Source organism: Modestobacter marinus, assembly GCF_011758655.1.
In the GTDB taxonomy this organism is placed as follows: Bacteria; Actinomycetota; Actinomycetes; order Mycobacteriales; family Geodermatophilaceae; genus Modestobacter; species Modestobacter marinus.
Map to the genome: position 1 here is coordinate 226,455 of NZ_JAAMPA010000002.1, position 56,772 is coordinate 283,226.

Consider the following 56,772-nt stretch of genomic DNA (forward strand, 5'->3'; position numbering starts at 1 on the left):
CGGGCCGGGCCTCCACGGTCGATCGACCATGCTCTCGCAGACAGGGCTTCCGGAACAGGGTCTTCCGACTGCTGCGGGGCGGTCGGCACCGGGTCCATGGTGGCCGGACTGACCAGGGGGACCGGGGGCGACCCACGGCTGGGGAGCCCCGGACAGGGGGAACACGATGGCCCGATCCGTGCACCTGCCGGCGGTCCGACTCCGGGGGCGGCATCGTCCGAACCTCTCGGGGGACCTGCGCGACCTGGTCTCCGAGGCGCCACCGGCCTTCCGCCGTCGGCTGACCGGCTACGACCGGCTGCAGGTGGAGAACTACGTGGTCTGGGCGGAGTCGGAGCTGGAGCTGGCCGGCCGGGAGCTCGACGAGTTCACCCGGCGGCTGGGCCGGTGCACCGCGCAGCTCGACCAGGCCGAGCGGCGGCTGGCGACGTCGCCGGCGGGGTGGGAGCTCGGCCGGGTCTCCGAGCGGGTGGGCGAGATCCTCCGCCTGGCCGCCGACGAGGCCGCAGACCTGGTGGAGGCGGGGGTCGCGGAGGGAGAGCGGTTCCGCGAGCAGGGCAGGGAGGCGGCCGCGGCGGCGTTGCGGCAGGTCCAGGACGTGCGTGCCCGGGCCGTCGCCGACTGCGACCGCCTGCACGAACTGGCGCGGAACGCCCGGCGGACCGCCGAGGAGGAGCTGCAGCTGGCCCTGGCGCAGGCAGCTGCGTTGCTGCACCTGGCGGCGGCTGAGCACGCGGCGGCGGCGGCCGAGCACGCGGCGGCGGTGGCCGAGGCGGCCGAGGCGCACCGGGTCGCCGAGCAGGAGCAGGCGGCCGCGCACACCGAGCTGGCCCGGGCCGGGGCCTGCCGGGCGCAGGCCGAGCAGGTGGTCTCCCGGTTGTCGGGCGAGCTGGACAAGGCGCTGGGGGAGCTGGTCCCCGCTCCCCGGGCGCTCAGCGTGGTCGCGGCGGTGGCGCCCGACGTGCCGCCGGTCGGCAGCGTCGACCAGCGGCCGGCGCAGGAGCAGGCGGCCGCGTCCTGACGTCCGGGCGCACGGAGCGCGCGGCCACGGCCCCGCGCCGACCGGCCCGGGGTCACGGCCCCGCGCCGGTCGGCGTGCGGCCACGGTCCGGCGCCGACCGGCGTCAGGCCCGGCTCGGCGTGCGGCCTCGGTCCGGCGCCGACCGGCGTCAGGCCCGGCTCGGCGTGCGGCCTCGGACCGGCGTCAGGCCCGGCTCGGCGTCCCGGGGACGGCCGGCACGGCGGTGGTGCCGGCGGCCGGCACGTCCGGCTCGTCGGGCCGCTGGGCCAGCGCGCCGGGCCACCACATGTGCCGGCCGACGTCGAGGGTGAGCGCGGTGACCAGGACCGAGCGCACGACGATCGTGTCGAGCAGGACGCCGAGCGCCACGGCGATCCCCAGCTGCGTCAGGAAGGTCAGCGGCAGCGTGCCGAGCACCGAGAACGTCGCCGCGAGGACCAGCCCGGCCGAGGTGATGACGCCGCCGGTCGCGGCCAGCCCGATCAGCGCGGCCCGCCGGGTGCCGTGGTCGACGGCCTCCTCCCGGACCCGGGTCATCAGGAAGATGTTGTAGTCGATCCCCAGCGCGACGAGGAAGACGAAGACGAACAGCGGGAAGGAGCTGTCGGTCGCCGTCACACCGATCGTCCAGTCGAAGAGCACGGCACTCAGGCCGAGCGCGGCGCCGTAGGACAGCACCACCGTGGCGATCAGCAGCACCGGCGCGACCAGGGCCCGCAGCAGCACGCCGAGCACCAGCAGGACGACGAGCATGATCAACGGGATGATCACCAGGTTGTCCCGCTGGGCGGCGTCCTGGACGTCGAGGTTCAGCGCGGTGTTGCCACCGACCAGCGCGTCGCCGTCGCCCGCATCGTCGAGCGCCGTCCGCAGCCGTTCGATGGTGTCGTAGGCGGCCTGGCTGTCGAAGGGGTCGGCCAGCGCGGCCTCCACGAGTGCCCGGTCGCCGACCACCTGCGGTTCGGCGACCTGGGCGATGCCCTCGGTGGCGGCCGTCGCGTCGGCGACCTCGGCGGCGGAGCCGGCCGCGGTGATCACGTGCACGTCGTTGCCCGCGACCGCCGGGAAGTGCCGGGACGCGACCTCACCGCCCTGGATCGACTCGGGGGTGCCCCGGAAGCTCTCCGCCTGGGTCAGGCCGTCGGGGGAGAGCAGCAGGGTGCCGGCGCAGGCCACCAGCAGCAGCCCGCTGGTGACCAGCCAGGTGGCGCGGGGGCGCGGCCGGATCCGCGCCCCCACCCGCGACCAGAGCCCGGTGGCGGTCGGCTCGGCGCTGCCGAAGGTCGGGCGCACCGGCCAGAACACCCAGCGACCGCAGATGACCAGCAGCGCGGGCAGCAGCGTCATCAGCACGGCCAGCGTCACGGCGACGCCGATGGCGGCGACCGGGCCGAGCCCGGCGGTGGAGTTCATCTCCGCCACGACCAGGCAGAGCATGCCGAGGACCACCGTGCCGCCGCTGGCCAGCACCGCCGGGCCGGCCCGGTGCACGGCCTCGGTCATCGCCTCGTGCCGATCGGTGTGCAGGCGCAGCTCCTCGCGGTAGCGGGCGATCAGCAGGAGGGCGTAGTCGGTGCCGGCGCCCACGACCAGGACGGTCAGGATGCTCGCGCTCTGGGCGTTGACGGTCAGGTCGGCATGGCGGGCCAGCAGGTAGATCAGCGCCTGGGAGCAGCTCAGCGCGATGACGGCCGAGAAGATCGGCAGGATCCACAGCACCGGGCTGCGGTAGGTGAACAGCAGGATCAGGACGACGACGCCCAGGGCCGCGAACAGCAGGGTGCCGTCGATCCCCTCGAACGCCGCCGCGGAGTCCGCGGCACTGCCGGCGGGGCCGGTCACGTAGGCGTCCAGGCCCTCGGGCCCGTCGGAGACCACGGCGCGGACGTCCTCGACCAGTGGTGCGATCGCCTCCCAGCCGCCGGACCCCACGTCGAGCGGCACGACGAGCTGGGCGGCCTGCCCGTCCTGGGCCGGGACCGGTCCCACGAGCGGCCCGGCGAGGGCGTCCAGCTCTCCGAGCACCCCGACGTCCGCCTGGATCGCCGCGGTGTCGGCAGGGGTGAGCCCCGCGGTGCGCTCGTAGACGACGACGGCGGGCAGCACGTCGGGGTCGGAGCCGAGTTCGGTCTGCAGCTGCAGGGCCCGGGTCGACTCCGCGTCGGCGGGCAGCCATGCCGCGACGTCGTTCTCCTGCTCGCCGGTGAGCGCGCCGGCCAGCGGCGCCGAGACGGCGGCCAGCACCACCCAGCAGAGGAGGACCACCCACTTCAGCCGTGGATGACTGACGCGGGACGCGAACGACCTGCCCATGACGGGCCTCTCAGGGGGCGCCGGGCCAGCGGACCCGGACGGTCGGCGGGTGCGCGGGCGAGGCTAGTGACGAGTCGCCCGCCCGTCACCGGCCGTCTGCCCGCGGGGCCCGGTGGCGTCGTGCCACACCGCGCGGGGCCTCCGCCCGTGACCGGCCGCTGGCCGGGTGTGAAGACCGCAGGCTCCGCCTCCACATCGAGGACCGGTACGGCAGCCCCCGTGCCGCCGGGGACTCTCACCAGGCCGCCAACTGGTACTGGTCCGCGGACGCCGACGTCTCGCCGGCAGCGCATGACCCAGGACGGCGCCCTGTCCTACTGCTGACCGGCCGTCTCGCGGCCGGGGTCGGCGACCACCGGGACCCCGGGTGAGGTGGGCCGTGCTCCGTTCACGTGCGGCATGTCGTGGAGGTGGGCGACGACGGCTCGCCGGACCTGCGGGTCGAGCGTCGAGGTGTAGGGCTCCTGGCGGAGCTCGCGGACCAGGTTGACGCAGATGGCGATGAGCACGACCACGAAGGGCGTGGCCACCAGGATGGTGGCCGACTGGATGACCTCGAGCCCCCCGGCGAGGGTGAGTGCTGAGGCCACCGCCGCGATGCACACGCCCCAGAGGATGACCACCGCGCGGCCGGGCGACGTCGTGCCCCGCTGGGAGAGCATGCCGAGGACCATGGAGGCGGAGTCGGCGCTGCTGACGAAGAACAGCGTGATCAGCACCATCACGAGCAGCACGGTGAGCGTGACCACCGGGAACTCGCCGAGCAGGGCGAACAGTGCCCCCTCGGTGCCGTCGTCGACCAGCGCCTGGCTGAGCTCGGCCTGGCCGGTGAGCTCGAGGTGGGTGGCGGTGCCGCCCAGCACGCCGAACCACACGATGCTGACCATGGTCGGGATGATCATCACGAACGTGACGAACTGCCGGATCGTGCGGCCGCGGGAGATGCGCGCGATGAACGTCCCCACGAACGGCGTCCAGGACATCCACCACGCCCAGTAGAACAACGTCCACCCCGCGAGCCACTCCTGGCCGCCCCAGGCCCCCGACGCCAGGCTCATGCCGGGGAGGGCGGTCAGGTAGTCGCCGGTGGCGTCGGTGATGGTGTTGAAGACGTGCGTGGTCGGGCCCAGCACGAAGACGAAGGCCACGAGCAGCGCGGCCAGCACCACGTTGGTGTTGCTGATCAGCTTGATGCCCTTGTGCACGCCGCTGACCGCGGACAGGACGTAGAGCAGCGCCAGGCCGGCGATGATGGCCACGGCCACGCCGTTGTTGCGCGGGACGCCGTAGTTGGTGGCCAGCCCGCTGTTGACCTGCAGCGCGCCGAGCCCGAGCGAGGTGGCCGCGCCGAACACCGTGGTGAAGATGGCCAGGATGTCGACGGCGCGCCGGACGCCCGTGCGGTGCTCGCTCACCAGTGGGACGACCGCGGAGCTGACCAGGCTCGGCCGGCCCTTGCGGAAGACGCCGTAGGCGAGGGCCATCGCCATGACGGCGTACATCGCCCACGGGTGCAGGCCCCAGTGGAAGACCGTGTACTGCAGTCCCAGGCGGGCGGCCTCCGGGGTCCCGCCCTCCTCGAGGCCGAGCGGGGCGGCGGCGAGGTGGGAGAGCGGCTCGGCGACGCCCCAGAAGAGCAGGCCGATGCCCATGCCGGCCGCGAAGAGCATGGAGATCCACGAGCCGGTGCTGAACTCCGGACGCTCGTCGTCCTTCCCCAGCCGGATGCGTCCGTAGCGGGACAGCGCCAGGAACCCCGCGAGAGCGACGAACCCCGAGCTGGTCACGACGAAGACCCAGCCGGCGTTGGTGATGACCGTGCCGAACGCGGTGCCCACCGCGTTCGAGAGGCTGTCGCTGGCGAGCACCCCCCACAGTGCGAACGCCACCACCAGCGCCAGCGAGACGCCGAAGACGACCCGGTCGGTCTGCGGTGGGGGCGTGGGCTCCCGGGCAGCGGTCGACGCGGCGCCGGCCGGAGGGCCAGCCGTCGACCCGGCACTCGGGGAGCTGGACGGTGAGACCCGCTCGGGACCCGGGTGTTCCATGGCACTCTCCTAGCTGTTGCGTAATACGCGACCAGGTGCGGATGAGGGAATCAGACGGTCCACTGCGGGACAAGAGGCAACAGTGATCTGGAGCACAACGGTCACGGGCCGGGCAGCGCTGTCGAGGACCGGCCGGGTCAGGAGTGCGTCAGGACGGCGGTGCGCAGCTGTCGGCGCCAGCGGGTGAACAGGCGGGGCTGGTCCACCCCGAGGACGGCGACGGGGTCCCCGTGACGCTCGTAGACCGCCAGGAAGCTGCGGTCGGCACGACTGCCCTCCAGCACGCGGACCTCGTCGTCCTCGCGGCGCGACCCCGCGAACTGGATGCGCGCGCCGTACTGGTCGGACCAGAAGTAGGGCACGGGCGTCGGCGCCGGCCGGTCGGTGCCCAGCAGGGTGGCGACCGCGGTGGCCGGCTGTTCGAGGGCGTGGGTCCAGTGCTCGACGCGGACGTGCCGCTCCCGGGAGGTCGACCACGCCGCCGCGCAGTCGCCGACGGCGACCACACCCGGGATGCTGGTGGCGCAGCGCGCGTCGGTGAGGACGCCGTTGCCGAGGGCCACGCCGGAGTCGGCGAGCCACTCGACGTTCGGGGTGGCCCCGATCCCCACGACCACCACGTCGGCGGGCAGGCGGGTGCCGTCGGTCAGTTCGACGGCCTCGACCCTGCCGGTGCCGACCAGCCCGGCGACGCCGCTCCCGACCAGCAGGCGGGTGCCGTGGTCGGCGTGCAGCTGGGCGCACACCGCACCCATGTCGGCACCCAGCGGGCCGGCGAGCGGCACGGGCTGGGTCTCGACGACGGTGACCTCCAGCCCCAGCGTGCGGGCCGTGGAGGCGACCTCGGCGCCGATGAACCCCGCCCCGATCACCACGAGGTGCGCGGCCGTGGCCAGGTCCTCGCGCAGGGCGACCGCGTCGTCCAGCGAGCGCAGCACGTGCACACCGCGCAGCCCCTCGCTGCCGGACAGGCGTCGGGCGCGGGCTCCGGTGGCGAGGACGACGCCGTCGGCCCGCACCTCGCTGCCGTCGGCCAGTCGCACGGAGCGGTCCAGGTGGTCGAGCCCGACCGCCGTCGTGCCCAGCCGCCACTCGACGTCGAGGTCCGTGTCGTCCGGCGTGCCCAGTGCGATGTCGGCCAGGGACGCCCTCCCCGCCAGGAACTCCTTGGACAAGGGTGGGCGGTCGTAGGGGGCGTGCGCCTCGTCGCCGATGACCACGATGCGGCCGTCGTAGCACTGCGCGCGGAGCGCCCGGGCCGCCGAGAGGCCGGCCAGGGAGGCTCCGACGACGGCGACCGTGCGCCTCATGCGGCACCGTCCGCGGCGGTCCCCGGCTGCACGTAGACGGTGCCGTCCTGCACGACGACCCGGTGGGTGCGGACCGGGGTCTTCGCCGGCGGGCCGGACACCTTCCCGGTGCGCAGGTCGAAGCACGAGGCGTGCAGGGGGCACTCGACCGCGCAGCCGTCCAGCCAGCCGTCGGCCAGGGAGGCGTCCTGGTGGGTGCAGGTGTCGTCGATCGCGTAGAAGTCGCCGTCGACGTTGAAGACCGCGATGGGCTCAGTGGCCTCCACGCGGATCGCCTCGCCGGGTGGCAACGCTGTCGTGGGGCAGACCGGGATCATGGGCGCTCCAGGCGGGTATGTTGCGGAGACCGCAACGCTGCGCTGATAGCGCAACAGCATGGCCCGGACGTCACCCCATCGTCAAGCGGAGGGGAAGGGTGGTCCGACGTGATCCACCTACGCTGGCTCCATGACTGAGCCGCAGAACGAGAGCGAAGACCGCGGCCCGGTCGCCGGCGTCCAGTCCGTCGACCGGGCGCTGAGCGTCCTCGAGATCCTCGCGGCCGAGGGCGAGGCCGGCGTCACGGAGGTGGCCGCCGAACTCGGGGTGCACAAGTCCACGGCCTTCCGGCTGGTGGCCACGCTGGAGAGCCGTGGCTTCGTCGAGCAACTGGCCGATCGGGGCAAGTACCGGCTGGGCTTCGGGGTCGTGCGGCTTGCCGGCGCGGCAGTCGCGCAGCTGGACATCGCCCGGGAGGGGCGGCCGATCTGCGAGGCGCTGGCCGCCGACCTCGGGGAGACGGTCAACATCGCCATCCTGGACGGCGATCGTGCGGTCAACGTGACCCAGGCCCGCGGGCCGGCGGCCCTAAGCACGCACAACTGGGTGGGGCAGGGCACCCCGCTGCACGCCACGTCGAGCGGCAAGGTGCTCCTGGCCCACGCCCCCGACGCCGTCCGCAAGGACCTGCTCTCCCGGGGCCTGCAGAGCTTCACCCCGGCCACGCTCACCGATCCCGAGGCCCTCCGCCAGAACCTGGACCAGATCGTCGACCAGGGATGGGGTTGCACCGTCGAGGAGTTCGAGGTGGGGCTCAACGCCGTCGCCGCGCCCGTCCGGGGCGCCGACGGGGACATCGTCGCGGCCCTCAGCGTCTCGGGACCGGCCTTCCGCATGGACCAGGAGGGCCACCCCCGGCTCGCCCGGCGGGTGATGGCGGGCGCGGACGAGCTGAGCCGGAGGCTGGGCTTCTTCGGTCAGCCGCGCTGACCCGGCCGGTCCTCCCGGCGGTGGGAGTCCACACGCCGTCCTGACCTCGCTGCCGCATCCTCCGCTCCGGACGCGTGCACCTGGCGCGCGCACGGGGCGGCGGTCGCGGCTCGCCGAGTGCTGTCCACGCGTGGCGACTTGTTGCGGCTGGCGCGACCGAATGTGTAATGTGAGACACACCGGTCGTCGTGTGCTCGTGCACGGGTGACGTCCGTGCTCAGTCGCAGGGCCCTGTGTTGTCCGACTCCCGGCGTGCCTGCGGGTCGCCGACGCCATCCGAGGTGCCGCATGACCATCACCGAACAGCCCGCGAGCCTCATCCCCACGCTGCCGGGCCGCTACTACACCGACCCCGCCGTCTTCGCGCAGGAGCAGTCGCGCGTCTTCGAGGACATGTGGTTCTGCGTCGTGCGATCGAGTGACCTGCCGACGCCCGGTTCCTTCGAGAAGGTCCAGGTGGGGAGGGAGAGCGTCCTCGTGGTCCGCAGCCGGGACGGGCAGTTGCGCGCCTTCCTCAACGTCTGCCGGCACCGCGGTGCGCAGATCTGCACGGAGGACTCGGGCACGGTCAAGCGGGCCTTCCAGTGCCCGTACCACGCGTGGACCTACGACCTCGAGGGCAAGCTGATCGCAGCCCCCAACCTGACCAAGATGCCCGACATCGACCGGGTCGAGCACGGCCTGGTCCCGGTGGCGCTGCGCGAGTGGCTGGGCTACGCGTGGGTGTGCCTGGCGAAGGAGCCGCCGTCGTTCGAGGACGACGTCGTGGGCGCCGTCGTCGAGCGCCTCGGGAGCGTGCAGGTGATCGACAGCTACGACGTCGACTCGCTGTCCGTGGGGCGCCGCATCAGCTACGACGTGCAGGCGAACTGGAAGCTCATCATCGAGAACTTCATGGAGTGCTACCACTGCGCGACGATCCACCCGGAGCTGACCGAGGTGCTGCCGGAGTTCGCCGACGGGTACGCGGCGCAGTTCTTCGTCGGGCACGGCGCCGAGTTCGGGGACGACGTCAAGGGCTTCACCGTCGACGGCAGCGAGGGGTTCGACCGGCTCCCGGGTGTCGACCGAGACCAGGACCGTCGCTACTACGCCATCACGGTCCGGCCGACGGTCTTCGTCAACCTGGCGCCGGACCACGTCATCTTCCACCGCATGTTCCCGGTCTCGGCCGACCGGACGATCGTGCAGTGCGACTGGCTGTACACCCGCGACGTGGTCGAGTCGGGCAGGGACGTCTCGCGCTCGGTCGAGCTGTTCCACCGGGTCAACCAGCAGGACTTCGCCGCCTGCGAGCGGACCCAGCCGGCCATGTCCTCCCGGGCCTACGCCGACGGCGGCGTCCTGGTGCCCTCCGAGCACCACATCGGCGCCTTCCACGAGTGGCTGACGCAGCGCCTGTCGGGCTGAGCGGGCACCGACCGCCGCGGGGCCGGGAGGGACGACGTCCGGCCGGCATCCCGTGGCACGTCACCTGTCCAGGACGACGACCGAGCGCAGGACCTCTCCCCGGCGGAGGTCGTCCAGGGCCTCCTCGACGTCGTCCAACCCGATGGTCTCGCTGACGAACTCGTCCAGCGGGAAGCGGCTCTGGAGGTACCGGTCGATCAGCAGCGGGACGTCGCGGCTGGGCCGGCAGTCGCCGTACCAGGAGGACGTGATCGCCCCACCGCGGCCGAAGACCCCGATCGCCGGCAGCCCGACCGTCATGTCGGGGGACGGGACGCCGACCAGCACCACCCGCCCGGCCAGGTCGCGCGCGCAGCGGGCCTGCTCGAACACCTCCGGGCGGACGACCGCCGTCGGAGGAGCCGCCTGCGGGACGCCGCTGCCACGGGTCCCTTGACCCCGCTCGAACCCGACCCTACTGTGGTGCACGACTGATATACCAGTCCTCGTTCTCCCCTCTCAGACAGGAGCAGCCGGATGGTGGCGCAGGTCGAAGGAGCTCTGCGGGCCGTGGCCGTCCCGGACCCCGTGCTCGACCGTCCACTGGCGGACACCGACCCGGAGGTCCACCGCGCGATCGCAGCCGAGCTGGCCCGGCAGCAGGAGACGCTGGAGATGATCGCCAGCGAGAACTTCGCGCCGGTGGCGGTCCTGCAGGCCCAGGGCTCGGTGCTGACCAACAAGTACGCCGAGGGGTACCCGGGGCGGCGCTACTACGGCGGCTGCGAGCACGTCGACGTGATCGAGCAGCTGGCCATCGACCGGCTGAAGGCGCTGTTCGGCGCGGAGTACGCCAACGTGCAGCCGCACTCGGGGGCGCAGGCCAACGCCGCGGCGATGTCGGCGCTGCTGGACCCGGGCGACACCATCCTGGGTCTGGACCTGGCCCACGGAGGCCACCTGACCCACGGCATGCGGCTCAACTTCTCCGGCAAGCTCTACGACGTCGCGGCCTACCACGTGCGAGCCGACGACCACCTCGTGGACATGGCCGAGGTCGAGCGGCTGGCGCACGAGCGGCGGCCCCGGCTCATCGTGGCGGGCTGGTCGGCCTACCCCAGGCAGCTCGACTTCGCCGAGTTCCGGCGGATCGCCGACGACGTCGGGGCGTACCTGATGGTCGACATGGCGCACTTCGCCGGGCTGGTCGCCGCCGGGCTGCACCCGTCGCCGGTCCCGCACGCGCACGTGGTCACCTCGACCACCCACAAGACGCTCGGCGGGCCGCGCGGCGGCGTCATCCTCGCCACGGGGGAGCTGGCCAAGAAGCTCAACTCCGCGGTCTTCCCCGGTCAGCAGGGCGGCCCGCTCGAGCACGTGATCGCCGCCAAGGCCGTCGCCTTCAAGCTCGCCGGCGAGCCGGCCTTCCGGGAGCGCCAGGAGCGCACGCTGGCCGGCGCCCGGCTGCTGGCCGAGCGGCTGCTCGCCCCCGACTCCCGCGAGGCCGGCATCGACGTGGTCAGCGGCGGCACCGACGTCCACCTCGTGCTGGTGGACCTGCGGCACTCGTCGCTGGACGGCCGGCAGGCCGAGGACCGGCTGCACGCGATCGGCATCACCGTCAACCGCAACGCGGTGCCCTTCGACCCCCGCCCGCCGATGGTCAGCTCCGGCGTCCGCATCGGCACCCCTGCCCTGGCGGCGCGCGGCTTCGACCTCGACGACTTCGCCGAGGTCGCCGACGTGATCGCCGCCGCGCTGCGGCCCTCGGTGGGCGAGGAACAGCTCGCGGGGCTCCGCGCGCGGGTCACCCGGCTGGCCGGCCGGCACCCGCTCTACCCCGACCTGACGGAGGTCCACCGATGAGCCCCGGTCCCACCCGCACCCCCGGCGCGGACCTGCCCGAGCACCCCGACTTCCTCTGGCGTGACCCGGAGCCGAAGCGGTCCTACGACGTGGTGATCGTGGGCGGGGGCGGGCACGGCCTGGCCACCGCGCACTACCTGGCGAAGAACCACGGGATCACCGACGTCGCCGTCCTGGAGAAGGGCTGGCTGGGCGGCGGCAACATGGCCCGCAACACCACGATCATCCGCTCCAACTACCTGTGGGACGAGAGCTCGGCCATCTACGAGCAGTCGCTCAAGCTGTGGGAGGGGCTCGAGGAGGACCTCGGCTACCCGATCCTGTTCAGCCAGCGCGGCGTGCTGAACCTCGCCCACACCCTGCAGGACGTCCGCGACAGCGTGCGGCGGGTGGAGGCCAACAAGCTCAACGGTGTCGACGCGGAGTGGCTGGAGACCGACGAGGTCCGCAAGGTCTGCCCGATCGTGAACACCTCCACCGACATCCGCTACCCCGTCCTGGGGGCCACGTACCAGCCCCGGGCCGGCATCGCCAAGCACGACTACGTCGCCTGGGGCTTCGCCCGCCGCGCCCACGAGGCCGGCATCGACCTCATCCAGGACTGCGAGGTCACCGGGTTCGCCACCGACGGCGACCGGGTCACCGGCGTCCAGACCACGCGCGGCACCATCGCCGCCGGCACGGTCGCCCTCTGCGCGGCCGGCCACACCTCGGTGCTCACCGACATGCTCGGCATCAGGGTGCCGGTGCAGAGCCACCCGCTGCAGGCGCTGGTCTCCGAGCTGCTCGAGCCCGTGCACCCCACGGTGGTCATGTCCAACGCCGTGCACGTGTACGTCTCCCAGGCGCACAAGGGCGAGCTGGTCATGGGCGCCGGCGTCGACTCCTACAACGGCTACGGGCAGCGCGGCGCCTTCCACGTCATCGAGCGTCAGATGGCCGCCGCGGTCGAGCTCTTCCCGGTGTTCGCCCGCGCCCACCTGCTGCGCACCTGGGCCGGGATCGTCGACACCAGCCCGGACGCCTCGCCGATCGTGGGCCGGACCCCCTACGACAACGTCTACCTGAACTGCGGCTGGGGCACCGGCGGGTTCAAGGCCACCCCCGGCGTCGGCTGGGCGCTGGCGCACACCATCGCCTCCGGCGAGCCCCACCCGAACGTGGCGCCGTTCACCCTCGACCGCTTCGTCACCGGCGCACTGGTCGACGAGCACGGCGCAGCCGCCGTGGCCCACTGACCCAGGGAGTCCCCGTGCAGCTCATCGAATGCCCGTGGTGCGGCCCCCGCGAGGAGGTCGAGTTCCACTACGGCGGCCAGGCCCACGTCCCGTACCCGGACGCCCCCGCCGAGGTCTCCGACGAGGAGTGGGCCCACTACGTCTTCTTCCGCGACAACACCAAGGGCCGCTTCGCCGAGCGCTGGTGCCACAGCGCCGGCTGCCGTCGCTGGTTCACCGCGGTGCGCGACACCACCACCTACCGCTTCGAGCGCGTCCGGCGCCTCGACGACCCCGGGCCGCACGCGACCGAGCTCGCGAGGGCACGCAGGAGCACAGCGCCATGACCAGCCCCTTCCGCACCGCCGAGGGTGGCCGCATCGACCGCGGCACGAGCCTCGAGTTCACCTTCGACGGGCAGCCCCACACCGGCCACCCCGGCGACACGCTCGCCTCGGCCCTGCTCGCCTCCGGCCGGCACCAGATCGCCACGAGCGTCCGGCTGGGCCGGCCCCGCGGCATCGCCGCGGCCTGGGCCGAGGACCCGGGTGGCCTCGTGCAGATCGAGGAGCCCTTCCCCGAGCCCATGCTGCTGGCCACCACGGTGGAGCTCCACGACGGGCTGGTGGCCCACGGCCTGCCGGGGCGGGGCCGCCTCGCCGAGGTCCCCGACTCCGCCCGGTACGACGCCGTCCACCACCACGTCGACGTGCTCGTGGTGGGTGCCGGGCCGGCGGGGCTGACCGCCGCGCTCACCGCCGCCCGCGCCGGTGCCCGCGTCGCGCTGGTCGACGAGCAGTCCGAGGCCGGCGGCTCGCCGCTGGGCGGCACCGACCTCCTGGACGACGCCCCGGCGCTGGAGTGGGTCGCCGCGGCGGTCGCCGAGCTCGCCGGCCACCCGGAGGTCCTGCACCTGCAGCGCACCACCGCCTTCGGCAGCTACGACGACGGCTTCGTCCTGGCCCTGGAGCGGCGGACCGACCACCTCGGGACGGCGGCGCCCCGGCACGTCTCCCGTCAGCGGGTGTGGCGCCTGCGTGCCCGCTCCGTCGTCGTCGCGACCGGAGCCCACGAGCGACCGGTGGTCTTCAGCGACAACGACCGCCCGGGGACCATGCTCGCCGGCGCCGCGCGCACGTTCCTGCACCGCTACGGCGTGCTGCCCGGCCGCGACGCCGTCGTGTTCACCACGAACGACAGCGCCTACGACGCCGCCCTGGACCTGCACCGCGCGGGCGTGCGCGTCGAGGCGGTGGTGGACGCCCGGCCGGCGGGCTCGCCGCGCCGGGAGGAGTGCGAGCGGGCCGGGATCCGGGTGCTCGCCGGGGCCGTGGTGACCGGAACGCAGGGCGTCGAGCGGGTCACGCACGCCCTCGTCGCCCCGTTCGCGGACGGAGAGGTCGGCGCCGCCGGCGCGATCGCCTGCGACCTGCTGCTGGTCAGCGGTGGCTGGAACCCGGCGGTGCACCTGTTCAGCCAGGCCCGCGGCCGGCTCCGCTACGACGAGGCCCTCGGGGCGTTCCTCCCCGCGGAGCAGCTCGACCGCCTGTCGGTCACCGGCGCGGCGGCCGGGGTGTTCGACCTGGCCGGGTGCCTGGCCGACGGGCAGCGCGTGGCCCGCGCCGCCCTGAGCGCGCTGGCGGTCGCGCCGCCGGGGGAGGACCGGCTGCCCGCGGCGCCGGAGCCGGTCGTCCCGGCGGCGCCCCTGGTGCTGTGGCGGGTGCCGGACACCTCCGGCGCCGGCGGGACCACCTCCTTCGTCGACCTGCAGCGCGACGCGACGGTGGCCGACATCGAACGGGCGGTCGGTGCCGGACTGCGCTCCATCGAGCACATTAAGCGCTACACGACGATCGGGACCGCGCACGACCAGGGCAAGACCTCCGGCGTCCTCACCTCGGGGATCACCGCCGAGCTGCTCGGGACCCCGGTGCAGGCCACCGGGACCACCACGTTCCGGCCGCCCTACACCCCGGTGGCCTTCGCCGCCCTCGCCGGCCGCGACCGCGGTCGGCTCTTCGACCCCGAGCGGGTCACCGCACTGCACGACTGGCACGGAGCGGCCGGCGCGGTCTTCGAGGACGTCGGTCAGTGGAAGCGTCCGCGCTTCTACCCGCGGCCCGGCGAGGACATGGAGGCCGCGGTCCTCCGCGAGTGCGCCGCCGCCCGCACCGGCGTCGGCATCCTCGACGGCTCGACGCTGGGCAAGATCGACGTCCAGGGTCCCGACGCCGCCGTCCTGCTCGACCGGCTGTACACGAACCTGATGAGCAGCCTGAAGGTCGGCTCCGTCCGCTACGGCGTCATGTGCGGCGTGGACGGCATGGTGATCGACGACGGCACCGTGCTGCGCCTGGCCGAAGACCGCTTCCTGCTGCTCACCACCACCGGCGGCGCGGCGAAGGTCCTCGACTGGATGGAGGAGTGGGCCCAGACGGAGTGGCCGGACCTGCGGGTGCACTGCACCTCGGTCACCGAGCAGTGGAACACGTTCCCCGTCGTCGGCCCCCGCTCCCGCGACGTCATCGGCGCCGTCTTCCCGCAGGTGGACGTCGCCAACGAGGCGTTCCCGTTCATGACCTGGCGGGACACCACCCTCGACGGGGTGCCGGTCCGGCTGGCCCGGATCAGCTTCTCCGGCGAGCTCGCCTTCGAGGTCTACGTCAACCCCTGGTACGGGGTCGCGGTGTGGGAGCGGCTGCTCGAGGCCGGCCGCCCGTACGGCATCACGCCGTACGGCACCGAGACCATGCACGTCCTGCGCGCGGAGAAGGGCTACCCGATCATCGGGCAGGACACCGACGGCACCGTCACCCCGCACGACCTGGGCATGGCGTGGGCGGTGTCGAAGAAGAAGCCCGACTTCGTCGGCAAGCGCTCCTTCGCCCGCCAGGCAAACCAGGACCCGCTCCGCAAGCAGCTGGTCGGACTGCTCCCGGTGGACCGGCGCACGGTGCTGCCGGAGGGCTCGCAGATCGTGGAGCTCCACGCCGACGGCCAGCTGCCACCGCCGCCGGTGCCCATGCTCGGCCACGTCACCTCCAGCTACCGCAGCGCCGAGCTGGCGCGTCCCTTCGCGCTCGCCCTGGTCAAGGGAGGCCGGTCGCGCATCGGCGACACCGTCCACGTCCCCGTCAACGGCACCCTCGTCCCGGTCGAGGTGACCGGCTCGGTGCTGGTCGATCCCGAAGGAGCCCGTCGCGATGGCTGAGCTGCTGCGCACCCACCCGCTCGAGGCGTGGAGCACCGCGTTCGGGCGGCTGCCCGACACCGTGGGCATCACCGTCGAACCGTTCGTGGCGATGACCGTCGTCCGGCTCGACGCCGTGGGTCAGGGAGCCGGCGCCCTGCTCGGCGTCGAGCTGCCGACGGCGCCCAACACCTGGGTCCCGGCCGGTACCGGCCGGGCCGTCTGGCTCGGTCCGGACGAGTGGCTGCTGAGCAGCACCACGGAGACCCCGGAGGAGCTCGAGGCCCGGGTCCGTGCCGCCGTCCTCCCGCTGGGCGGGTCGGCGACCGACGTCTCCGCCCAGCGGATCGGCCTGCGGCTGACCGGCGCGCGGGTGCGCGACGTGCTCGCCAAGGGGTGCTCGATCGACCTGCACCCGCAGGTGTTCGGCCGGGGCAGCAGCGCCCAGACGTTGCTGGGTCAGGCCGGCGTCGTGCTGCTGGCCCTCTCCGACGCCGGGGACGACCACCTCGTCCTCGTCCGCTCGTCCTTCGCCGGCTACCTCGCCGACTGGCTGCTGGACGCAGCCCTCGAGTTCACCCCCACCCACGACAGCTGATGAAGGACCCCTCTGCCCCCCACCCCTCGCAGGCTCGGGGCGGGACCCTGCAGAGGGGCCGACCGTGATCCTCTTGCAGTCAGGAGCGCACGCCATGTCCACCACCCCTCGTGTGGTCATCATCGGAGCGGGGATCGTCGGCGCCAACCTGGCCGACGAGCTGACCGCCCGTGGCTGGGACCGCGTCACCGTGGTCGATCAGGGACCCCTGCCGCTGACCGGGGGCTCCACCTCGCACGCGCCCGGGCTGGTCTTCCAGACCAATGCGTCCAAGACGATGACGGCGCTGGCCAGCTACACCGTGGAGAAGTTCTCCGGCCTCGACGTCGACGGCGCCTGGTGCTTCAACCAGGTCGGCGGGCTCGAGGTCGCGACCACGCCGGAGCGGCTGGCGGACCTGCACCGCAAGCAGGGCTGGGCCACCTCCTGGGGCGTCGAGGCGCAGGTGGTCGACGGGGACGAGTGCGTGCGGCTGCACCCGCTGGTCGACCGCGACCGGGTCCTCGGCGGCCTGCACATCCCCAGCGACGGCCTGGCGAAGGCGTCCCGGGCGGTCGTCGCGCTGGCCCGCCGCGCCGAGGCCCGGGGAGCCCGCTTCCAGGGCTCGACCCGCGTGACCGGTGTCGAGCAGACCGGCGGCCGGGTGACCGGCGTCCGGACCCCGGACGGCGTCATCCCGGCCGACGTCGTGGTGTCCTGCGCCGGCTTCTGGGGGCTGGAGCTCGGCGCCATGGTCGGGATGGACGTGCCGCTGCTGCCGCTCGCCCACCAGTTCGCCTGGACGGGGCAGGTGCCGGACCTGGTCGGCCGCAACGACGAGCTCAGCGAGGCGAGCCTGCCGATCCTGCGCCACCAGGACCGGGACCTCTACTTCCGCGAGCGCGTCGACTGCCTCGGCATCGGCTCCTACGCCCACCGGCCGATGCCGGTCGACCTGGACGAGCTGCCGCAGGGCGACGGCGTGCGCGAGTCGTCGATGCCCTCGATGCTGCCCTTCACCGAGGAGGACTTCGCCCCGGTCTGGGAGGAGAGCCAGCTCCTGCTGCCCTCCCTCCGCTCGTCGAAGATCGACACCGGCTTCAACGGCGTCTTCTCCTTCACCCCGGACGGCAGCCCGCTGGTCGGCGAGTCCCGCGACGTCCGGGGCTTCTGGATCGCGGAGGCGGTCTGGGTCACCCACTCGGCGGGGGTGGCCAGGGCGGTGGCCCAGCTGCTCGTCGACGGGCGGTCGGAGGTCGACCTGCACGGGTGCGACGTCCACCGCTTCGAGGAGGTCCAGCTCGCGCCGGAGTACGTGAGCGAGACCTCGCAGCAGAACTTCGTGGAGGTCTACGACGTGCTGCACCCGCTGCAGCCACGGCTGTCCCCGCGCGACCTGCGGGTCAGCCCCTTCCACGCCCGGCAGCGCGAGCTCGGCGCCGTCTTCCTCGAGGGGGCCGGCTGGGAACGGCCGCACTGGTACGAGGCCAACGCGGAGCTGGTGGCGGAGCTGCCGCCGGAGTGGACGCCGCCGCCGCGTGACCCGTGGAGCGCGCAGTTCCACTCGCCCATCGCGGCGGCCGAGGCGTGGCGAACCCGCACGGCCGTGGCGATGTACGACATGACGCCGCTCAAGCGGCTGGAGGTCAGCGGTCCCGGCGCCCTCGGCCTGCTGCAGCGGCTGACGACGGGCGAGATGGACAAGTCGGTCGGCGCGGTCACCTACACCCTCGCCCTGGACGAAGCCGGCGGCGTCCGGAGCGACCTCACCGTCGCCCGGCTGGGTGAGCAGCGGTTCCAGGTCGGGGCCAACGGACCCCTCGACCACGACCACCTGCAACGGGAGGCGCCCGACGACGGCACCGTCCAGATCCGGGACGTCACCGGGGGCACGTGCTGCATCGGCCTGTGGGGGCCGCGGGCCCGGGACCTGGTCCAGCGGGTCAGCTCCGACGACTTCACCAACGACGGGCTGAAGTACTTCCGCGCCAAGCCGGCCCGGATCGGGGGAGTGCCGGTCACGGCGATGCGGCTGTCCTACGTCGGTGAGCTCGGCTGGGAGATCTACGCCAGCGCCGAGCACGGTCAGCGGTTGTGGGACGTGCTGTGGCGTGCCGGCCAGGACCTCGGCGTGGTCGCCGCCGGCCGGGCCGCGTTCAACAGCCTCCGGCTGGAGAAGGGCTACCGCGCCTGGGGCCACGACATGACCACGGAGCACGACCCGTACGAGGCCGGTGTCGGCTTCGCCGTCCGCACGCAGAAGAAGGCCGACTTCGTGGGCCGCCGGGCCGTCGACGGGCTCAGCGAGGACACGGTGAGCCGCCGGCTGTCCTGCCTGACGATCGACGACGGACGCAGCGTCGTCCTCGGCCACGAGCCCGTGTTCGTCGACGGCCGGCCGGCCGGCTACGTGACCAGCGCGGCCTTCGGGCACACCGTCGGCCGGCCGATCGCCTACGCCTGGCTCCCGGCCTCGGCGACCGTCGGCACGGCCGTCGAGATCGAGTACTTCGGCAGCCGCATCCGGGCGACGGTCGCCGCCGAACCGCTGGTGGACCCGGAGATGACCCGGATCCGCGGCTGAGACCGGACCACGCCATGGCCTCGGCGCACGCCGTGCACCGCTCGCCCGCGGGCGGTGCGGGCTCCCCGGACCCCGTCGGTCGGGCTCTCGCGGCGGGGCGGCCGTTGGTCTGCGGCGTCCTCGACGTCACCCCCGACTCCTCCTCCGACGTGGGGCGGTGTCCCACCGTCGCCGCAGCCGTGGAGCACGGGTGCACGCTCGTCGACGACGGGGCGGACCTCATCGACGTCGGCGGGGAGTCCGCGAGGCCCGGTTCCCGCCCGCTGACCCTCGCCGAGGAACTGGACCGCGTCGTCCCGGTGGTCGAGGCACTGGTGCGGCGGGTCCCGGTGCCGCTGTCGGTGGACACCTCGCGGCCCGAGGTGATGCCGGCGACCGTCCTCGCCGCCCAGCGGGGTGCTGCGGTGCTGCGCGTCCACGACGTGGCCGCCACGCGGGACGTCCTCGCCGTCCTGGCGGCCGTCGGGACGGGGTGACGGACGGCGGCGGCCGCCGCTGGAGGTCCTCGGTCAGATCACCGCGCGGATGGCCCGCTCGAAGCCGAGCACGTGCTCCCGGGCGAGGTCATCGGCCCGGTCGGGCTCACCGGCCGCGATCGCCCGGAGCAGGTCCACGTGCTCCCCGACGTGCTCGTCGACCCTCGGCAGCCGGTCCAGGAACAGGCAGAAGATGCGCGTCGCGAGGTTGTCGTAGCGGATGAGCACGTCCTCGAGGTGCGGGTTGCCGGCGGCCCGGTAGATGGTCCGGTGCACGGCCAGGTCCCAGCGCATCAGCTCCGTCCGGTCGAGCCGGCTCACGTCGAGCTGCTCGATGCGCAGGGCCAGCTCCTCGAGCTCGGCCGCCCCGGTGCGGGCGGCCCGGTCCGCGGCGCGGCGGGCGGCCAGCGGCTCCAGCTGGGCCCGGATGTCGGAGATGTGCGCGAGATCGGAGATGTCCATGCCGGTCGCGAACGTGCCGCGGCGTGGGTACGACACGACCAGACGGTCGACCTCCAGCCGCTTCAGCGCCTCACGGACCGGGGTCCGGCCCACGCCGAGTTCCTGGGCGAGTGCGTCGTCGTCGATGGGGTCGCCCGGGCTGATGGCCAGCATGATCAGCCGGTCCCGGATCGCCACGTAGGCCTTGTCGGCCAGGGACGTGACGACGGACGGGTCGAGGTCCAGCGGTACGGCGGTCACGCCCCGATCGTAGGGGGTGACGATCGTCGGGTCTTGCCTCCACGTGGTGAAAGACATACGGTGATCCTACAACTGGTATATCAACCGGTTGACAGCGACGTGCCGCTCCGGCCGCCGGTGCTGCGAGGAGCCCGCATGACCATCAGCGCCTTCGACCTGTTCAAGGTGGGGATCGGCCCGTCCAGCTCGCACACCGTCGGGCCCATGCGTGCCGCGTGGTCCTTCGCGTCCCGGCTGCAGGACGAGGCGCTGCTCCCACGAGTGGCCGGTGTGCGGTGCGAGCTCTTCGGGTCCCTCGGTGCCACCGGACACGGACACGGCAGCGTCACGGCGGTCGTCCTGGGTCTGGAGGGCGAGCAGCCCGACCTCGTCGACCCGGTGGCGGCCCAGCCCCGGGTCGATGCGGTCCGTACCGAGGGCAGGCTCCGGCTGGCGGGCGAGCACCTCATCTCCTTCTGCGTCGACGACGACGTCGTGCTGCACCGGCGCAAGCGCCTGGACTTCCACAGCAACGGCATGCTCTTCCGGGCGCTGGACGCGCACGGCGAGGAGATCAGCCGACGGGAGTACTTCTCGGTGGGCGGCGGGTTCGTCCTCGACGAGGACGACGCGGGCAACCCGGCCGTCGTCGAGGACCCGACACCGGTGCGGTACCCGTTCCGCACCGGTGACGAGCTGCTGGCCCGGACGCGGGAGACGGGTCTGCGGATCAGTGACGTGATGCTGGCCAACGAGCTGGCCTGGCGCACCGAGGCGGAGGTCCGCGCCGGACTGCTGCACATCTGGTCGGTGATGCAGGAGTGCGTGGACCGCGGCACCCGGGCCGCCGGCGTCCTGCCGGGGGGACTGGAGGTGCGCCGGCGCGCCGCCGCACTCCGCACCCAGCTGGAAGACCGTCCGGACCCGTCCGACCCGCTCCGGGCGATGGAGTGGGTGACGCTCTACGCCCTCTCGGTGAACGAGGAGAACGCAGCCGGCGGCCAGGTGGTCACCGCTCCCACGAACGGCGCCGCCGGCATCGTGCCGGCCGTCCTGCACTACTACCGCGACTTCATCGACTCGTACTCCGAGGACGGGGTGGTGCGCTTCCTGCTCACCGCCGCGGCGATCGGGCTGCTGTTCAAGGAGAACGCGTCCATCTCCGGTGCGGAGGTGGGCTGCCAGGGAGAGGTCGGCTCCGCCTGCTCCATGGCCGCCGCCGGCCTCGCCGAGGTCATCGGGGGGACCCCGGAACAGGTGGAGAACGCCGCCGAGATCGGCATCGAGCACAACCTCGGCCTCACCTGCGACCCCGTCGGTGGGCTCGTGCAGATCCCGTGCATCGAACGCAACGCCGTCGGCTCGATCAAGGCCGTCACCGCGGCCCGCATGGCCGTCCGGGGCGACGGCCGGCACCACGTCTCGCTGGACAAGGCGATCAAGACCATGCGCGAGACCGGCGCGGACATGAAGGACAAGTACAAGGAGACCGCCCGTGGCGGGCTGGCGCTCAACATCGTCGAGTGCTGAGGAGGCACCCGTGTCCCACCCCTTCACCCTCACGCTCAGCTGCGCCGAGCGCCCGGGCATCGTGCACGCCGTCAGCTCGTTCCTGTTCGAGCACGGCTGCGACATCGTCGAGCACCAGCAGTTCGACGATCCGCTCCGCGGGCAGTTGTTCCTGCGCACGGCGTTCGTCGGCGCGGAGGACAGCGACGTCGGCCGCCTGTCCCGGGCGTTCGGAGCGGTGGCCGACGAGTTCGGGATGTCCTACCGGGTGGCCGGTGATCAGCCGGAGCGGGTGCTCGTGATGGTCTCCAAGCTCGGGCACTGCCTGAACGACCTGGTCTTCCGGTGGCGGGCGGGCAACCTGGGCGGAGAGCTGGTCGCGGTGGTCTCCAACCACGAGGACCTGCGGCCGATGGCGGAGGCCGCCGGCCTGCCCTTCGTGCACGTGCCCGTGACCCCGACGACGAAGGGGGACGCCGAGGCCCGGCTGCTCGAACTGGTCGACCAGTACGACGTCGACCTGGTGGTGCTGGCCCGGTACATGCAGGTCCTCTCCGACGAGACGTGCGCGGCGCTGTACGGACGGGCGATCAACATCCACCACTCGTTCCTGCCGGGCTTCAAGGGTGCCAAGCCCTACCACCAGGCGTTCGACCGCGGCGTCAAGCTGGTGGGGGCGACCGCCCACTACGTGACACCCGACCTGGACGAGGGCCCGATCATCGAGCAGGAGGTCATCCGGATCGACCACACCCACGACCCCCGCGCACTGGCCACCGTCGGCCAGGACGCCGAGGCGCTCGCGCTCTCCCGGGCCGTGCGCTGGCACAGCGAGCGACGGGTGCTGCTCAACGGTCACAGCACGGTCGTCTTCCGCTGAGCCCGGCCGCGGCGGCTCCGCGCACCCGGACCGGTCACCGCCGTCCGGTGGCGCGGTGCATCAGCACGCACTCGAGGGTGGGGCCCTCGGGGAGGGCGACGCCCACCCGCTCGATCTCGGTGAACCCGTAGGCGGTGTAGAGCGGCACGCCCGGCAGGGTGGCCATGAGCGCGAGTGCGCGGAAGCCCGCACCCGCAGCATCGTGCAGGCAGTGGTCCAGCATGGCTCGCCCCAGGCCGCGGCGGGTCCAGTCGCTCCGGACGAACATCGCCCGCACCCGTGCACGCTCGGCGCGGGGGTCGAGCACGCGGTCGCCGTCCTCGGGTGAGCCCGGGTAGAGCAGGGCACGCCGACTCCACCCACCGCAGGCCACGATCTCCTCACCGGCCTCCTGGACGACGTAGGTGCCGTCGGCGATGAGCAGGTGGTCCGGGCTCGTGAGGTGCACGACGGCGGCGGCGGTCTGCTCCGCGTCGTAGCAGCGCGGGAAGATGGCGCGCACCGACGCCCGCTTCAGCGCTGCGATGGCCGGGGCGTCCTCGGGCACCGCTCGCCGCATCGTCGGCATCAGCGCGGCCGGCACCGGGTGCCGGCGCTCGTCGGGGGTGGTGGTGGTCATGGGGTCCTCCAGGGGTGGGTGGTCTCCCTGGACGGCGGGAGGCGGTGGCTCCCGTCCGGGAGGTCCGGCCTCCCGGCACCACCGGCCTCACCTCCCGAGGACCTCCCAGTGCACCTCGTCAGCCGGCTCGTAGGCGCACCAGCGCCCGGTCCGCACCGTCGTCCGCAGGTGGTCCCCGAGCGACGGGTGGACCTGGGCCAGCCGCTTGATCGCATCGCGGATGCGCCACGTCACCGCCGAACGTGCGCGCTCGTCGACGGCGCCCGCGCGGCGGGTCCGCCCGCCGAGACCGGTGCTGCTGGCCAGCTCCGCCAGCAGCTGGTCCAGCTCGAGCCGAGCCTGCTCGGCGCGACCGAGGTCGCCGAGGTCCTCGGCCTCGAGGACGTCGTCCTGCAGGTCCGCCACCCGCCGGCGGTACTGCGCCTTGGCGGTCTCGTCGATCATCGGGCCGAGGTCGGGGCTCTCGACGGCGGCTCCCATCAGCTCGGCCGCGGAGACCTCGACGTTCGGCCTCCCCACCAGGACGGCCAGGTCGGCCAGGCCCTTGGCATCCGGTGTCCGGACCGTGCGGCCGGCGAAGGTGATCACCCAGAGCGGGCCCTCGCGCGACCAGGTGCCCGGTCCGGGCCGCGGAGTCCGCGATCCAGTCCGTGGCCGCTCGTCCGGTGGTCCGGCCGCCGGCGCCGGCCCGGAGCCACCGGTGGCGCCGGCGAGGTCGGCGAGGCCGGGTCGCGCGACGGCGAGGGCTGCCCGCAGGCCCGCGGCGGACAGCGGGCGCACGGCGGCCGGGAGCGGTTCCAGCAGCAGCTCCTCCAGCGCCGGCAGCTCGGACATGCCCGGGGGGACGGCGGCCTGCGCCACCTCCGCGGCCGACGCTCGCCCGGCCGTCGACAGCGTCGCCGCCGCCCACCGCAACGTGGTGGCGACCTCCGCGTCGTGCCCCAGCGCGACGAAGACGTCCAGGGACCGGGTCAGGTGGGCGGCCGCCCCGGCCAGGTCGCCCTGCCCCAGCGCGACCGCCGCCAGCCCGCGGTGTGCGGTGCCCACACCCCACGGGTAGCCCGCTGACGACGCCTGGTCCAGTGCGGCGGAGAAGAGGGTGACCGTGCCGGCCGGGTCGCTGGTGTCCATCAGCCCCGCGCAGGTGACGACGGCGAAGACCCCGAGGATCGGACCGTCGGCGTCGGTCAACCCGCGCTGCACCTCACGGGCGACCTCCAGGCCGGCCGCGCGGCCACGGACCCGGCTGGTGGCCAGCGCCCGGATGATCTCCAGCTCGTGCGCGCAGGCCACCCAGCCCCCTCCGTACGCGGCATCGATGCCGCGCTCGACGATCGACAGCGCCGCGGCCCACTCGCCGTCCGCCCGACGGACCATGTGGAGGGCCCGGGTGGCCATCGCCTCGCCGAGGCGACGCGGGGAGTCCCCGGGCCCGGCGGAGTCCAGGACCCGCTCGGCGAGGCCCCGCCCGCGGGCCAGGTCGCCGGTGACGATCGCGGCGGTGGCGGTCGTCGCGACGACCTCGCACCAGAGCGGCAGGGCCGGGTCGTCCCAGCGGTCGAGCAGCTGGTCCCCCAGGGCGAGGACGGTCTCCGCGCGGGCGTTGTGCACCACCCCCCAGAGCGGGATGAAGAGCGAGAAGGCGCGATCTGCGTCCGCGTCGTGGCCCAGGCACCACCGGATGCCCTCCTGCAGGTTCAGCTGGGTGGACAGCAGCGCCGCGAAGAGCTCCCCGGGCCAGGAGCGCTGGGAGAGCCGGACGATCTGCTCGGCGTCGGCGGTGTGCCGGCGCACCGCCCGCTCCTCGCAGAGCTCCAGCTCACCGGCCTCGGACAGCCGGTCGCGGGCGAACAACCGGAGGCTCTCCGGGAGGGAGTACCAGGTGCGGCCCAGCCGGGACGCCGTCGTGAGCAGCGAGGGGGTGACCAGCGCGTCGAGCCGGGTCAGGGAGGTCGCCAGCGTGTCGCCGTCGTCGGCCGCGACGGCGTGCGCCGCCTCGTCGGAGAACGGCCCGCGGAAGGTGCCCAGCCGGGCGAAGAAGCGCTGGACCGCCGGGTCCAGCCGGGCGTGCGACCAGCCGATCGCCGACTCCAGGCTCTGCTGCCGGTCCGGCCGGTGCCCCCGCGCGCTGGTCAGCAGCTGGAAGCGGGCGTCCAGGTGGCGGAGCATGTCCGCGGGGCCCAGGGTCCGGGAGCGCGCCGCCGCGAGCTCGATCGCCAGGGGCAGGCCGTCGAGTCGGCGGCAGAGCGCGGCCACGCACACGGCGGTCGGGTCGTCCAGGACGAGGTCGGCCCCGGCCTCACGCGCACGCGCGGCGAACAGCTGCACGGCGGGTGAGGCCAGGGCGGCGACCGGGTCGTCGCCGTCCGGGACCGGGAGGGGCGCCAGCACGGTCACCCGCTCGCCGGGCAGCCCGAGCGGGACCTGGCTGGTGACCAGCAACCGCAGGCCCGGGACCTCCGTGAGCAGTGCCTGGGCGACGTCGGCCACCGCGTCCAGGTGGTGCTCGGCGTTGTCCAGCAGCACCAGTCGCTCGGCGTCGGCCAGGCCGAGGGCCGCTCCGGACAGCGACCCGAACCCGAGCGCCTCGGTGACGGCTGCCGGGACCCCCGCGGGGTCGGCGACGGCCGCGAGCTCGCACAGGCTCACCGGCAGGCCGCCTCCCTCCTCCGCGACCGCCGACGCGACGCGCGTCTTCCCGACGCCACCGGGGCCCACCACCGTGACGAGCCGGTGCCCGGTCAGGAGCGCGCGGACCCGTCGCACGTCGTCGTCGCGTCCGACGAGGGAGGAATGGACCACCTGCCGTGGGGCCATGCCTGCAGGGTGACAGGTCGGTGAGGTCCGGGTGGGGCTCGTCCGCACGGCGTGAGGTCCGACCTCCCGCCGTACCGGGTGTCCGAACGACACCCAGAAGGGGAGACCATGACGACCACCCTCACCACCCTCGACGAGGCGGAGGTGCTGTCCGAACGCCTGTTCGGCGCCGCCGTCCAGTCGCTGGAGCTGTTCGCGGTGCACCTGGGCCGGCGACTCGGCCTCTACCGCGTGCTGGCCGACGGCCGGGCCAGGACCGCTGCCGAGCTCGCGGCCGACGCCGGGATCGCCGAGCGCTACGCCCGCGAGTGGCTCGACCAGCAGGCCGTCGCCGGCCTGCTGGACACCGACGACGGCGAGCCGTCCACCGGGCGGCGGTACCGCCTCGGCGCCGCCCACGCCAGGGTGCTGACCGTGGCGGACGACCCGCTGCACGCCGCCCCGCTGGCCTCGATGCTCGCCGGCATCGGTCAGGCCCTGCCCGACGTGGTCGAGGCCTACCGGTCCGGCGGCGGGGTGCCCTACGCCCGCTACGGCGAGGACTTCCGGGACGGTCAGGGCGGGGTCAACCGGCCGGCCTTCACCCACGACCTCGTCCAGGACTGGCTCCCGGCCGTGCCCGACGTCCACTCCCGGCTCGCGTCCGGGGCCCGGGTGGCCGACGTCGGTTGCGGGCAGGGCTGGTCGACGCAGGCCATCGCCCGGGCCTACCCGGCCAGCACGGTCGTCGGGGTGGACGTGGACGCGGGCTCGGTCGCCGATGCCGCCGCCACGCTGGACGACGACCTCGCGGACCGGGTCAGCTACGTCGTCGCCGACGCGGCCCGGCTCGATGCGCTCGGCGTCTTCGACGTCGTCGTGATGCTGGAGACGCTGCACGACATCGGCCGCCCGGTGGAGGCCCTGGCCGCCGTCCGTGCGGCCCTGGCGGACGGGGGGACGCTCGTCGTCGCCGACGAGCGGGTCGCCCCGTCGTTCTCCGCCCCCGGCGACGAGGTCGAACGCATGATGCTCGGCTGGAGCGTCGTCCACTGCCTGCCCGCGGCGATCGCCACGGGTGACCACGACGCCATCGGCACGGCCATCCGGCCCTCCGTGGTCGTCGACCTGGCCCGGCAGGCCGGGTTCGGCACCGTCGAGGTGCTGCCCATCGACAACCCGCTGTTCCGGTTCTATCGGATCCAGGACTGAGAGGAACCGTCATGTCCGACATCTCCAGGCGCTCGGTCCTGGCCGCGGCCGCCGCCGTGCTCACCGTCCCCCTGCTGGGTGGTCTGGCCGTCCGTCAGGTCGACACCGGTCCGCCCGGCAACGACCGGCCCCCGGCTCCGGCGCAGCCGTTCGAGTTCGACGTCTCCGAGGACGGCACGCGGTTCGTGTTCGAGGACGACCCGGTGTTCTCCGACGGGCTCCCGGCCGCGGGCAACAGCTTCGTCACCCAGGGCTGGATCTACCTGGACGGGACCCTCGGCGACCACGACGGGGTCGTCGTGGACGCGGCAGGTCAGGCCCAGCCGGAGTTCCCCGAGGAGGTCATCGGGGAGTGGACCTGCTGGGGGTTCTTCATCGGCGCGGGAGCGCATTCGACCCACGACGCCTGGGTCGCCACGACCCAGGTCTTCGAGTTCTCCGACGGGTCCACCCTGACCTCGATCGGGACCGAGCTGCCCCAGCAGGCGGGGACCGTCGACCGGGCGGTCACGGGTGGGACGGGGAGCTACGCCGGAGCCCGCGGGGAGATGGCCCAGACCACCAACGGGCACAACGGCACCGACGGGGTGAACGCCGACTTCGTCGTCCACCTCGCTGACGGGTCCCACCCGTCGGCCGGGGACTGATCCGGCGATCCGGTGGTCCGGACCCGGCAGGGACCCCGGACCACCGGACCGAGGGACCTCCCTCGTCCACGGCGGTTCCTGACCCGATGACGCCGCCGTGACGGCGGTGGGGAGCCCGGGGAGAGGTCTCAGCAGCACTGCTGTCCGCACGGGCGGGGGCCGCCCCATGGGGCGGGAGCGGGAGAGCTCCGGACGACCAGCCGAGGCTCGCACCTCCTACGACCACCAGGTGCTCGACCGCCTCGGTGCGCACGTGCAGGCGTTCATCCGGCGCCTGGTCGTGGTGTTCCTCGCGACTGCTGATGCACGTGGCGAGGCGGACTGCTCCTCCCGCGCCGGCCCGCCGGGGTTCGTCGCCGTGCTCGACCTACCGAGTCGGCGGGCCGCTCGGCATGCTGGGGGAGTGCCTCCGGCTCCTGCTGCTGTCCACCATCCCGTCTTCGCCCGGGTCTTCGGCCGACTTGCCGCGGCGGGGGAGCGGTCCGGGCTGGCCGAGCTGCGGGGCAGGGTGCTCGCCGACACGGCCGGCCGGGTGCTGGAGGTCGGGGCGGGGTCCGGCAGCAACTTCGCGCACTACCCGCCCGCGGTGACCCAGGTGGTCGCCGTCGAGCCGGAGCCGTACCTGCGTGGACTGGCCGAGCAGGCTGCCCGACGAGCACCCGTGCCGGTGGACGTGGTGGACGGCGTCGCGGAGGCCCTGCCCGCCGGCGAGGGTGAGTTCGACACCGTCGTCAGCACGCTGGTCCTGTGCAGCGTGGCCGACCAGCCGCGTGCGCTGCGCGAGCTGCACCGGGTGCTGCGCCCCGGCGGGCGGCTGGTCTTCTGGGAGCACGTGCGGGCCGAGCGGCCGCCGCTGACGATCGTGCAGGACGCCCTCGACCGGACAGTCTGGCCCGTGCTGTGCGGCGGGTGCCACGTCGGGCGCGACACCGCCACGGCGATCACCGCGGCCGGCTTCACGATGGAGCGCCTGGAGCGCCACCGCCTGCCGGACACGCGCATCCCGCTCCCCATGGCGCCGCACGTCCTGGGCACCGCGCGGCGGGCCGAGCCGGCACGGTGAGGCGGCGGCCGACCCGGTCGGCGAGGAGCTGCTGAGCTCGGCAGCGGCTCCGCCACGCGCATCCGGCTACCGGGTCGAGCTGCTCACGGTCCGGCGGCGGGAGAGGAGGTGGCCACTCAGGAGCACCACGGCGAGGACGCCGATCACCACGACCGTGGTCGTCCCCGACCACGGCAGCGCCTCCTCGCTCGCCCGCGGTCCGGTCGCGGTGTCGGCGGCTGTCGCCGTGCCGTAGCCGTCGGTGGTCCCGGAGCCGGCTGTGGTCCCGGAGCCGGCCGGCGTCTCGGAGGCGGCGGTGGTCGCAGGACCGGCTGTGGTCTCGGGGCTGGGCGCCGTCTCGGCGAGGGACTGGAGCCGGCCGGCCAGCGTGAGCACCGCGTCGGTCCAGCGTCGGGCCGCCAGGTCCGGGGCCACCTCGTCGGTCAGCACGCCCTGGACGTCGGCCACGGGCAGCGTGGACCCCTCGCCCACCCACGACCCGTACTCGTACGTCCCCCCGCCGACGGCCACGGCCAGGAGGACGTCGGAGTCGCCGAGTCCGGACAGCTCGGCGGTCCGTCCCGCCCAGGTGGAGGCCGGGACGGCGTCGAAGTCGGAGACGAAGACGGCGTGCAGACCGATGCCCCGCTCCGCCGCCAACCGGTCCATGGCCTGCTGGACCACCTGCCGGTCCGCAGCGCCGATCACGATCGTGTCGTCCGTGAGCTGTCCGGGCAGCTCCCGCGGCGGGCCGGCCGACGCCGGCCCGGCGGTGAGGAGAACGACCACGAGGGCCCCGAGGACCGTCCACGTCCTGCGCATTCCACCATCTCCAAGATCCGTCCGGGATCGCTCCCGCTGGGTGGCACGGCGCGCCAGGCACGGAGTGCGCACCGCTGTGGTGCACGGCGGCCCGGCGCTCGAGGAACGTGCAGCCGAGCCGGGTCGGTCGACCCTCACGCGTTCGGCCGGGCTGCCGTCACCGGATGGGTCGTCGGGGCCGTCCCGCCGCAGGAGAGCGCCCATGAGCGCGCCGGTGACGTCACGCTGACCACTCGTCACGCGTCGTCGTCGGCGAGCGCTGAGGTCGTCGTCCCGACGCCGTCCTGATCGGCGGCTGCCCCGGCGGATCGGCCCGATGAGCCATCCGTCGTGCCCCCTCCTTGCGAACGCAGGGCGTGCGCGGGGCGAGGACTCAGTCGACTCCGCGGGTCCCGGATGCCCAGCTACCTGCGGAGAGTGAGCGGATGTCGTCCTCACCTGACATCGAGGGGACGGTCAGCGGCGCCCCGCCGGCGCCCGGATCGATGCCCGTCCCGGCCGGTTCGTCGACCGCGGCGCCGGCTGTCCGTCCGCCGGTCCCCGGCGGCGTCCCGCAGCTGCCGCATGCCTGCGACGTGGTCCCGTCGGGCGACGTGGCCGGGACGCCGTCGAGCACGGCAGGACCCGCACGGTCGACGCCCCGGCTGGTCGGCATCGACGCCGCGCGGGGCTTCGCCCTGGTCGGGATGATCGCGGTGCACAACCTGGACGCCACCGACGCGGACGGCACGGCGTCGCTGGCGTGGACCCTCTCGGCGGGCAAGTCGGCGGCGCTGTTCGCCCTGCTGGCCGGGGTGGGCATCGCCTTCGCCAGCGGGGGCCGGCGGCGGCCGACGGGACGGACGTGGACCGCCCAGGCGGCGTCGCTGCTGGTCCGCGCGCTCCTCATCGGCGCGGTCGGGCTGGCCCTCGGGTACCTGGTCCCGACGGACTCCGCCGGGGTGATCCTCCCGTACTACGCCGTCCTGTTCGTGCTGGCCGTCCCGCTGCTGTCCCTGTCCAGCCGCGCCCTGGTGGTCCTGGCGACGGTGGTCGTGGTCGCCGTCCCCGGCCTCAGCCACCTGCTCCGGGCCGGCACGGAACCGGTGGTCGTCCCCAACCTGACGTTCACCGCGCTGCTGGACCACCCGCTGCAGGCGCTGACCGAGCTGACCCTCACCGGCCAGTACCCGGCGCTCGCGTGGACGGCCTACCTGTGCGTCGGCCTCGCCCTCGGCCGCGCCGCGCTCTCCAGCCGGCTCGTCCTCGCGGGCGTGGTCCTCGTCGGTGCCGCGCTGGCCGTCGTCCCGGTGGCGGTGTCCTGGCTGCTGCTCGACGTGTCCGGTGGCCGGGCCCGGCTGGAGGAGGTGGCCCTGCAGTCGATGACGTCGGCGGAGTACGCCGACGTGGTGGCCTCCGGGTGGAGCGGGACGACGCCGACGGACACCGGCTGGTGGCTGGCCACGATGGCGCCGCACTCCGGCACGTCGCTGGACCTCGCCCACACGATCGGCGTCGCCCTCGTGGTGCTCGGGGTGTGCATCCTGCTCGGTCGCCTCACCACCTCGCTGCTGCGGCCCCTGGCCGCCGCGGGGAGCATGACGCTGACCCTCTACTGCCTGCACCTGGTCCTGCTCAGCGCCCCCGCGCTGCCCGGTGGGCCGGCGGGCTTCCTGCTGCAGGTCGCCGTCGTGGTGGCGTTCGCGCTGCTGTGGAGTCGCTCCCACGCCCGGGGCCCGTTCGAGGAGATCGTCGCGGAGGCCGCCGGTGCCGTGCGCCGCAGTGTCGCGGCCGCGGGGGCGACGGAGCACCGCGGCGCCCACCGCAGGGGCTGAGACAGCCGGCGGCACCCACCACCCGGCGCAGGTCCGTCCGGAGGCAGTGGGCCACAGGACGACGACCACGATCCCGAGCACCCTGGCCCGGCGGCCGGGTCAGGTGCGGCGGGCGATCGCCGCGGACAGCGCCGTGGCGAAGGCCGTCCACCCCGCGTACGGGACGAGCACGGCCGCTGCCGGGCTGCTGACGGCGGCTGCCCGGCGCACCAGGTCGACCGTCGAGACCGTCAGCGCCGCGCACTCCACGGTGGCCGCCCAGGGCCGGTGGGCGCGGAAGAACAGCGGGGTCCACGCGGTGTTCAGCACCAGGTTCACCGCGTAGGCGCGGGCGAACGACCGGCGGGAGGCCGGCTCGGCGTGACTGAGCACCTCGCCGGCGGCCCAGGCGGTGCCGGCGTAGAGGGCGGTCCAGACGATGCCGAAGGTCTGCGGCGGGGGATACCAGGACGGCTTGTCCAGCGACCGGAACCACCGGCTGTCGGGGTCGGTGGACAGGCCGCCGATCAGGGCGGCGGCCGCCGGACCGGCGGCCGCCAGCAGGCGCGGGCGAGCGGGCATGGGTCCATCGTGGCCCGCCGGGAGCAGGGCTGCAGGGCGCCTGACCGCCACGCCGCCTCAGCGGTCAGGTGCAGGGACGTGCTCGTCGAGCCAGTCGAAGACCCGCTCGTTGCGCAGCCCGACCGCCGCCGGTTCGCAGTGCCCGTCGGCCCCCTCGTCGGCCGTGAAGGGCAGCAGCGTGACCGGGCAGGTGAGCGCGGCGGCCATCCGGGCGGACTGCCCGGGCCAGAACTGCTCGTGCTCGGGATCGGTGACCAGCATCGGGCAGGTGATCGCGGCCAGCTGCTCGTCGGTCAGCGCGTACTCGCGGGCGGCGGTGAAGAAGTCGAACGGCGAGGTGACCCCGTAGGGCCGCATCCGCCACCGCATCGTGGCCCGGGTCGCGGGGGAGAGCTTCAGGGCCCACGCCATGTCCCTGTCGAACTGCTCCCGCTTCCCGTCGTCCAGCAGCCGCACGAGGAAGTGCGGGAGCTGCTGCAGCATGGTCGTGGAGACGTCGACCACCCCGGGATCGGCGACCGCGGCCGCGATGCGGTGCTCGTGGGCCGCCGCCCGGGGCACCCAGTAGCCGCCCTGGCTGATGCCCATGACCGCGATCCGGCCGGGGTCGACGTCCGACCGCTCGGTCAGGGCGTCGATGACCGGCGTCAGGACGTTCTCCCAGTCCGGGCGGAAGGTCAGGCCCTGGCGCATCAGCGCGGCGTTCTGCCCCGGGCCGTCGTAGGTCATCGCGTTCCAGCCGCGGGCGAGGGCCTCGGCGATGCCCCGGGACCAGGCTCCGACGACGGAGCCGTCACTGCCGTTGGTGTAGACCAGCGTCCGCCGGGGGGCGGTGTCGGCCGCGCGGCGGAAGGAGTACCCGGGCAGGGTCGTCCCCGCCCAGGGGATCTCGAGGCGCTCCACGGCCACGTCGCCGACGGCCACGGTGCAGTCGACGAACCGGTCCCACGCGTGGCGGTGGGACTCCCACAGCTGCGTGGCGCCGTCGGTGGAGTCGGCCTTGTCCGACGCCTCGGACCAGTAGCCGGCGGCGCGCAGCCAGCGGGCCGCGGCGCTGCGGAGGTGCCCGGCCGCCTCGGCGGCGCGCGCCTCGCCGGCGACCCGCTCGGCGGTCGCGGACCACTGCTCGACCCAGGCGCGCGCGTCGCGGTTCGGGATCCGGTCGACGGTGGCCAGCACCTCACCGACGTCGGCCGCGCGGGACCAGGTGCTGCCGAGGACGTTCTCGACGGCGAACTGGAAGTCGTCGTCGGTGAAGAAGGCGTGCACGTGGGGCTCCGTTCGGATCTGTCGGCGACGGGTCGTCGGGCCGGTGCCGGGACGGTCCCGCCGGCGGGCCGGACTGTCCCGGCACCGGCTCCAAGACCTCTCCAACCGGGTCGGGGCCCGGCCCGGGAGCTCAGGCCCGGACGGTCTCCGGGCCGGTGACCAGGTCGGCGAGGGTCAGGCGGGCGCCCGCCGCGCGGGCGCGCTCGGCCGCGGCGGGCTCCAGGGCCCGGGTGACGCCCGGCAGCACGTGGGACGTCTCGGCCAGGGCGGGCCACCGCAGCGCGTTGCGCTGGGCCTGGGTGCGTGCGGCGGAGAACAGCCGCACCGACTCGTCGGGGCGGCCGCCCATCGCCGCGACCAGGGCCCGCAGCTCGAAGGCGACGGGGCCGTCGGACGTGCCGAGGGTCAGCCGGTGGGCGATCATCCGGTCGGATCAGGTCAGTGCCCGCGCGGGGTCGGCCGCCCGGAGCGCGGCGACCACCGACATCCCGGCGACGAGCAGCGCCACGTGCGCGTTGCCCAGCTGCAGGGCGCGGCGGTGCAGGCCGCTGAGCGCCTCGTCGGTGCCGAGCCCGTCGACGCTGCCGGCCAGGGTCGCGCACGCGTCGGCGAAGAGGTCGAGCTCCGGGTCCGTGCCGGTGGCGACGGCCGCGGCCCGCACCCGTCCGGCGACCTCGCGGGCGGCGTCGGGACCACCGGCCGCGACGAGCGAGTGCGTCAGCAGGGTGAGCACCTCGGCGACGACCCGCGACGCGGCGTGCCCGCTGCCGTCCAGCAGGGCGAAGGCCGCGGCGACGTGCGGCCCGGCGAGGTCGTCGTCCCCACCGGAGCAGAGGTGGTGGGCCAGGGTCAGCCGGACCAGCGCGGCCGACAGCGGGTCGGCGAGGTGCTCGTGGTCGATCGCCCGCTCCGCCCAGGCCCGCCCCTCGACCGTCTTGCTCCGGAAGTACCAGAACGCGCCCAGCCGGCCGGCCAGCCACACCCCGTCGGCGGAGGGGCGCTCCACCAGGAGGTGCTGCAGGGTGGCGCGGACGGCGGGCAGGTCGTCGTCGAGCGCGTCGAACCAGGCCCGCTCGGTCACGTGCCCCAGCGGGGGCCGGTCCCGGACCAGGCCGGCCACCCACGCGTCCCGGCTCCGGACCAGCCGGGGCCCGTCCGCGGCCGCGGCGTGGCAGGCGTGCCCCCGGATGGTGGCGAGCTGGGTGAACCGGCTCCGCCCGCCCGGCCGGGCCGGACCCAGGGGCACCAGCAGGGAGTGGTGGACCAGCCGGGCGACCAGGTCGGCGGTCCTCCCGGCGTCCCCGTCGGTGCCGCGGTACACGCCGTCGGCCGCAGCCACGGTGAAGGGGCCGGGGAGGGCGGAGAGGCTGCGGTGCAGGGCGGCCTCGTCGGCGGGCAGCGCGGCACAGCTCTGCTCGATCGCGACGCGGACCGTCCGGTGGTGGTCGCTCCCGCGTCCCATCCGGGCCAGGGAGCTGGGGTCGGCGGTGACCTGGTGGGCGATCTCCTCCAGGGTGAACGCCCGGGCCCGGTCGGCGGCCAGCTCCAGCGCCAGGGGCACCCCGTCCACGGCGGTGGCGATCCGCACCACCGCGCTGAGCAGGCCGAGGTCCCGGCGGTCGGCACCGGTGGCCGCGAGCCGGTCCAGCAGCAGGGCGACGGCGGGGGAGGCCGTGGCGTCGCCGTCGTCGGTGGGCGGGGGCAGCGGACCGACCGGGTGGACGTGCTCGCCGTCGACCTCCAGCGGCTCCCGGCTGGTCGCCAGGACGGCGAGCCCGCCCGGCACCCGGGACCAGTCGTCGACGAGGTCGGCGACCGGGTCGAGGACCTGCTCGCAGTTGTCCAGCACCAGCAGGGCCCGCCGGTCCCGCAGGAACGCCCGCACGGCCGCTCCGGGCCGGGCGGTGTCGGCCGGCGCGAGGGCGAGGGCGGACACGACCGTGGAGAGCACCGAGCCGGCGTCCCGCGCGGCGGTGAGGTCGACGAACCAGACGCCGCCGGGGAACCGGCCGGCCAGCGTGCGGGCCACCTCGACGGCCAGCCGCGTCTTGCCGCACCCGGCCGCGCCCACCAGCGTGGTCAGCCCCCGCCGGGGCACGGTCTCGGCCAGCCCGGCCAGCTCCTGCTCCCGGCCCACCAGCGCAGACACCCGGTGGGGGAGGTGCACCTCGACCGGCCCGCCGCCGCCAGCCGCCCCGGACCCGGGTGCCGCCGGGGAACGGACCGTCGGAGCTGCCGGGACCCAGGGTCCCGGGCCCGCGAGCGTGGGGTCCTCGGCCAGGATGCGGGCCTGCAGCTCGCGCAGCTCGGTGCCCGGCTCGAGCCCCAGCTCGTCGAGCAGCACCCGGCGGACCTCGGCGTAGCTGCGCAGCGCCTCCTCCGCCCGGCCGAGGCGGTGCTGGGCGAGCATCCGCAGCGACCAGAGCCGCTCCCGCAGCGGCGTCTCCGCCAGACCGGGGCCGAGGGCCAGCAGTGCCCGCTCCGGCGCGCCGCAGGAGAGCAGCGCCTCGGCGAGCAGCTCCCGCAGCTGGTCGCGGACCTCGGTCAGCCGGGCCACCGCCGCCACCGCCCACGGCTCGTCCGCGAATCCGGCGTAGGGCTGCCCCCGCCACAGGGCCAGGGCCCGTTCGGCGGTGCGGCGGGCGTCCTCGGGCCGGCCCGCGGCGAGCAGCTCCCGGGCCTCGTCGGCCAGCGCGGCGAAGCGCACCGAGTCGATGGTCGCGGCGTCGGTCACCAGCCGGTAGCCGCCGAGGTCGCGGCGCAGCGTGGCCGACGGGCGGCCACGCTCGCGCTGCGGTTCGAGCGCCTTGCGCAACCGCCAGACGTGCGAGTCCAGGGTGGACGGCGACCGGGACGGCGACTCAGCGCCCCACATGGCCTCGGACAGCGCGCCGACGCCGACGTGCTGCCCGGCGTGCACCAGCAGCAGGGCGAGCGCGGCGGCGAGCCGGGTGCCGCCCAGGCCGACCGGGACCCCGGCACGCTCGACCTCCAGGGGACCGAGGTCCCGGATGCGCAGGGCGCCGTCGGGTGTGTCGGACTGCACCGGGACACCTCCTGCGAGCTGTCCCGGTGACGCGGAGCGGGGCGCCCGACCTCGGTGACGCGGGCGCCGTGGCGGCGCCCGGGGCACCGGGTGCCGGTGCTCGTCGGACGACTGCGTACCGCATCTCCCGCGGTCGCGGTAGGCCCTTGCGCGCGGGGCAGTGCGGCGCGCACGGGCGGCCGGGCACCTCAGCCGGCGACCGGGTTCGGTACCGCTGGAGTCGTGCGGGGCGGCACCGCGGCGAACAGGTCGACCAGGCGGTCCCAGCGGTTGCGCCGTCCGGGCGGGAACCGTCTCCTGCTCCGGGCCGCGCGGCGGCTGCCGGGCCGGTACCAGCGGCGCGCCCACGGGGAGGCCGGGCGGGCCAGCCGGACGGCGGCGACGGCGGCGATCAGGGGGACGAACACCCCCGCCACGCCCAGCACCACCCGCCCCTTGAGGATGGCGACGACCGCGAAGCAGAGGTTGAGCAGGACGGTGAGGGCCAGCACGCCCTCGCCCCGTGACCGGTCGGCGTCGAACGGGTTGGCGCCGATGAGCAGCATCCCGCCGACGACCGCCGCGAGCAGGACCGCGTCCACCGAGCTGCGGCCCTCCCGTGACCAGTACACGTCCTCCAGGTGCAGCCAGAGCGCGAACTCGTCGAGCGTGAGCGCCGCGCCGGCGCCGAAGAGCGCGGCGAGCAGGCCGGCCCACGTGCCGTCCGGGCGGTAGGCGAACTCGGCGGTGCCCGTGCCCAGCAGGAGGAAGATGCCGTACACCTCGTGGTGCACGTGCACCCCGCCGACGCGGGCGTCCCGGAACGGGCCCCGGCCCGTGCGGATCGCGTGCGTGACGAACCGGGTGACCAGGAAGGTCACCAGGAAGCCCAGCACCAGCCACGCGACGAGCTCCCGCCGGCCGGTCAGCGACGGCAGCAGTTCCGGTGCCCAGCCCACGTCCACCTCCCTGCCTCGCCGCTGCAGCCTGCGGGGTGCCGCTGCACGCCGACGCCGGCGACCGGCGCCGTGGCGGGCCGGCCGACCCCCTCGGGAACCGCAGCTCCGGTCACCGCGGGGTCATCGTGCCGGGCCCACCGGGTCCGCGGGGGACGGCGAGGCCGCCGGCCGGGCCGGTCCGCGGCCCAGCGCGACGACCACGGCGGGGAACACCAGGACGGTGACCATGCCCGCGCCGACGAGGGCCGCGGCGTCGTCGGAGGTCATCGTGCCGCTGCGCACCGCGATCTCGGTGAGCGCGACCAGCACCGGCAGCGCCGTGGCGCTGACCAGGGCGGTCTGGCAGCGCTCGCGCCGGTCCAGGACCCGGCGGTAGACCAGCAGCACCGGGCCGCCCCGCACCGCGAGCATCAGGACCAGGAAGAGCACGAGCAAGAGCGGTGCGGCCGCGATCGCGGGCAGGTCCAGGTTCATCCCCGAGTAGACGAAGAAGAGCGGGACGAAGAACCCGTAGCCCACGGCGTCGAGCTTGGACTCCAGCTCCGGCGCGGCCTCGCCCACCCACCGGCGCAGCACGATCCCGGCGAGGAAGGCCCCGAGCACGGCGTCCAGGTGGAACCGGTCGGTCAGCGCGACCAGCGTCAGCAGCAGCAGGATCGTGCCCCGCAGGGTGATCTGCGCGGTCTCGTGCTGCCCGGCCCGGACGACGTCGGCCAGCCGGCTGCCGTCCCGGACCCCGTGCCGCAGCAGGCCGAGCAGCACCGCCAGGGCGGCGACGCCGCCCAGGGACACCAGCGCGGTGACCCGGCCCTGGCTGCCCAGGAAGACGGCGATCACCAGCACCGGCAGCAGCTCACCGACCCCGCCCGCCGCGAGCAGGTACCGCCCCAGCCGGCCATGGAGCAGGCCCTCCTCGCGCAGCACCGGGAGCAGCGTGCCCAGGGCCGTGGTGGTCAGCCCCAGCGCGACCGGGAGGAACGCCTCGACCAGCCCGGCGGCGGTGAGCAGGCCGACCACGACGGCGGCGAGCCCGAAGGAGACCGCCCAGGAGAGCAGTGCCCGCCGTCCGGCGTCCTGCCGGAACAGCCGCAGGTCCAGCTCGTAGCCGGCCAGCAGGAAGACGAACCCGAGCCCCACGTCGGCGAGCACCTGCACGCCCGCCGGCGAACCGATGCCCAGGACGTGCGGGCCGATGACGACACCGCCGACCAGCAGCAGCACCACCTGCGGTACCGGCAACCGGGGGAGTAGCCCGACGAGCAGGGCCGCGAGCAGCGCGACCGCGGCCACGGCGGCGAGGGTGTCGATCGAGACGACGTCGTCCACCCGCGCTCCCCTCGGCACCCGCGACCGGCGGCGCGGCGTGCCGCGGATCCTGGTGAGGATCCCTCCAACCGCGCTCCAACGGAACAGCCTCCCGACGGCAGGTGACGGATCCGGGACACCCTGCGGCGGGCGGAGGGGGGTGACGCGTCCGACGGGTGCGGGACGCCGGGGTCGTCCAGCGGGCCTTGGAGCCCGGTTGGAGCGCCCGGCGGGATCGTGACCGGCCATGAAGCCGTTCTCCTTCGTCCTGGGTCTCCTGCCCTGGATCGTCTTCACCGTCGTGGCCGACCGGATGGCGGCCGACGCGGTCGCCTGGAGCGCCCTGCTCGCCGTCGCGATGACCGTCGTCGGCCTGGCCGTCGCCGCCCGGCGGCACGGGCCGACGGCGCTGAACGCGGTCTCGCTCGTCCTGTTCACCGGCATCGCCGTCGCCGGCTTCGCCGGTGGCGCGGGCGTCGACGACTGGCTGTTCCGGTGGGGGCAGCCGCTGGTGGGGGTGGCCCTCGGCCTGTACGTGCTGGCGACGGCCGCCACGCGCCCCTTCACCGAGGAGTACGCCCGCCGGTCGGCCCCGCGCGAGGTCTGGGGGTCGCCCACCTTCCGGTCGGTCAACCGGGTCCTCAGCGCGGCCTGGGGCGCCGGTCTGGTCGTCATCGGGGCGGCCGGGGTGCTGGTCACGCTGCTGGACGAGCACGCCACCAGTCGCGACTCGGCGCACCTGCCCGAACTGGTGCTGAACTGGGTCGTGCCCCTGGTGGTCGTCTGGGCGCTGATCCGGTTCACCGGCGCCTACCCCGACCGGGTCACCTCGCACGCCGGGCAGGGCCCCGCCGTGGCACCCGGGGCCCGCTGACCCCGGCCGGTGCGGTGTCCGGGACGCGGCGTGCGCCGAGCGTCAGGGGCCCGCGCCCGGTGCGCCGAGGGCGCGGGTGAGGGTGGCGAGCAGCGCCGGGACGTCGTCGCGGGGGACGACGGCCTGCACGAGGGCGAACCCACCGGGGTCGTCGGCGGCCTCGCGGTAGGCCTGCCGCAGCGCGCCGACGGTGCTGGCCCGGTCGGTGCGGACGCGCTCGCCGCTGCAAAACAGGCGGGCCAGCGCGGTCCAGTCCCAGCGGGCGATGTCGTTGTACGGCTGGTCGGCGCCGTGGATGGCCCGCTCGACCGTGTAGCCGGCGTTGTCCACCACGACGACGAGCGCGGGCAGCCGCTCCCGGAGCACGGTGGCGAGCTCCTGGACGGTCATCTGGGCGGCGCCGTCGCCGATGAGCAGGACACCGCGACGGCCGGGCGCGGCCGTGCCGGCACCCAGGAGCGCGGGCAGGGCGTACCCGATGGAGGCCCACAGCGGCTGCCCGACGAAGGTCACGCCGGGCGGCAGCCGGTGCGGCGCCATGCCGTAGAACGAGGTGCCCTGGTCGGCGAGGACGACGTCGCCCGGGCGCAGCGCGGCCGTGGTCTCCCGCCAGAGCGCGGCCTGGGTCAGCGGGGCCGCGTCGTCGTCCGGTCGTCCGTCGGCCGGCTCCTCCGGCGGCGGCAGGGGAGCGGGGGTCAGGGCCGCGACCACCGGGCGCAGCGCGGCGAGCGCGGCCGGCAGCTCCAGCGGCGCGAACACGGCTGCCCCGACGCGCGCCGACCGCGGGGACAGGTCGATCGTCCGGGCGCGGGAGATCCGCTGGGTGAACAGGCCGCTGGTGAGATCGGTGAACTGGACGCCGGCCAGCACCAGCGCCGCGGCGTCCTCCACGACCGCCCGGGTCGACTCCGAGCTGCCGGCCGCGCCGGCGTAGGTCCCGGCGAACCCGGGGGCCGTCTCGTCGAGCAGGCTCTTGGCCCACGGGGTCGTGGCGTGCGGCAGGGGCCCGGCGGCGAGCAGGCCGGCCAGCTCGTCCACCGCGCCGAACCGGTGCACGAGGAGGCCGGCGAGCACCGCGACCCGGTCGGTGGACCCGGCCCGGGCGAGGAGCTGCGCGGCAGCCGCGGTGAAGGCCTCGAGCACCTCGGGGTCGGTGCCGTCGGCGCGGAGGGGGAGCGACGCCGGTGCGCGTTCGGCGGGCAGCTCGGCGACGTCCGCCGGCACGAGGAGGTAACCGGGCAGCCGGCTGTCCCGGACCTCGGTGAGCACGCGGTCGACCTCGTCGACGGCGGTGCCCGGTGCGAGCACGGCGCGGGCGCAGGTGATGTCGGTGTGCATGGCCGCGAAGTGGCCGAACACCCCGTCGCCCAGGGTGTGGTGCAGCGCGCGGTGCTCGGCCTGTCTCGCCAGTGCAGGGGCGCCCACCACGTGGACGACCGGCACGTGCTCGGCGTAGCTGCCCGCGATGGCGTTGACCGCGCTGAGCTCACCGACGCCGAAGGTGGTGCACAGCGCCGCCAGGCCGCGCAGCCGCGCGTAGCCGTCGGCGGCGTACCCGGCACCGAGCTCGGTGACGCACCCGGTCCAGCGCACGGTCGGGTGCGCGGTGACGTGGTCGAGCAGCCGGAGGCTGTAGTCGCCGGGCACCCCGAACACCCGGTCGACCCCCAGCTCGGCCAGCCGGTCGACCAGGTGGTCGGCGACGGTGTACGGCGCCATGTCCACGGCAGCCATGTCCACGGCGGCCATGTCCACGGCGGCCATGTCCACGGCGGTCATGTCCACGGTGACCGCGCCGGCGGGTGGGGAACCGTCGTCCTCGGGTGTGGTGTGCACGGTCCGGCCCCTCTCCCGTCCACCGGCCCGGGCGCAGGCCGGCAGCCCGGCGGCTGGTCCGCCGGACGTCCGCACTGTGCCGGGCAGGCCTCCAAGGCCGCTCCAACGAGCGTCGACCGGCCGGGCCCCGGTCGTCAGCCGCAGGAGACGTGACCGGCGGGCCCCGCCGGTTGAGCCGGGCGCGACGGTCTGGCCGACACGCCCCCGGCTTCGTACAGTGCGCCGGATGGACGGTCCGGGTCCCGTGCGGCCCCAGGGAGTCGAGGCGGCCAGGGATGGACGGTCGGACGAGGGGGCCGGTCCGGTGACCGGCGAGGGACCGTCGCACGAGGAGCTCGTCCGTTACCGCCGGGCGGTCGCCGAGCTCGTGGACGACCTGCCCGGTGCGGCGGCGAGCTCCGTCGTCCTGGCCGCGGCCCGGCGGCCCGAGGTGTGCGCGGTGCTCGACCACCTCCCGGGCGGTGCACCGGCCGCGCTGGAACGGCTGGCGGAGGAGGTCCGCTGCTTCCGGCCCAGCCCCCGGTCCAACGCGGCGACCGCCGCCCGGATGGCCAGGATCGTGCTGCTCCAGCAGGTCGACGTGGTCTGGTACGGCACGGTGCCGCCGTTCGCCGACACGGAGGCCGTCCTGGGGGCAGCGGAGCTGACGTCGCTGGCGGCCCTGCGCCGGCGCGGGCAGCTCCGCTTCCACTACCGGGTCGGCACGAGCGCGCTGCCGCGCCGGGCGCGCGACCACGTCGTCCGCCGGTGGCTCCCCGGGCTGGAGCCACGGACGTCCGGGCTCAGCCACCCGCTGGCCCGGCCGGAGATGGTGGCCGTGCTCAACGAGATCGCCGACCGGTTCGCCGAGGCGGTCCCGGCGTGGCGCCGCGGCCTGTGGGTGAACTGCCTGGTGCGCAGCACGCTGGACCAGTACCGGCTGCGCGAGCTCGGGTACTCGGCGCTGCTGCCGAGCGCGCACTGCACCGGCCACGCCGCGGACATCGAGATGGCCTGGCTGCACCGGCACGGCGTGGCCGGGGCGCTGCACGACGTCCTGACCGACTACGCCGACGACGGGACGCTCAACGTGATCGACGAGGGCCAGGCCTGGCACGTGTGCCTGCACCCCGACCGGATCGGCCACTACGGGACGACGGTCGCGCGCAGCGCCGGGGGAGCCCGCTGATGTGCGGGATCGCCGCCGTCGTCGGGCCAGGGTCCGGGGCCGAGCGCGCGCGGTTCGACGCGATGCTCGCTGCCCTCTCCCCGCGGGGCGAGGTGGAGGAGGTCCTGCACGACGACGCCGCCCTCCTCGGCACCGCCCGGCTGCGCATCGTCGACCGGGAACACGCCGTGCAGCCCTGGGTGTCCGAGGACGGGCGGTGGGCGCTCTGCTTCAACGGCGAGGTGTTCAACCACGCCGCGCTCCGCGACCGGTTGCACGCGGAGGGACGCCGGACGCGGTCGGTGAGCGACACCGAGGTCGTGCTGGAGACGGTGCTGGCGTGGGGTGAGCAGGCGCTGCAGCGGATGCGCGGGGAGTTCGCCTTCGCCCTCGTCGCGCGGGACACCCACCGGGTGTTCCTCGCCCGCGACCCGGTCGGCGTCAAGCCGCTGTACTGGGCACGGGTGGCCGACCGCCTGCACGTCGCCTCCGAGGTCAAGGCCCTGGTCCCACTCGGCGTCCCGGTCTCCGAGGTGCCCCCGGGGCACTGCGGCTGGGCCGAGCCCGGCGCCGACCCGGACCTGCACCCCTGGCTGGACCTGTACCGGCTGGGCGAGGGCCGACCGGTCCTGTCCGACGTGGACGAGGCCGCGGCGGCGCTGCGGGAGACCCTCACCGACGCCGTCCGGATCCGGGTGGACACCGACCTGCGGGTCGGCGTCGTCCTCTCCGGGGGGCTGGACAGCTCCCTGACCCTGCTGCTGGTCCGGCAGCTGCACCCCGACTGCGTGGCCTTCACCGTGGGCGCCGAGGGCAGCGCCGACCTCGCGCACGCCCGCCGGCTGACCGCCGCGCTGGCGGTGGAGCACGTCGTCGTCCCCGTCCGGCCGCGGGACATCGGCGCCGGTGACGTCCGGGAGGCGATCCGGGTCTCCGAGCTGACCGAGTACGGCGACATCATCAACGCCGTCGTCTCGCAGCGGCTGTTCGCGGCCGTGCACGAGGCGGGGGTGAAGGTCGTGCTCACCGGTGACGGGTCCGACGAGCTCTTCGGCGGCTACGCGATGTACCGGCGGGTCGCCGCCGAGGACCAGCGCCGGCTGTTCCTGCACAAGATCCGGCACCTGAGCCGCACCGAGCTGCAGCGGGTCGACCGGACGTCGATGGGACACGGCGTGGAGGCCCGGGTGCCCTTCCTCGACCCGACGATGCTCGACCTGGCGATGCGGGTCCCGCAGGAGCTCAAGCAGCGCGACGGCTACGAGAAGTGGATCGTCCGGCACGCCTTCGCCGACCTGCTCCCGGACCACGTCGCCCGCCGGCACAAGGACCCGATGTCGCACTCCAGCGGCCTGCACGAGCGGATCCGGCTGTTCCGGCCGCTGTTCCCGCGGATGTACCGCAGCTGCGGCTACGCGTGCCTGGCCCCGCTGCAGCGCGACTTCTCCGAGGTGCTGCGGGACCACGACCACGACCTGGACGCGGCCGTGGCGGCGGCGCGGACCCCGCGGGACCTGACCCTGGCCGAGCACGCCCGCGACCTCGCCGGGGCGGTGCGCTGGAACGTCGCCGCCGCGGTGCGCCGCCCGCCGCGCTGACCCCCGGCCGCCCCCGGTGGAGGCACGGGAACGCAGCGCCGGCACCGCGACCGCAGGCGGGCGCGGCCAGCCCGAGGACCGGCCGCGCCCAGCGGGTCACCTGCGGCGGCGGGCCAGGACGGTCAGCAGCACCGCCGTGGCGGCGCCCGCGCCGATCACCCAGCGGCCGCGGTCGGCGGCGACCAGCACGACCGCGGCGCGTGGCTGCACCCGCCGGGTGCCCAGCAGCAGCGCGCCGGCCGGTGAGTCGACGCCGGCGCCGGCCACGGCCACCGGACGCGAGGGCGACTCCAGGTGGGCGGTGATCCCGGCCGCGGCCAGGGTGTCGGCCAGCCCGCCGACGTCCCGCCGGCCCGGGGCCACACCCGTCCGTGCGGTCGCCGCCTCCCGGACCCGGGCCACGAAGGCCCCGACGTCCTCGGCGACGACCCGCACGTCCGCCCCGTCGGCGTGCACCTGCACGCCCGACCCGTCCACCTCCAGCGACAGCTCCCCGATCAGGTGGAGCGGGCCGTGCGACCCCGTCATCCCCGGCTGGCGTTCTCGGCGGTCGTGATCCGCAGCGTGCCGTTGAGCCGCCAGACGGCGCGCGGCGCCTCGGCACCGGTCTCCCGCGGCACCTCCACGACCATGTCGACGAACTCGTAGTTGATCGCTGCGCCCTTGCCGGTGAGGTAGGACCACATCTCCTTGCCGAGGTCGGCGAAGCTGGTGGTCTCGTGCGCCTTGATGTCGCGGGAGCCGGTTGCTGCGTCGGAGCTGGACATGCTCATCGGTGCGATCTCCTCGAGCGTCGGGTCGTCCGCCGGCGGTCCTGCCGACGTCGGTTGTGCACTACCCGATGCCCTACGAGCCGAACCGGTGACGCTCCGTCGCCGACATCGCCCGCGCGCACCGGGCCGGCGTGCCACCGCCCGCACCGGTCGGCAGGACGTCGCCGGCAGGCGAGGGCCTTAACCGACGCGAAACGCCTGGGGACGAACCGCGAAACGACCCGCTCCTAGCTTTCGGCCGAACCCCACGCCGGGACGGCACCCCACACCCCACTGCGGGTGTGGCTGAGAGACGGAGCACCTCATGACCATCCGCCACCGCGCCGTGCGCGCCGGAGCCCTGCTGTCCGCTGCTGCCCTCGTGCTCACCGCCTGCGGGTCCGACGACGGCGAGGCCGCGGCCGCCAGCGGCGGGGAGGGCGACCTCGGCGACCTCACGCTCCAGCTGTCGTGGATCAAGAACGCCGAGTTCGCCGGTGAGTTCTTCGCCGACAGCCAGGGCTACTACCAGGACGCCGGCTTCGGCTCGGTGACCATGGACCCCGGCCCGGGCGCCATCGAGACGCTCGTCGCCACCGAGGACGCCGACTTCGGTCTCAGCAACGCCGTCTCCACCGCCCAGGTCATCGCCGAGGAGGACGCGCCGCTCAAGATCGTCGGCACCAAGTTCCAGAAGAACCCGTTCACGATCCTCTCGCGGGCCGACGGCGGCAACATCGCGACGCCGCAGGACCTGGTCGGCAAGACGATCGGGGTGCAGGCCGGCGGCAACGAGACCCTCTTCGACGCGCTGCTCGAGGTGAACGGCATCGACCCGGCCGACGTGACGAAGGTCCCCGTCGAGTACGACCCCGCACCGCTCGTCGACGGCGAGGTCGACGGCTTCCTGGCCTACCTGACCAACGAGTCGATCACCGTCCAGTCGCTGGGCATCGAGGTGACCAACCTGCCCTTCGCCGACAACGGGCTGCCCTTCGTCGCCGAGTCGGTCATCACCACCGACCGCATGATCGCCGAGGAGCCGGAGAAGGTGAAGGCGTTCCTCGAGGCCGAGATCCGCGGCTGGCAGGACGCGCTGGCCGACCCCGCCGAGGGCGCCCGGATGGCGGTGGAGGAGTACGGCAGCGACCTGCAGCTGGACATGACCAAGGAGCTCGAGCAGTCGGAGGTGCAGGCCGGCCTGATCGTCACCCCCGACGTCGAGACGAACGGCCTGTTCACCATCTCCGAGGACCTGATCGAGCAGAACATGACCACCCTGGAGGCGGCCGGCATCGAGCTCGACGCCGCGGACCTCTTCGACCTGTCGCTGCTCGAGGAGCTGCTCGAGGAGAAGCCCGAGCTCACCGAGCTGCCGTCCTGACCGGGACGGAGGCGACGGAGAGGTCGGACATGGCGCAGGTCGCAGAGGCGTCGGCGAGCGCCGGTGCCGGGGGAGCGGCTCCCTCGATCGGCACCGGCGTGCGGATCGACCACCTGAGCAAGACCTTCCGGGTCGGCCGCCGCACGGTCGCCGCCCTGGAGGACGCCACCCTGTGGACGGACGAGGGCAGCTTCCTGTCGCTGCTCGGTCCCTCGGGCTGCGGCAAGTCCACGATCCTGCGGATCCTCGCGGGGCTGGAGGAGCCGACGTCCGGCTCGGCGCTCGTGGCGGGCCGGACGCCGCTGCAGCTCCGCCGCGGCAACGAGCTGGGGATCGCCTTCCAGGACTCCGCCCTGCTGCCGTGGCGGTCGGTGCTGTCCAACATCCGGCTGCCCTTCGAGGTCTCGGGACAGGAGCCGGACGACGCCCTCGTGGCCGAGCTGATCGAGCTGGTCGGCCTGCAGGGCTTCGAGAAGGCGAAGCCCGCCCAGCTGTCGGGCGGCATGCGCCAGCGCGTGTCGATCGCCCGGGCGCTGGTCGTCACCCCGTCGGTCCTGCTGCTCGACGAGCCCTTCGGCGCGCTGGACGACATGACCCGGCAGCGGCTCAACGTGGAGCTGCTGCGGATCTGGACGGAGAAGCCGGCGACCACGCTGATGGTCACCCACAGCATCTCGGAGGCGGTCTTCCTCTCCGACCAGGTCGCCGTGATGAGCGCCCGCCCCGGGCGGGTCCAGGAGGTCCTGCAGGTCGACCTGCCCCGGCCGCGGACCCCCGACCTGATGCGCACGCCGGAGTTCCACGCCCTGCACGACCGGGCCTCGGAGCTGCTGTTCGGCGGGGCGTCCACCGCACCGGGGGAGGACTGAGCGTGCACCTCTCGCGTGCGTCGACCCGCTCGCTGGGCACCGGGGCGGCCGGCATCCTCGCGCTGGTCGCCGTGTGGTGGCTGGCCGCCCTCACCGTGCTGTCCGGCGCCCGGGTGCCGACCCCGGACGGCGTGCTCGGCACCGCCGTCGACGCCGGATGGGGGTTCTGGTCGCTGCACTTCGGGATGACGATCCAGGAGGCCTCGGTCGGCTTCCTCTACGGCACCCTGGCCGGGCTCGTCGTCGCCTCGCTGGTGCTGCTGCTCCCCGTCGCCGAGCCGGTCCTGATGCAGGTGGCGGTGATGAGCTACTGCGTGCCCCTGGTCGCCATCGCACCGGTGCTGTTCATCGTCATCGGCAACCCGGACGAGGGTGCGCGCTCGGGCACCGCCACCGCCCTCGCCGCCCTCGCGGTCTTCTTCACCACCGTCGTCGGCACCGTGCTCGGGCTCCGCTCCGCCGACCGGGCCAGCCTCGACGTGGTGCGGGTCTTCGGCGGCGGCCGGGTCCGGCAGCTGCAGAAGGTGCAGCTGATCTCGGCCCTGCCCTCGATCCTCGCCGCCATGCGGATCGGCGCGCCGGCGGCCTTCCTCGGCGCGATCCTCGGCGAGTACGTCGGCGGGGTGCAGCGGGGCGTCGCGCTGGTCCTCAAGATCGCCCAGCAGAACGTCGACGTCGAGCAGGCGTGGGCGGTGGGGATCGGCTGCGCGCTGGTGGCCGGGACGGTCTACGCCGTCCTGGGTCTGGTCGGCCGGGTGGTCACGCCGTGGTCGAGGGGAGCGACCTCGTGAGCACGGTGCTGCCCGGCACCGACCGGGTCCCCGGCGCGACCGGCTCGCTGCTGCGGTCCGCGCTCCGTCAGGTCGCCACCACCGTGCTGGTGCTCGGCGTGGTGGTGCTCCTCTGGATCGCCGCGCTGCGGGTCTGGGACGTCTCGCCCTACGTGGGCAAGACCCCGGCGGAGGTGTGGACCAGCCTGTTCGGGGACGCCGACTCCGCGGAGCTGCGCGCGGAGATCTGGGGCCTGCTCCAGCAGACGCTGGTCGACGCCGCCGTCGGGTTCGCCGCCGGCATGCTGACCGCGATCGTGCTGGCGGCGGTCGTCGTGCGGTACCGGCTGCTGGAGGGGGCGGTGATGCCGGTCGCGGTGGTGCTGCAGACCGTCCCGCTCATCGCGCTGGCGCCCATCCTGATCCTGCTCGTCGGCCGCGGGTACGCCGTCGTCGCGCTCATGAGCGCGATCGTCGTCCTCTTCCCGGCCCTGGTGAACATCGTGGCCGGCCTGCGCTCGGTCACCCCGCAGATGCGGGACCTGGTGCTCGTCTACGGCGGGTCACCGTCGACCGTGCTGCTCAAGGTGGGCTTCCCCTCCGCGCTGCCCGCGCTGTTCGCCTCCGTGCGGATCGCGGTGCCCGGTGCGCTGACCGGCGCGCTGCTCGCGGAGTGGCTGGCGACCGGGAAGGGCATCGGGTACGCCGTCGTGTCCGCCGCCAACCGGTCGCAGAACACCCGCGTCTGGGCGCTGGTCGTGGCCATCACCCTGACCGCGCTGCTGCTCTACCTCGTCGCCCAGCTGCTCGAGACGGCGGTGCTCAGCCGGTTCGGGCGCGCGGCGGTCCGACGGTGAGCCTGGCGACCGGGGTGCACTCCACCCCCGTGCCCGCCGACCCGGCCATCGACGCGATGGTCACCGCGCTGCCGAAGGTCAGCCTGCACTGCCACCTCATCGGCAGCGTCGCGCCGCAGACCGTGCTCGACCTGGCCCGGAAGCACGGCATCGCGCTCGGCCGGTCGGCGGAGGAGCTGTACGACCACCACAGCTACGCCGACCTCGCCGAGTTCCTCCGCGTGCTGGACGTGGTCGGCTCGCTGATCCGCGACGTCGACGACTTCCACCGGGTCGCCTACGAGTCCCTGACCGCCGGTGGCGCCGACCACGGGGTGCTCTACCGGGAGGTGCACCTGAGCCCGCCCGGCCACCCCGGGGTGCCCTACCCCCGGATCGTGGAGGGCGTCCTCGCCGGGGCCCGGGACGCGGAGGCCGACACCGGTGTCCGGGCCGCCTTCGTCGTCGGTCTCTGCCGGGAGCGCAGCGGCGTCGCCGCCGTCGAGCTGGTCGAGCAGGTGGTGGAGCACCGCGCCGACGAGGTGCTCGGCATCGGGCTCGACTACGCCGAGGTCGCCGGGCCGCCGGGCCGGTTCGTCGAGGCCTACCGGCTGGCGGCGCGGCACGGCCTGCAGCGGACGGCGCACTCGGAGTCCGGCCCGCCGCAGCACATCGAGGTCCTGCTCGACCAGCTCGGCTGCAGCCGGGTCGACCACGGCTACCACGTGGTGGACGACCCGGTCCTCACCGCGCGGTGCGTGGCCGAGCGGGTGCCGTTCACCTGCACGCCGGTCAGCTCCGACATCGGTCGCTACTCCGGGAGCGGGGACGGCAGCCACCGCCGGATCGCGGAGATGGTCGACGCCGGGCTCTGCGTGACCGTCGACAGCGACGACCCACCCATGTTCGGCACCGACCCGACGCACGACTACCGCGTGCTCGCGCACGCGCTCGGCTACCGCCGCGACCAGCTGGCCGCGTTCACCCGCAACGCCGTCGAGGCCTGCTGGCTCGACGAGACGGACAAGGCCGGCCTGCGCGCGCGGGTCGATGCCGTCGTGGCCACCACCCCCGACGCACCCCCACCCCTCATGGAGGACCGAGCATGACCAGCGCGTTCCACGTCCCGACCGTCGACATCTCCTCCTACGTCGGCGCCGGCACCCCGCAGGAGCGCGCCGCCACGGCGGCGGCCTTCGACGAGGCAGCCCGCACCGTGGGCTTCGTCCAGGTGCTCGGCCACGGCGTCCCGACCGCCGTCACCGACGCGTTCGCCGCCGCCCTCGACGAGTTCTTCCTCCTCCCGCTGGAGGTGAAGAAGCAGTACCGCACGCCGCCGGAGGTCAACCGGGGCTACGCACCACCGAAGACGGAGTCGCTCAGCCTCAGCCTCGGGCTCGCGCCGTCCAACCGGATGCACGACTTCTTCGAGGCCTTCAACGTCGGGGCCGCGGTGTCGGACTTCCCCGGCCTCGACCTGCCCGCGGCCGACTACCCGGAGAACGTCTGGCCGGCCGAGGCCCCGTCGTTCCGCAGCGCCGTCTCGGCCTACTCCGCCGAGGCCTCCCGCGTGGCCCGGACCCTGACGTCGGTGTTCGCCGACGCGCTCGGCCTGCCTGCCGGCTTCTTCGAGCAGTACACCGACCACAGCCTCGACGTGCTGCGGATGAACAACTACGCCCTCGAGCCCGGCGCGCTGGAGCTCGACGGCGACCTGACCGGCATGGGGGAGCACACCGACTACGGCATCGTCACCGTGCTGTGGGCCGACCAGGTCGCCGGCCTGCAGGTGCTCGGGCGCGACGGGGGCTGGCACGACGTCCAGCCCGCCGACGGCGCGCTGCTGATCAACCTGGGCGACCTGATGGCGCGGTGGACCAACGAGCGCTGGATGTCGACCCTGCACCGGGTCAAGCCGCCGATCGTGGACGGCAGCATCCAGCGGCGGCGCAGCGCGGCGTTCTTCCACGACGGCAACGTCGACGCCGTCATCGAGACCCTGCCGACCTGCGTGGGCGACGGGTCGCCGTACCCGCCGATCACCGTGGGGGAGCACATCCGCGCCAAGCTCGCCGGCTCCCGGGCGGGCGTGGCCAACACCGAGGCCGAGCGTGAGGCCGCCCGGGTGCTGGCGGCGCAGGGCAGCGCCTGAGGGCCGCGGCGTCCCCGACCGCGACGGGGCGTCAGTGCGGCCCCTCGCGCTCGGGTTCGGGTCTCGGCGGTCCCGCCTGCCGTTGCCGGTCCTCCGTGAGGTAGCCGCTGACGAGCTGCTCGGCGGTCGAGGCGGTGGCGGTGGAGCCGGTGACCGCCGAGACGAACTGGGGCCCGCTGAGCGTGGCGAGCTCGGTGTCCTCGAGGGCGTGGACGGTCGCCGTCCGCGGCACCGCCTGGAGCAGGGCGATCTCGCCGAACGCCGCTCCGGGCCCCAGCCGGCGGATCTCGTACCCGTCGTCGAGGACGGCCACCTGGCCGGACTCGATGACGTAGAACCCGTCGCCGGGATCGCCCTTGCGGAACACGTCGGTCCCCGCCGGGACGCGGGTGCGGCCCAGGCGCATCGCCAGGCTCTCGATGGCCGGGACGGGCAGCAGGCGGAGCATGCCGACCCGGCGCAGCAGCACGATCCGGTCCCGCCGGACGCCGATGTCGGCATCGATCGCCCGCAGCGCGGCCCAGCGTGCGGCGACCGCCAGCGGCAGGACGGCTCCGGTGGCGATCAGGGCGCCCGTGTCGCCCAGCGCGGCGAGGAGGAACGGGACCGCCAGGGAGCCGAGGGCCAGCGCCAGCGAGAACACCGCCTCGGTCAGGGCCAGGACCCGCGCGAGCGTCTGGTCGGGGACGAGTCGCTGCAGCAGGGTGAACCCGGTGACGTCGACGAGTGCGTTGGCGGCACCGATGACGACGAAGGCGCCGACCGCGACGGCGTCGCCCGTCACCAGGCCGATGAGGACGATCGGCAGGCCCCACAGCGCGACCCCGGCACCGAAGAGGGTGCCGAGGCGGGCGCTCCCGGCCGCGCCGATCGACGCCAGCGCCGCTGCCAGGCCGCCGACCCCGAACGCCGCCCAGAGGACCCCGACCCCGGGGCGGCCCAGGTCGGTGACCTCCACGGCCACCACCACGGCCAGCACGGTCAGCGCGCCGCGCACCACGCACTGCGCGCCGCCCAGCACGATCACCTCCAGCGCGCGGGGCCGGCGACGGAGCTCCCGCAGGCCGTCGACCACGTCGTCGACCACCCCGGTGCGAGGGGGCTGCTCGGCGGCGGCAGCGCGCGGCGACTCGTAGCGCAACCGGGCAGCGAGGACCCCGGCCGCACCGGCCAGCAACGCCACCGCCGCGAACGCGGCCGCCGGGTCGTACGCCACGAGCAGCGCAGCCGCGGCGAGGGGGCCGATGAGCGCGGCCGCACCGTCCAGGATGGCCCGGATCGCGTTCACCCCGGTGAGCTCGTCCGGGGCGGTGCACAGCATGGGGAACAGCGCCGCGAGCACCGGCCGGTAGGCCGCGTGGCAGACCGTCGACAGGGTCAGCAGGGCGTAGACCGCGACCGGCTGGGCGACGGCGACCGCCGCCCCCGCCGCGGTGCCCGCCCGGAGCGCGCAGGCGACGACGAGCAGCTGCCGGCGCGAGACGCGGTCGGCCAGCACCCCCAACCACGGGAGCGCGACCGTCGCCGGCAGCACGCGCAGGAACCCGACCAGGCCCACACCGGCCGCGCCGTCCTGGTCGAACGCGTACACCGTCATCGCCGACAGGAACAGGAACTCGCCCGTCCAGGCCGACAGCGACGACAACTGCGCGAGCCGGAGGTTCCGGTTGCGGGTCACCGATGCCCAGGCGTCGCGGTAGGAGCCCGCCACGGCGCGGACGCTAACAGCCACGTCACCGCACCGGCGCCGGATCGGACGCCGTCTCTCCGGACGCCTCGCTGCTCGGCGAGCGGATCTCAGGTGGCTGACGCCAGCGACCGCACCCGGCGGCGGGGCAGGACGTGGGGGAGCCCCCGGCCCACCATGTCGAAGGTGGCACCGAGGCGCAGCAGCAGCGACGGGGCCGGCAGGTCCGCGAGGGGTGCGGCGATGTCCTCGACGTCGATGTAGAAGCTGCGCACCGGCCCGATGCCCTCGAGGTCCTGCGCGATCTCGTGGGCGACCAGCTCGGCGGAGGCCGGGCCGCCGTTGGCGTAGAGGTCGTCGGTGACGAGGAGGTACTCCGGCACCGTGACCGGGTTCTTGAGCAGGCGGTGGACGTAGATCACGTCCATGCCGACCAGCTTCTTCCGGCGCCGGATCGTCTGGGTGGCGACGTCGCCGACGTGCGCGACGAACTTCAGCTTCAGCGCGCTGGTCCGCGTGCAGCTCCCGCAGGGGCACATGTTGAGCTCGATCAGCCGGCGCTGCGCGTGGAAGGAGCTGTGCATGGCGACGGCGGTACGCGTGAGGGCGGTCAGCGTCGCAGCTCCGTCCAGCCCGTCGGCGTCCCGGGCCAGGAAGGCCGCGTCACCCTCGATCTCGATCAGGTCGAACCCCCGCGCGGCGTCGACGACCTTGTCGAGCAGCCGCTTGGTGGCCGCCTCGGCGTGCCCCAGCATGCTGCGGTGGTACTGCATGTACTCCGTGTAGCCGCCGATGTCGGCGATCAGCAGCAGCGCACGCTGGGTGGCCATGGGCGGACCGTAGACCCACCGGGCGGCCCGTGGCGGACATCGCCGTCGCGCGATGGCGGTTCACCGGAGCCGGGCGGCGCCGAGATGGCGGTCCCACTCGGCGAGGTGCTCGGCGACGGGGCCGGCGCACGGACGCCGGAGACGACTGCGCGCCGCGTGGAGGAGGTGCTCACCTCATTCGCCTGACGGCGACGAACAGCGCCTGTCCGGGCACACTCGGGCCGTGACAGGTCAGGAGTTCGGCGCCGCGGTGCGCCACCTGCGGGAGGGCACCGACCCCGTGGCGGTCGGCCTGCCGGCGGGCGGCCGGCGGGTGCCCGGGTTGCGGCGGGAGGAGCTCGGTGAGCTCGCCGGGACGTCCGCGGACTACGTCCGCCGGCTGGAACAGGGGCGGAGCCACCCCTCGGCCGGTGTGGTGCGGGCCATCGCCCGGGCCCTGCGGGTGAGCCGCGCGGACTACGAGCGGCTCTCCGCGCTCGCCGGGTACGCCGCCGCGGACGGGCAGGTGCCGACCGACGTCGGGCCGGGTGCGACGCGACTGCTGGAACGGTTCCCGGACACCCCGATGATCGTCACCGATGCGGCGATGAACGTCGTCGCGGTCAACAGCGGGCTCCTGGCCCTGGAGCACTGGGACCTCACCGGGGAGCGGTGGGACTGGAACGTGGCCTGGCGCATCTTCTGCCACCCATTCGCGGCCTTCCAGCAGTCCAGGGCCGACGCGACCACGCACGAGACGATCCAGGTGGCCCAGCTGAGAGCCGCGCTGCTGCGCTACCCCGCCGATGCCGCGCTCGCCGGCATGGTGGACGAGATGCGGTCCCGGAGCCGGCGGTTCGACACGCTGTGGCGGGCACCGCGTCCGGTGGAGGTCTACGAGAGCAGCGCGAGGTTCACCCAGTCCGACGGGGACTCCGTCACGCTGGCCGGGAACCTGATCGCGATCCCCGGTGACGACCTGGCGGCGGTGATGCTGACCGCGGCGCCGGGTTCCCGCGACGCGACCCGGCTGGCGGAGGTGGTCGGTGCAACCGACGGACCGGCGGTCGTCAAGGTGGGCCAGTCCGGCCCAGGATGACCGGCGCGGGACCTGCGAGGTTGGGAGCCGTTCCCCACGGCACACCCCAGAGAGCAGGTCCAGCGATGAAGGCAGTGCGTTTCCACGAGGTCGGTGGTCCCGAGGTCCTGCGGTACGAAGACGTCGACCAGCCCACCCCCGGTGCCGGTGAGGTGCGGCTGCGGGTGGCGGCCTCGGCGTTCAGCGCCGCGGACGCCGGCATGCGCGGCGGCTTCCTGCCGATCCCGGTCGTGCTGCCGCACGTGCCCGGGTACGACGTCTCCGGCACGGTCGACGCGCTCGGGGACGGCGTGGACGGCGGCCTGCAGGTGGGGGACGCGGTGATCGGGTTCCTGCCGATGGAGCGGGACGGCGGCGCGGCGGAGTACGTGGTCGCCCCGGCCGAGGCCCTGGTCCCGGCGCCCACAACGATCCCGCTGGCCGACGCGGCGGCGCTGCCGTCCGTGGCGCTGACGGCCTGGCAGGCGCTGTTCGACGAGGGCAAGCTGGCCGCTGGGCAGCGGGTGCTGGTCAACGGCGCCGGGGGCGTGGTCGGCAAGTACGCCGTCGCGCTGGCCAAGCGGGCCGGCGTGCACGTCGTGGCGACCGCCAGCCCGCGCAGCAACGACGCGGTCCGCGCGGCCGGGGCCGACGAGGTCATCGACCACACCACCACCGACGTGCTGGCCGCGGTCGACGGGCAGGTCGACGTGCTGGTCAACCTCGCGCCCATCGACCCCGACCAGTTCGCCGCGCTCGTGGCGGTGGTCCGCGACGGGGGCAAGGTCGTCAGCACCACCGCGTTCATGGCCACCCCCGGTGACGAGGGCCGCGGCGTCACCGCAGCGACGGTGTTCGTGCTGCCCCACCGCGAGCGCCTGACCGAGCTGGTGTCCCTGGTCGACAGCGGGGAGCTGCACGTCGAGGTCACCCGCCACATCGCGCTGACCGAGCTCCCCGCGCTGCACGCCGAGGCCGCCGCCGGTCCCATCGCGGGGAAGGTCGTCGTCGAGCCCGCCTGAGCGCGACCTCCACGCGGCGGCAGCCCCTCGGGGGGCGCGGTGTCGACGGCGATCGCGTGCCGGTCCTCCCGCGAGGACCACTGGCGCGCTCTCCCCGACCATCACACGATGGGCCCGCGCCGGTGATCGCCCACGCGGTCGTGGCCCGGATCCAGCCCCGGCGGGAGGCCGCCGTCCCGGCCGGGACGACGCCCGGAAGGGGAGCGCCGGATGAGCGAGTCCAACCACCCCGGAAGGAGCCGGTCGGCGATCCGGCTGCGGCTCGTCCTCACCGTCGGTCTCCTGGTGGTGGCCTACTACCTGGTGCCGGTGGGAGAGGCCGCCGCGCAGGCGGACACCCTGCTGCGCGGGGGTGCGACCGCGGCAGCGCTCGGCCTCGCCGGCTGGTTCGTGGTGCGGGAGGTCGTCCGGGAGGCGGGCGACGCAGACGCCGCCCGCCGGCTGGACCGGCTGCTCGTCGCGTTGGTCGGCGGCATCCTCGTGTTCGCCCTGGCCGACTTCGTCGTCGCCACGAGGCACAGCGGGCAGTTCGTGGGTCTCCGGACGAGGACCGATGCGCTGTACTTCGCGCTGTCCACCCTGACGACGGTGGGGTACGGCGACGTCCACGCGGCGGGTCAGGTGGCGCGGGCGCTGGTGAGCCTGCAGCTGGTCTTCAACGTGCTGGTGCTCGCCACCGCCGCCCGGGCCCTGTGGCAGGGGCTGGGCGAGCGCCGAGCCGGCGGGCGCCCACCGGCCCCGCCGGCCGGGACCGGGACGGGGTGAGGCTCACCCGCCCGCCAGGCCGTCCCGGCCACCTCGCTCTCGCCCTCCCGGCCGGGTCGCTCTCGCCCTCCCGGCCGGGTCGCTCTCGCCCTCCCGGCCGGGTCGCTCTCGCCCTCCCGGCCGGGTCGCTCTCGCCCTCCCGGCCGGGTCGCTCTCGCCCTCCCGGCCGGATCGCCCTCGCCCTCCCGGCCACATCGCTCTCGCGCAGGGGGACGTGCTCGACCGTCCGGGCCCGAGGGGCTGCGTCCACCGTTCTGCCGCGTCCACCGTCAGGCTCGACCAGTGCTCAGGCCATCGAGTGCGAGCCGTCCGTGGGGGAGGCGTTGCCCATGTCCGGACCGGCGGGCATCGGACGGACGCGGCCCACGGCCACCAGGGTCACGCCCTCCACCAGCGTCTGCAGCGCGAGCAGCGTGCCCAGGAGGGTCAGGCTGGCGGTGGTCAGGTTCAGCAGCACCCACAGGCCGAGCCCGGCGGAGATCAGGCCGCTGACGATCAGCAGGCCCCGCGCCTCGGGGACGACCGACGCGGCGAAGACGCGGACCAGCCCGGTGGTGAGGAACATCGACCCCGCGATCAGCGTCAGGGTCAGCGCGCCGATGGCGGAGTTCCGGAGGATGAACAGGCCGAGGACGGCGAGGACGACGCCGCCCAGGGCGACCGTCCACGAGGCACCGGAGCGGAGGCGCACCAGCGTGCCGACGACCATCACGATGCCGGAGACCAGGGCGGTCCAGCCCAGGAGCAACACGGAGACGAGCGTGGCGAAGACGACGTTCCCGAGCAGGATCACCGCCGCGATGATGAGCAGTA

Annotated in this window: 49 protein-coding genes (1 of these 49 cut by a window edge); 28 read left to right on the plus strand and 21 right to left on the minus strand. The window is 74.6% G+C overall.

All coding sequences use genetic code 11. From position 1 onward, the window contains the following. Window positions 1-166 precede the first annotated feature (166 nt). A complete protein-coding gene (locus FB380_RS17095) occupies window positions 167-1,021 on the plus strand; it encodes a hypothetical protein (protein ID WP_166756562.1) in 855 nt (284 codons plus the stop codon). Window positions 1,022-1,204: 183 nt separating this feature from the next. On the opposite strand, the gene FB380_RS17100 is transcribed toward FB380_RS17095, so the two are convergent. The 4 genes from FB380_RS17100 to FB380_RS17115 all read right to left on the minus strand — a co-directional run bounded on the left by FB380_RS17100 (window position 1,205) and on the right by FB380_RS17115 (window position 7,069). Next, on the minus strand, window positions 1,205-3,334 hold the full coding sequence (locus FB380_RS17100) for an MMPL family transporter (RefSeq protein WP_166756563.1): 2,130 nt from the start codon (window positions 3,332-3,334) through the stop codon (window positions 1,205-1,207). Between the two features lie 314 nt (window positions 3,335-3,648). Beyond that, the gene (locus FB380_RS17105; protein ID WP_166756564.1) at window positions 3,649-5,382 is read right to left on the minus strand and encodes a BCCT family transporter; all 1,734 of its coding nucleotides are present in this window, start codon (window positions 5,380-5,382) and stop codon (window positions 3,649-3,651) included. Window positions 5,383-5,519: 137 nt separating this feature from the next. Next, entirely contained in the window at window positions 5,520-6,692 is a 1,173-nt protein-coding gene (locus tag FB380_RS17110; protein WP_166756565.1) for an NAD(P)/FAD-dependent oxidoreductase, read from the minus strand. Next, entirely contained in the window at window positions 6,689-7,069 is a 381-nt protein-coding gene (locus FB380_RS17115; RefSeq protein ID WP_312018798.1) for a bifunctional 3-phenylpropionate/cinnamic acid dioxygenase ferredoxin subunit, read from the minus strand. The genes FB380_RS17110 and FB380_RS17115 overlap by 4 nt, the downstream gene beginning before the upstream one ends. Window positions 7,070-7,139: 70 nt before the next feature. Here FB380_RS17115 and FB380_RS17120 point away from each other — a divergent pair, with 70 nt between their 5' ends. Together FB380_RS17120 and FB380_RS17125 are read left to right on the plus strand one after the other, a co-directional pair. After that, a complete protein-coding gene (locus tag FB380_RS17120; RefSeq protein ID WP_166756567.1) occupies window positions 7,140-7,940 on the plus strand; it encodes an IclR family transcriptional regulator in 801 nt (266 codons plus the stop codon). A gap of 288 nt (window positions 7,941-8,228) precedes the next feature. Next, entirely contained in the window at window positions 8,229-9,350 is a 1,122-nt protein-coding gene (locus FB380_RS17125; RefSeq protein ID WP_166756568.1) for an aromatic ring-hydroxylating oxygenase subunit alpha, read from the plus strand. A 60-nt stretch (window positions 9,351-9,410) separates the two neighbouring features. Here FB380_RS17125 and FB380_RS17130 read toward each other — a convergent pair whose 3' ends face one another. After that, window positions 9,411-9,818 carry an MDR/zinc-dependent alcohol dehydrogenase-like family protein gene (locus FB380_RS17130; RefSeq protein ID WP_229682237.1) on the minus strand — a complete coding sequence of 136 codons (408 nt, stop codon included), beginning with the start codon at window positions 9,816-9,818 and terminating at the stop codon, window positions 9,411-9,413. Between the two features lie 81 nt (window positions 9,819-9,899). Between FB380_RS17130 and glyA the strand changes: the two genes are divergently transcribed. From glyA to FB380_RS17165, 7 genes are all read left to right on the plus strand, one after another. After that, window positions 9,900-11,195 (plus strand): serine hydroxymethyltransferase, encoded by a 1,296-nt coding sequence (gene glyA, locus FB380_RS17135; protein ID WP_425563409.1) that lies wholly within the window; start codon window positions 9,900-9,902, stop codon window positions 11,193-11,195. Next, on the plus strand, window positions 11,192-12,433 hold the full coding sequence (locus FB380_RS17140; protein WP_166756570.1) for a sarcosine oxidase subunit beta family protein: 1,242 nt from the start codon (window positions 11,192-11,194) through the stop codon (window positions 12,431-12,433). Before glyA ends, FB380_RS17140 begins: the two co-directional genes overlap by 4 nt. Before the next feature lie 14 nt (window positions 12,434-12,447). Beyond that, entirely contained in the window at window positions 12,448-12,759 is a 312-nt protein-coding gene (locus FB380_RS17145; RefSeq protein ID WP_166756571.1) for a sarcosine oxidase subunit delta, read from the plus strand. Next, the gene (locus tag FB380_RS17150) at window positions 12,756-15,623 is read left to right on the plus strand and encodes a 2Fe-2S iron-sulfur cluster-binding protein (RefSeq protein WP_166756572.1); all 2,868 of its coding nucleotides are present in this window, start codon (window positions 12,756-12,758) and stop codon (window positions 15,621-15,623) included. Before FB380_RS17145 ends, FB380_RS17150 begins: the two co-directional genes overlap by 4 nt. After that, entirely contained in the window at window positions 15,616-16,200 is a 585-nt protein-coding gene (locus FB380_RS17155) for a sarcosine oxidase subunit gamma (RefSeq protein ID WP_166756573.1), read from the plus strand. The genes FB380_RS17150 and FB380_RS17155 overlap by 8 nt, the downstream gene beginning before the upstream one ends. Before the next feature lie 94 nt (window positions 16,201-16,294). Then, on the plus strand, window positions 16,295-18,763 hold the full coding sequence (locus FB380_RS17160) for a GcvT family protein (protein ID WP_166756574.1): 2,469 nt from the start codon (window positions 16,295-16,297) through the stop codon (window positions 18,761-18,763). A gap of 14 nt (window positions 18,764-18,777) precedes the next feature. Beyond that, window positions 18,778-19,239, plus strand: coding sequence for a dihydropteroate synthase (locus FB380_RS17165; RefSeq protein WP_166756575.1), 462 nt, complete (start codon window positions 18,778-18,780; stop codon window positions 19,237-19,239). Window positions 19,240-19,272: 33 nt separating this feature from the next. Here the strand turns inward: FB380_RS17165 and FB380_RS17170 are convergent, their stop codons facing one another. Continuing rightward, on the minus strand, window positions 19,273-19,941 hold the full coding sequence (locus FB380_RS17170) for a GntR family transcriptional regulator (RefSeq protein ID WP_229682236.1): 669 nt from the start codon (window positions 19,939-19,941) through the stop codon (window positions 19,273-19,275). A gap of 135 nt (window positions 19,942-20,076) precedes the next feature. On the opposite strand from FB380_RS17170, the gene FB380_RS17175 reads away from it, so the two are divergent. Both FB380_RS17175 and purU read left to right on the plus strand, forming a co-directional pair. Further along, entirely contained in the window at window positions 20,077-21,450 is a 1,374-nt protein-coding gene (locus tag FB380_RS17175; protein ID WP_166756577.1) for an L-serine ammonia-lyase, read from the plus strand. A gap of 10 nt (window positions 21,451-21,460) precedes the next feature. After that, window positions 21,461-22,309: a formyltetrahydrofolate deformylase gene (gene purU, locus FB380_RS17180; protein ID WP_166756578.1), complete on the plus strand. Its 849-nt coding sequence runs from the start codon at window positions 21,461-21,463 to the stop codon at window positions 22,307-22,309. Window positions 22,310-22,343: 34 nt separating this feature from the next. On the opposite strand, the gene FB380_RS17185 is transcribed toward purU, so the two are convergent. Both FB380_RS17185 and FB380_RS17190 read right to left on the minus strand, forming a co-directional pair. Then, window positions 22,344-22,928, minus strand: a complete 585-nt coding sequence (locus FB380_RS17185) for a GNAT family N-acetyltransferase (protein WP_208383662.1) — start codon at window positions 22,926-22,928, stop codon at window positions 22,344-22,346. Between the two features lie 87 nt (window positions 22,929-23,015). Continuing rightward, window positions 23,016-25,745 carry an ATP-binding protein gene (locus FB380_RS17190; RefSeq protein ID WP_166756579.1) on the minus strand — a complete coding sequence of 910 codons (2,730 nt, stop codon included), beginning with the start codon at window positions 25,743-25,745 and terminating at the stop codon, window positions 23,016-23,018. Between the two features lie 108 nt (window positions 25,746-25,853). Between FB380_RS17190 and FB380_RS17195 the strand changes: the two genes are divergently transcribed. From FB380_RS17195 to FB380_RS17205, 3 genes are all read left to right on the plus strand, one after another. Next, complete coding sequence (locus FB380_RS17195) at window positions 25,854-26,936, plus strand: class I SAM-dependent methyltransferase (protein ID WP_166756580.1); 1,083 nt, start codon at window positions 25,854-25,856, stop codon at window positions 26,934-26,936. A gap of 11 nt (window positions 26,937-26,947) precedes the next feature. Beyond that, window positions 26,948-27,583, plus strand: a complete 636-nt coding sequence (locus FB380_RS17200) for a dirigent protein (protein WP_166756581.1) — start codon at window positions 26,948-26,950, stop codon at window positions 27,581-27,583. A 229-nt stretch (window positions 27,584-27,812) separates the two neighbouring features. Further along, the gene (locus FB380_RS17205; protein WP_229682235.1) at window positions 27,813-28,646 is read left to right on the plus strand and encodes a methyltransferase domain-containing protein; all 834 of its coding nucleotides are present in this window, start codon (window positions 27,813-27,815) and stop codon (window positions 28,644-28,646) included. Between the two features lie 66 nt (window positions 28,647-28,712). Here FB380_RS17205 and FB380_RS17210 read toward each other — a convergent pair whose 3' ends face one another. Further along, a complete protein-coding gene (locus FB380_RS17210) occupies window positions 28,713-29,414 on the minus strand; it encodes a TPM domain-containing protein (RefSeq protein WP_166756582.1) in 702 nt (233 codons plus the stop codon). Between the two features lie 458 nt (window positions 29,415-29,872). On the opposite strand from FB380_RS17210, the gene FB380_RS17215 reads away from it, so the two are divergent. After that, complete coding sequence (locus FB380_RS17215; protein WP_166756583.1) at window positions 29,873-31,261, plus strand: heparan-alpha-glucosaminide N-acetyltransferase domain-containing protein; 1,389 nt, start codon at window positions 29,873-29,875, stop codon at window positions 31,259-31,261. A gap of 99 nt (window positions 31,262-31,360) precedes the next feature. Here the strand turns inward: FB380_RS17215 and FB380_RS17220 are convergent, their stop codons facing one another. The 6 genes from FB380_RS17220 to FB380_RS17245 form a co-directional block, all read right to left on the minus strand. Continuing rightward, entirely contained in the window at window positions 31,361-31,822 is a 462-nt protein-coding gene (locus FB380_RS17220; protein ID WP_166756584.1) for a TspO/MBR family protein, read from the minus strand. A gap of 57 nt (window positions 31,823-31,879) precedes the next feature. After that, window positions 31,880-33,091 (minus strand): alpha/beta hydrolase family protein, encoded by a 1,212-nt coding sequence (locus tag FB380_RS26045; RefSeq protein ID WP_166756585.1) that lies wholly within the window; start codon window positions 33,089-33,091, stop codon window positions 31,880-31,882. A gap of 130 nt (window positions 33,092-33,221) precedes the next feature. Beyond that, the gene (locus FB380_RS17230; RefSeq protein WP_166756586.1) at window positions 33,222-33,515 is read right to left on the minus strand and encodes a hypothetical protein; all 294 of its coding nucleotides are present in this window, start codon (window positions 33,513-33,515) and stop codon (window positions 33,222-33,224) included. A 9-nt stretch (window positions 33,516-33,524) separates the two neighbouring features. Then, window positions 33,525-36,137, minus strand: coding sequence for an AfsR/SARP family transcriptional regulator (locus FB380_RS17235; protein WP_166756587.1), 2,613 nt, complete (start codon window positions 36,135-36,137; stop codon window positions 33,525-33,527). A 188-nt stretch (window positions 36,138-36,325) separates the two neighbouring features. Further along, the gene (locus FB380_RS17240) at window positions 36,326-37,075 is read right to left on the minus strand and encodes a hypothetical protein (protein ID WP_229682234.1); all 750 of its coding nucleotides are present in this window, start codon (window positions 37,073-37,075) and stop codon (window positions 36,326-36,328) included. Window positions 37,076-37,195: 120 nt separating this feature from the next. After that, on the minus strand, window positions 37,196-38,401 hold the full coding sequence (locus FB380_RS17245) for a cation:proton antiporter (protein ID WP_166756588.1): 1,206 nt from the start codon (window positions 38,399-38,401) through the stop codon (window positions 37,196-37,198). A gap of 226 nt (window positions 38,402-38,627) precedes the next feature. Between FB380_RS17245 and FB380_RS17250 the strand changes: the two genes are divergently transcribed. Continuing rightward, window positions 38,628-39,254: a DUF3159 domain-containing protein gene (locus tag FB380_RS17250; RefSeq protein WP_166756589.1), complete on the plus strand. Its 627-nt coding sequence runs from the start codon at window positions 38,628-38,630 to the stop codon at window positions 39,252-39,254. A 42-nt stretch (window positions 39,255-39,296) separates the two neighbouring features. On the opposite strand, the gene FB380_RS17255 is transcribed toward FB380_RS17250, so the two are convergent. Beyond that, on the minus strand, window positions 39,297-41,090 hold the full coding sequence (locus tag FB380_RS17255; RefSeq protein ID WP_229682233.1) for an alpha-keto acid decarboxylase family protein: 1,794 nt from the start codon (window positions 41,088-41,090) through the stop codon (window positions 39,297-39,299). Window positions 41,091-41,394: 304 nt separating this feature from the next. Between FB380_RS17255 and FB380_RS25555 the strand changes: the two genes are divergently transcribed. Together FB380_RS25555 and FB380_RS17265 are read left to right on the plus strand one after the other, a co-directional pair. Then, window positions 41,395-42,258, plus strand: coding sequence for a DUF5715 family protein (locus FB380_RS25555; RefSeq protein ID WP_166756590.1), 864 nt, complete (start codon window positions 41,395-41,397; stop codon window positions 42,256-42,258). Beyond that, window positions 42,258-43,835, plus strand: coding sequence for an asparagine synthetase B family protein (locus FB380_RS17265; protein WP_166756591.1), 1,578 nt, complete (start codon window positions 42,258-42,260; stop codon window positions 43,833-43,835). Before FB380_RS25555 ends, FB380_RS17265 begins: the two co-directional genes overlap by 1 nt. Window positions 43,836-43,931: 96 nt before the next feature. On the opposite strand, the gene FB380_RS17270 is transcribed toward FB380_RS17265, so the two are convergent. Continuing rightward, a complete protein-coding gene (locus FB380_RS17270) occupies window positions 43,932-44,363 on the minus strand; it encodes a hypothetical protein (protein WP_166756592.1) in 432 nt (143 codons plus the stop codon). Next, a complete protein-coding gene (locus FB380_RS17275) occupies window positions 44,360-44,608 on the minus strand; it encodes a hypothetical protein (protein WP_208383665.1) in 249 nt (82 codons plus the stop codon). The genes FB380_RS17270 and FB380_RS17275 overlap by 4 nt, the downstream gene beginning before the upstream one ends. Window positions 44,609-44,912: 304 nt before the next feature. Between FB380_RS17275 and FB380_RS17280 the strand changes: the two genes are divergently transcribed. The 6 genes from FB380_RS17280 to FB380_RS17305 are packed head-to-tail and all read left to right on the plus strand — an operon-like array spanning window position 44,913 to window position 50,598. After that, window positions 44,913-45,971: an ABC transporter substrate-binding protein gene (locus FB380_RS17280; RefSeq protein ID WP_166756593.1), complete on the plus strand. Its 1,059-nt coding sequence runs from the start codon at window positions 44,913-44,915 to the stop codon at window positions 45,969-45,971. A 29-nt stretch (window positions 45,972-46,000) separates the two neighbouring features. After that, window positions 46,001-46,840 (plus strand): ABC transporter ATP-binding protein, encoded by an 840-nt coding sequence (locus tag FB380_RS17285; RefSeq protein WP_166756594.1) that lies wholly within the window; start codon window positions 46,001-46,003, stop codon window positions 46,838-46,840. A gap of 2 nt (window positions 46,841-46,842) precedes the next feature. Beyond that, the gene (locus tag FB380_RS17290; protein WP_208383666.1) at window positions 46,843-47,631 is read left to right on the plus strand and encodes an ABC transporter permease; all 789 of its coding nucleotides are present in this window, start codon (window positions 46,843-46,845) and stop codon (window positions 47,629-47,631) included. Then, window positions 47,628-48,467 (plus strand): ABC transporter permease, encoded by an 840-nt coding sequence (locus FB380_RS17295; protein ID WP_208383667.1) that lies wholly within the window; start codon window positions 47,628-47,630, stop codon window positions 48,465-48,467. The genes FB380_RS17290 and FB380_RS17295 overlap by 4 nt, the downstream gene beginning before the upstream one ends. Then, window positions 48,464-49,555 carry an adenosine deaminase gene (gene add / locus FB380_RS17300; protein WP_208383668.1) on the plus strand — a complete coding sequence of 364 codons (1,092 nt, stop codon included), beginning with the start codon at window positions 48,464-48,466 and terminating at the stop codon, window positions 49,553-49,555. The genes FB380_RS17295 and add overlap by 4 nt, the downstream gene beginning before the upstream one ends. After that, complete coding sequence (locus tag FB380_RS17305) at window positions 49,552-50,598, plus strand: isopenicillin N synthase family dioxygenase (RefSeq protein ID WP_166756596.1); 1,047 nt, start codon at window positions 49,552-49,554, stop codon at window positions 50,596-50,598. Before add ends, FB380_RS17305 begins: the two co-directional genes overlap by 4 nt. Before the next feature lie 31 nt (window positions 50,599-50,629). On the opposite strand, the gene FB380_RS17310 is transcribed toward FB380_RS17305, so the two are convergent. Beyond that, entirely contained in the window at window positions 50,630-52,309 is a 1,680-nt protein-coding gene (locus tag FB380_RS17310; RefSeq protein ID WP_166756597.1) for a cyclic nucleotide-binding domain-containing protein, read from the minus strand. A gap of 86 nt (window positions 52,310-52,395) precedes the next feature. Then, the gene (locus FB380_RS17315; protein WP_166756598.1) at window positions 52,396-53,115 is read right to left on the minus strand and encodes a DUF2652 domain-containing protein; all 720 of its coding nucleotides are present in this window, start codon (window positions 53,113-53,115) and stop codon (window positions 52,396-52,398) included. 223 nt (window positions 53,116-53,338) lie between these two features. Here FB380_RS17315 and FB380_RS17320 point away from each other — a divergent pair, with 223 nt between their 5' ends. The 3 genes from FB380_RS17320 (at window position 53,339) to FB380_RS17330 (ending at window position 55,959) form a co-directional block, all read left to right on the plus strand. After that, complete coding sequence (locus FB380_RS17320; protein ID WP_166756599.1) at window positions 53,339-54,193, plus strand: helix-turn-helix domain-containing protein; 855 nt, start codon at window positions 53,339-53,341, stop codon at window positions 54,191-54,193. Between the two features lie 65 nt (window positions 54,194-54,258). Then, on the plus strand, window positions 54,259-55,194 hold the full coding sequence (locus FB380_RS17325; protein WP_166756600.1) for an NADP-dependent oxidoreductase: 936 nt from the start codon (window positions 54,259-54,261) through the stop codon (window positions 55,192-55,194). A gap of 210 nt (window positions 55,195-55,404) precedes the next feature. Further along, window positions 55,405-55,959 carry a potassium channel family protein gene (locus tag FB380_RS17330; RefSeq protein WP_166756601.1) on the plus strand — a complete coding sequence of 185 codons (555 nt, stop codon included), beginning with the start codon at window positions 55,405-55,407 and terminating at the stop codon, window positions 55,957-55,959. Between the two features lie 286 nt (window positions 55,960-56,245). Here FB380_RS17330 and FB380_RS17335 read toward each other — a convergent pair whose 3' ends face one another. Continuing rightward, a protein-coding gene (locus FB380_RS17335) for an HdeD family acid-resistance protein (protein WP_166756602.1) crosses the window boundary here: on the minus strand, window positions 56,246-56,772 show its 3' portion. It continues 52 nt past the right edge of the window; the window shows 527 of its 579 coding nt (coding positions 53-579); its start codon lies beyond the right edge, outside the window — the gene reads right to left on this strand; it ends in the stop codon at window positions 56,246-56,248.

Excerpts from the sequence above, each read along its gene's own strand:
- FB380_RS17095 (WP_166756562.1), top strand. The coding sequence starts at position 167 with ATGGCCCGATCCGTGCACCTGCCGGCGGTCCGACTCCGGGGGCGGCAT.
- FB380_RS17100 (WP_166756563.1), bottom strand. The coding sequence starts at position 3,334 with ATGGGCAGGTCGTTCGCGTCCCGCGTCAGTCATCCACGGCTGAAGTGG.
- FB380_RS17105 (WP_166756564.1), bottom strand. The coding sequence starts at position 5,382 with ATGGAACACCCGGGTCCCGAGCGGGTCTCACCGTCCAGCTCCCCGAGT.
- FB380_RS17110 (WP_166756565.1), bottom strand. The coding sequence starts at position 6,692 with ATGAGGCGCACGGTCGCCGTCGTCGGAGCCTCCCTGGCCGGCCTCTCG.
- FB380_RS17115 (WP_312018798.1), bottom strand. The coding sequence starts at position 7,069 with ATGCTGTTGCGCTATCAGCGCAGCGTTGCGGTCTCCGCAACATACCCG.
- FB380_RS17120 (WP_166756567.1), top strand. The coding sequence starts at position 7,140 with ATGACTGAGCCGCAGAACGAGAGCGAAGACCGCGGCCCGGTCGCCGGC.
- FB380_RS17125 (WP_166756568.1), top strand. The coding sequence starts at position 8,229 with ATGACCATCACCGAACAGCCCGCGAGCCTCATCCCCACGCTGCCGGGC.
- FB380_RS17140 (WP_166756570.1), top strand. The coding sequence starts at position 11,192 with ATGAGCCCCGGTCCCACCCGCACCCCCGGCGCGGACCTGCCCGAGCAC.
- FB380_RS17150 (WP_166756572.1), top strand. The coding sequence starts at position 12,756 with ATGACCAGCCCCTTCCGCACCGCCGAGGGTGGCCGCATCGACCGCGGC.
- FB380_RS17155 (WP_166756573.1), top strand. The coding sequence starts at position 15,616 with ATGGCTGAGCTGCTGCGCACCCACCCGCTCGAGGCGTGGAGCACCGCG.
- FB380_RS17160 (WP_166756574.1), top strand. The coding sequence starts at position 16,295 with ATGTCCACCACCCCTCGTGTGGTCATCATCGGAGCGGGGATCGTCGGC.
- FB380_RS17165 (WP_166756575.1), top strand. The coding sequence starts at position 18,778 with ATGGCCTCGGCGCACGCCGTGCACCGCTCGCCCGCGGGCGGTGCGGGC.
- FB380_RS17175 (WP_166756577.1), top strand. The coding sequence starts at position 20,077 with ATGACCATCAGCGCCTTCGACCTGTTCAAGGTGGGGATCGGCCCGTCC.
- FB380_RS17185 (WP_208383662.1), bottom strand. The coding sequence starts at position 22,928 with ATGACCACCACCACCCCCGACGAGCGCCGGCACCCGGTGCCGGCCGCG.
- FB380_RS17190 (WP_166756579.1), bottom strand. The coding sequence starts at position 25,745 with ATGGCCCCACGGCAGGTGGTCCATTCCTCCCTCGTCGGACGCGACGAC.
- FB380_RS17195 (WP_166756580.1), top strand. The coding sequence starts at position 25,854 with ATGACGACCACCCTCACCACCCTCGACGAGGCGGAGGTGCTGTCCGAA.
- FB380_RS17200 (WP_166756581.1), top strand. The coding sequence starts at position 26,948 with ATGTCCGACATCTCCAGGCGCTCGGTCCTGGCCGCGGCCGCCGCCGTG.
- FB380_RS17215 (WP_166756583.1), top strand. The coding sequence starts at position 29,873 with ATGTCGTCCTCACCTGACATCGAGGGGACGGTCAGCGGCGCCCCGCCG.
- FB380_RS17220 (WP_166756584.1), bottom strand. The coding sequence starts at position 31,822 with ATGCCCGCTCGCCCGCGCCTGCTGGCGGCCGCCGGTCCGGCGGCCGCC.
- FB380_RS17230 (WP_166756586.1), bottom strand. The coding sequence starts at position 33,515 with ATGATCGCCCACCGGCTGACCCTCGGCACGTCCGACGGCCCCGTCGCC.
- FB380_RS17250 (WP_166756589.1), top strand. The coding sequence starts at position 38,628 with ATGAAGCCGTTCTCCTTCGTCCTGGGTCTCCTGCCCTGGATCGTCTTC.
- FB380_RS17265 (WP_166756591.1), top strand. The coding sequence starts at position 42,258 with ATGTGCGGGATCGCCGCCGTCGTCGGGCCAGGGTCCGGGGCCGAGCGC.
- FB380_RS17270 (WP_166756592.1), bottom strand. The coding sequence starts at position 44,363 with ATGACGGGGTCGCACGGCCCGCTCCACCTGATCGGGGAGCTGTCGCTG.
- FB380_RS17275 (WP_208383665.1), bottom strand. The coding sequence starts at position 44,608 with ATGAGCATGTCCAGCTCCGACGCAGCAACCGGCTCCCGCGACATCAAG.
- FB380_RS17280 (WP_166756593.1), top strand. The coding sequence starts at position 44,913 with ATGACCATCCGCCACCGCGCCGTGCGCGCCGGAGCCCTGCTGTCCGCT.
- FB380_RS17285 (WP_166756594.1), top strand. The coding sequence starts at position 46,001 with ATGGCGCAGGTCGCAGAGGCGTCGGCGAGCGCCGGTGCCGGGGGAGCG.
- FB380_RS17305 (WP_166756596.1), top strand. The coding sequence starts at position 49,552 with ATGACCAGCGCGTTCCACGTCCCGACCGTCGACATCTCCTCCTACGTC.
- FB380_RS17315 (WP_166756598.1), bottom strand. The coding sequence starts at position 53,115 with ATGGCCACCCAGCGTGCGCTGCTGCTGATCGCCGACATCGGCGGCTAC.
- FB380_RS17325 (WP_166756600.1), top strand. The coding sequence starts at position 54,259 with ATGAAGGCAGTGCGTTTCCACGAGGTCGGTGGTCCCGAGGTCCTGCGG.
- FB380_RS17330 (WP_166756601.1), top strand. The coding sequence starts at position 55,405 with ATGAGCGAGTCCAACCACCCCGGAAGGAGCCGGTCGGCGATCCGGCTG.